The following is a 57,284-nucleotide window of genomic DNA, read 5'->3' on the forward strand; positions in this document are numbered from 1 at the left end:
CCTCGTTGAGCAGGTCAACCAGCTTGACGGTGCCACCGGAACGGGTCTTGTAGGGACGACCATCCTTGCCCAGCATCATGCCGAAGGCGTGGTGCTCGAGGGGGACGGATTCCGGCACATAGCCCGCCTTGCGGGTGATGGTCCAGGCCTGCATCAGGTGCTGGTGCTGACGGGAGTCGATGAAGTACATGACACGGTCGGCGCCCAGGGTCTCATAACGGTATTTGGCACAGGCGATGTCGGTGGTGGTGTAGAGGAAACCGCCATCGCTCTTCTGGATGATGACGCCCATGGCCTCGCCATCTTTGTTCTTGAACTCGTCCAGGAAGACAACGGTAGCGCCTTCGCTCTCGACCGCCAGCCCCTTGGCTTTCAGGTCGGCCACGATCTCCGGCAGCATGTCGTTGTACATGGACTCGCCCATGATGTCCTTGTTGGTCAGGGAGACATTCAGGCGGTCGTAGTTGATCTGGTTCTGTTCCATGGTCATGTCAACCAGCTTCTTCCACATGGTACGGCAGTACTCGTCGCCGCCCTGCAGCTTGACCACGTAGTTACGGGCGCGCTCGGCGAAGGCTTCGTCTTCGTCGTAGCAACGCTTGGCCTGGGTGTAGAAGGCTTCCAGATCCTTGAGCGCCATGTCGCTGGCGTGCTCGTTGGACATCTTCTCCAGATAAGCGATCAGCATGCCGAACTGGGTGCCCCAGTCACCGATGTGGTTGGCGCGGATCACTTTGTGGCCGAGGAATTCCAGCGCGCGCGCAGCTACGTCACCGAGTACGGTGGAGCGGATGTGGTGCACCGCCATCTCTTTGGCCACGTTGGGGGCGGAGTAGTCCACCACCACGGTTTGTGGCGCGGGCAACCGTACGTTGGCGCTGGCAGAGGTCACCATGGCCTCAACCTGACCGGCCAGCCAGCGCTGGTCGAAGAAGAAGTTGATGAAGCCGGGACCGGCGATCTCGACCTTGGCGATCAGGTCGGAGGCAGGCAGATGCTCGATGATGGCAGCCGCCAGCTCACGGGGATTCTTGCGGGCCGGTTTGGCCAGCAGCATGGCCAAGTTGGTAGCCAGGTCGCCGTGAGCTTTTTCCTTGCATCGGTCTACTTGCACGCGGGCTTCCAGGTCCGCCGGCAGGACGCCTGCTGACTTGAGATTGGCTACCGTTTGTTCAAGTAGATGATGAATATGCTCTTTCATAACTGACCACCAAGGTTGCGCGTCGAAAAATGACTGATATATAAGGGCGTGAATTTTACCCGCATCGGCCCGAGAAAACTATAGGGATGACCCGCCGCTCGCTGTCGGGCGGATATTTCACTGCGTTTAGCGCCATATTCCAGAATATTGGGCGGAAATTACGGTGCTCATCCATTTCTACTGCATATCGAAGCGGCTTGTCCAGGCTATTTTCCCCTGATTGTTAAGGGTTTTTCCTTTCCACTGACGGGAATGATCTCCTCCCTCTGGCCCGGCGTATCAACAGAGGTTCCCAACCGAGGAGTTTGCGATGCGACTGGCGCTGTTTCCCCTATCTGCCCACCTGCTGCCCGGCGGCATCATGCCGCTGCGGATCTTCGAACCGAGATACCAGCGGATGATTGCCGAGGCGGGGGAGTCCGGCTTTGCCCTCTGCATGGTGGACCCTCGCCAGCCCGACGCCCTGCGCAACATGCTGCCCATCGCCACCCGGGTCACCATCATCGATTTCGACCGGCTGCCGGACGGCATGTTGGGGATTACGGTGCAGGGGATGGAGCGGGTGCAGATAGAGGATCTGTGGCAGGAGCAGGATGGCCTGCGTATCGGCGAGGTGACGCCGCTGACGGCCTGGCCGCCCCGCCGGCTCCATCCTGATCAGCAACCGCTGGTCGAGGCACTGCGGGAGGTGTTTGCCGACTATCCCGACTACGCCGCCCTCTATCCCACCCCCCGCTGGGACGATGGCAACTGGGTGGCCCAGCGCTGGCTGGAGGTGTTGCCGATCCCCCCTGAACAGAAACAACTGCTGCTGGCCGCCGCCGACAATCAGCCCGCCATCGCCCTGCTCAAGGGGGTTCTGGTGGCCAGCCACTGATTTTTTCTGACCTGCTGATCCGCCAGCGCCGCAGCGCCGTACAAGTCATCACCACAGCATTTTCGACAGCACACCAAAGGGATGGCGCAATGGCATATACTGGCCAACCACACTCGACCATACGCAGGACCTCGCCCGTGATGGATAACCCGGATGGCGACCTCAAATCTCTGCTGATCAGGGTGGCAGAGCAGGCCGACAAGGCTGCTTTTGCTCGCCTGTTCCAACACTTTGCGCCGCGCATTCGCAGCTATGGCCTGCGCCATCTCGGCAGCGAGGCCAACGCCATGGAGCTGGTGCAGGAGACCATGCTGCTGGTATGGCAGAAGGCACGCCTCTACCACCCCGAGAAGGGGGCGCCGACCACCTGGATCTACACCGTGATGCGCAACCAGTGCTTCGACATGCTGCGCCGTCGTCGCGCCAGCAAGGAGGAGCTCTGTGCCGAGGAGCTGTGGCCCGTGCTGGAGTTTCAGGCCGAAGAGGAGCATCTGAGCGGAGGGGAGGATGCGGTGCTGACCCGTCAGATGGCCCACTATCTGGGCACCCTGCCGGAGCCGCAACAGCAGGTGGTGCGCGGCATCTATCTGCAGGAGTTCTCCCAGCAGGAGCTGGCGGAGCGACTCGGCGTGCCGCTCGGTACCATCAAGTCCCGCCTCCGGCTGGCGTTACAGAAACTGAAAGAGCAAGTGGAGCAAGGCCATGATTAAAGCCCATCCGACCGACCCTATGCTGCGCGCCTTCGCCGCCGACGAGCTGCCTCTGCCGCTGGCGGTGGGGCTCTCCGCTCACTGTGAACTCTGCCCCGATTGTGCTGCCCGACTGAAGACATTCGAAGAGGAGCTGGCGCAGCAATATCTTGCTTCGCCAGCAGAGCCTGAGCTGGACTCCCGCGATGAAGTGGGACTGGACGCCGGATTCGACGCCATGCTGGCGGATATTCTGGCCCAGCCGCTGGCAGAGCCCCTCTCCGAGCCAACACATGACCAGCCCCGAGCCCAGCCCAGCGAGTTGGAGGTAGCCGGTCACGCCTACCGTTTGCCACGGGTGCTGGCCCGCTATCGTTCGCCCAAGTGGCGCCATATCGGGGCTATTCGTCAGCAGAGTCTTCCGCTGGACGAGATGGGGGCGCGCGCCAGTTTGCTCCATATCGAAGCGGGCGGTCGCATCCCCGAGCACACCCATCAGGGCTATGAGCTGACCTTGCTGTTGGCTGGCAACATTCAGGATGGCGATACCCTTTACAAGGCGGGGGATTTCATTTGGCGCGATGCCAGCCACTCCCACAGCCCGCATACGCCAGATGGTTGCCTCTGCTACACGGTGCAGGATGCGCCGGTGCAGTTCACCAAGGGGTTGTCGCGGCTGCTGAATGGCATCAGCCAGCATCTCTATTGAGCACCATGACGCTATAGAAAAAGGGACCAGATTGGTCCCTTTTTTCATTTGATTGCTGGTTGCCGGTCAGGCGACAAACACCAGATAGACGGCGAATGCCACGATAAAGCGGTAGATGGCGAACGGGATAAAGTCGATGCGGCGGATCAATGTCAGGAAGGTCTTGATCGCAAACATCGCTACCACGAAAGCGGTGATAAAGCCCACGGCAAACATCGGGAAGTCGGCCATCGAGAGAAAATCGCGGCTCTTGTAGAGATCAAGCCCGCTGGCCGCCACCATCATGGGCACCGCCATGATGAAGGAGAACTCGGCGGCGGCGTGACGGCTGATCCCCATCAGCATGCCACCACTGATGGTTGCGCCCGAGCGGGAGAAGCCGGGCCACAGGGCCAGACACTGGAACAGGCCGATGCCGAACGCCTGCTTGTAGCTGATGTCATCCAGGGTTTCGGCTGTGACTGCAGGGCGGAACTTCTCGGCGATGATCAGCAGGATGCCCCCCGCGACCAGCGCGTACATGACGGTCTGTGGACCAAACAGGTTGGCCTTAATCCAGCTGTGGATGGCCAGACCGACCACGATGGCGGGCATCATGCCGAGGATGACATGCACCAGCGACAGGGTCGCGTGATCCCGGGACGGCTTCTGGCCGAAGTGGATGCCAATCAGGCCAAACAGGCGGCGCCAGAAGACGGCGACCACGGCGAGGATGGAGCCAAGCTGGATCACCACTTCGAAAGTGGCAGCCTTGGGCCCTTCAAAGCCCAGCAGATGGCCGACGATAATCATGTGGCCAGTGGAGGAGACGGGGAGGAACTCGGTCAGCCCCTCGACGACGCCCAGAATAAAGGCGACCAGCAGGCTATAAGTGTCAGTCATCGAACAAACAATCCTTAACTTCGTTGATGTAAAAACGCCCCGAAAGGGTCTCGGGGCGGCATATCTTGCTCGATTGTGACTGCTGAGGCTATGTAAAAATCATGAATTCTTTAAGTTAGTCGCGGATAAAGCGGTAGCGGGTCTGGTGGTGATAACGCCCGCCCGGCAGCAGCCAGGGGTTGCCCAGCTCGGGGCGATTGGGGCTGTCCGGTAGCTGTTGCGCCTCCAGACAGAAGCCGTCGTGATCCCGGTGCGACTGGCCGCTACGGTTCGGGGTATTGGCCAGCCAGTTGCCGCTGTAAAACTGCAGTGAAGGCTGGTTGGTGTAGACCTCCATCGCCAGCTGCCTGTCACCTGATACCACTCGAGCTGCCCACTTCTGCTCCGGTCCATTGAGCACAAAGGCGTGATCGTACCCCTTGGCCTGTTGCTGCTGGGGATGGTTCAGCCAATCCTGGCCAATCAGGCGCTCGCGGCGCAGATCGAATGGCCCCTCCACCGGAGTGATGGCGATCGGCAAACCGATCGGGTCGGTCGGCAGGAAGTGGTCGGCATTGATGCTGATGAGGTGGTCACGGACATCTCCGCCATCAGTTTGCCCATCGAGATTGAAGTAGGCGTGGCTGGTAAGGCTGACCGGGGTCGCTGCATCTGTGCTGGCCACAAAATCCACCACCAGATCGCTCTGCTCCAGCCGGTACTCCAGGGTGACCCGCAGATTGCCGGGAAAGCCCTGATCCCCCGCCCGAGAGAGCAGCGCCAGCTTGACCCGATCCGCTTCCAGCTCCTTGATCTGCCACTGCTGGCGATGAAAGCCCGCCTGCCCGCCATGCAGGCAGTTGGGGGCCTGATTGGCATCCAGCGACCAGCGCTTGCCATCGCGTAGCAGTTCGGCGCCGCCGATGCGGTTGGCAAAACGCCCGGCCACCGCGCCCAGCCACACCTGTTGGGCGGGATAGGCGTCGTCGGCACAACCCAGCAGGACTTCGCGCCGTTTGCCCGCCACCGGCAGGGTGAGGGAGGTGAGGGTGGCGCCGAAATCGAGGCCGCGCAGGCGCAGCCCCTCCTCGTTTTCCAGCTCGAATGGCGTCATGGCGCTGCTCATAGCTTGCCTGCACCGGCGCTGGCAGAGCAGACGTAGCAGTCGGCCTTGAGGCCCGAGATGGCCGGATACTCCGCCTCGACGGCGGCGATCACCTCGGCCACTTTCTCCGGGCGCAACAGGGCGACCACGCAGCCGCCGAAGCCGCCGCCAGTCATCCGCACGCCGCCATCTGTGCCTATCCTAGCCTTGATGATCTCCACCAGACCGTCGATGGCGGGCACTGTGATCTCGAAGTCATCGCGCATGGCGGCGTGCGACTCGGCCATCAGCTCGCCGAGTCGGGTCAGATTGTGGCTGGCCAGCGCATCGGCGGCCGCCAGGGTGCGGGCGTTTTCCCCTACGATGTGGCGGGCACGGCGGTAGCAGGCCTCATCCAGCCCGGCTTTGCCCGCTTCCAGTCCGGCCAGATCGAGATCGCGCAGCGCCTTGACCCCGTAGTGACGGGCGGCCTCTTCGCACTGCTGGCGACGGGTGTTGTATTCGCTGTCCACCAGACCGCGGCGCACATTGGAGTTGACGATCAGCACCGCCAGATCCGCCGGCATGGGGATGAGGCGGGTCTCCAGCGAGCGGCAGTCGAGCAGCAGGGCGTGGCCGGTTTTGCCGCTGGCGGAGATCATCTGATCCATGATGCCGCAGTTGCAGCCGACGAACTTGTTCTCCGCCTGCTGACCGTTGAGAGCGATCTCCGCCTGGCTGATATCGAGCCCCAGCGCCTCCTTGAAGGCCTGACCGATGGCCACTTCCAGCGAGGCGGAGGAGGAGAGTCCCGCCCCCTGCGGCACGTTGCCGGAGACCACCAGATCGAGGCCGCGCAGGGCATAACCACGCTCCTGCAGATACTTCACCACGCCGCGGATGTAGTCGCTCCAGCGCTGGTTGGGGTGGTGCTCGATGGGCTGGTCGAGGTCGAACTGGTCGCGCTGGTTGTCGTAGTCGGCGGCGATCACCTGTACTTGCCGGTCATCGCGCAGACCTATGGCAACGCAGGTCTCGTAGTCGATGGCGCAGGGCAGCACGAAGCCGTCGTTGTAGTCGGTATGTTCACCGATGAGGTTGACGCGGCCGGGGGCGCGCACCAGCAGATCGGGCGCTTTGGCAAATTGCTCGGCAAAAACGGTGCTGACGCGTTGGCTGGGGGTCATAGGGCCTCCTCATTGGTGTGGTTGGTCTGGGTGTAGTGAACGGGGCTCAGAGCGCGTAGCCGTTCGGCGGCCTGCTCCGGAGTCAGGTCGCGCTGGGTTTCGGCCAGCATCTCGAAGCCCACCATAAATTTGCGCACGGTAGCGGAGCGCAGTAGTGGCGGATAGAAGTGGGCGTGCAGCTGCCACGCCTCGGGGCACTCCGATTTGGGCGGTGCAAAGTGCCAGCCCATGGAGTAGGGGAAGCTGCACTCGAACAGGTTGTCGTAGCGGCTGGTGAGCTCCTTGAGCGCCACTGCCAGATCCTGTTGCTGGGCCTTGGTCAGGTTGAGCATGGAGGGGAGGTGCGCCTTGGGCAGCAGCAGGGTTTCGAACGGCCAGGCGGCCCAGAAGGGGACCACGGCAAGCCAGTGCTCGGTCTCCACCACGATGCGCGAGCGATCCGCCAGCTCCCGCTCCACATACTCCAGCAGCATGGGGCGGCCATGCTCGGCCAGCCAGTCACGCTGGTGCTGCTCTTCGCGGGCGATCTCGTTGGGCAGGAAGTCGCTGCCCCAGATCTGGCCGTGGGGGTGCGGGTTGGAGCAGCCCATGACGGCACCTTTGTTTTCAAAGACCTGCACCCACTCCCACTGGGCCGACAGTTCGGCGACCTGATCCATCCAGGTGGTGATCACCCCCTCGATGGCGGGCAGCGGCAGCTCGGGCAGGGTCTTGCCGTGATCCGGCGAGAAGCAGATGACCCGGCTGGTGCCGCGGGCGGCTTCCAGCTTCAGCAGGGGATCGCTGGCGCTATCGGCGGCCGGAGTATCCTGCATCAGAGCGGCGAAGTCGTTGGTAAAGACGAAGGTGCCCTGATAGTCGGGGTTGATGTCGCCAGTGACCCGGGGGTTGCCCGCGCAGAGGAAGCAGTCGGGATCGTGGGCCTGTTTGGGGGCCTGACTCACCTTCTCCACCTGTCCCTGCCAGGGGCGTTTGGCCCGATGGGGGGAGACCAGCACATACTGGCCGGTCAGCGGGTTGAAGCGGCGATGGGGATGATCGACGGGGTTGAACATCATCTCTCCTGAATAAGGTATTGAAAAATAGGGTCGTCTATTAACAGGGAGCAGGCAGGCCTACTCCTCGTAACCGTTCGGATTGGCGGATTGCCAGCGCCAGCTGTCGGCGCACATGGCGTCGATGTTGCGGGTCGCCCGCCAGCCCAGCTCGCGCTCGGCCTTGGCCGGATCGGCCCAGCAGGCGGCGATGTCGCCCGGGCGGCGCGGTTCGATGCGAAATGGCAACTGCTTGCCACAGGCGGCGGAGAAAGCGGCGACCAGCTGCAACACGCTCTGGCCCTCGCCGGTGCCCAGGTTGTAGGTGTGCATGCCACCCTTGCCGGCGCAGTGTTGCAGTGCCTTGACGTGCCCTTCGGCGAGATCCATCACGTGGATGTAGTCGCGCACACCGGTGCCGTCCGGGGTGGGGTAATCGTTTCCAAAGACAGACAGGCAGTCGCGACGGCCAATGGCGACCTGGGTGATATAGGGCATCAGATTGTTGGGAATGCCTTGGGGATCTTCCCCCATAGTGCCCGAGTCGTGGGCGCCGACCGGGTTGAAGTAGCGCAGCAGGGTCATGCTCCAGTGGGGTTCGGCCAGTTGCAGATCTTCGAGGATCTCCTCGATGATCAGCTTGGAGCGACCGTAGGGGTTGGTGGCGCTGCGCGGGAAATCCTCGCGGATCGGCAGGCTGGCGGGATCGCCGTAGACGGTGGCCGAGGAGCTGAACACCAGATTGTGCACCCCGGCCCGTTTCATCGCCTGCAGCAGAGTGAGGGTGCCGCCGAGGTTGTTCTCGTAGTAATCCAGTGGAATGCGAGTCGACTCACCGACCGCCTTGAGGGCGGCAAAGTGGATCACTGCATCGATCTGCTGTTCGGCGAAGATCCGGTCCAGCAGGGCGGCATCGCGAATATCTCCTTGATATAACACGGGTTGCTGGCCGCTGATAGCCGCGACTCGAGTCAATACGCTGCGCTTGCTGTTGCAGAGGTTGTCGACCACCACGGGATTCATGCCTGCCGCTTGCAGGGCCAGACAGGTGTGGCTGCCGATATATCCGCAACCGCCGGTGACCAGAACGTTCATCTTGCTCTCCACTGAAAAGTGTCTGGAAGCAGTCTAGCCGAGGGTGTGGCGACCAAACTGTGAGCTTGCTTGCAAAACAGTGTAAACGATTACACTGTTTTTATGGTTATCCTGACGGCAGATATACGTTTCACCCCTGTTTTCAATGGGTTTGCTGGGTATAATGGCGCTCTATTGCACAGTGAAAGAAGTGAAAACAGCATGAGCACCATCAAGGATGTCGCCCGTTTGGCCAATGTGTCGGTGGCAACGGTTTCACGGGTGATGAACAACTCCCCCAAGGCCAGCGCTGCGTCTCGCGAAGTGGTGCAGAAGGCAATGGCCGAACTGGGCTACACCCCCAACGCCAACGCGCGGGCACTGGTCAGCCAGACTTGCGACACCATGGGGGTGGTGGTCGGTGATGTAGCCGATCCCTTCTTCGGTGCACTGGTGAAGGGGGTCTCCGGCGTGGCCGTCGAGCAGAACCTTCACCTGTTGATGGGTAACGGTTTTCACAAGGAGCGTCAGGAGCGTGAAGCGATCGAGCTGCTGATCGGCAAGCGCTGCGAGGCGCTGGTGGTGCACAGCAAGGCGCTCAGCGACGAAGAGCTCTGCGACTACGCCATGCGGGTGCCCGGTATGGTGCTGATCAACCGTGATATTCCTGCCCTTAAGGGGCGCTGCATCGCTCTCAACAACCGGCTGGGGGCGGCTACGGCGACTCGCCACCTGATCGAACTGGGCCACCGCCATATCGCCTTTATCAGCTCTGATCACGCCATCGAGGATGCCACCTTGCGTCTGCAGGGGTATCAGGATGGGCTGATGGAGGCGGGTCTGGCAGCCGATCCCGAGCTTATCGAGAGTGGCACCCCGAACGAGGAGGGGGGCGAGCGCGCCATGCTCAACCTGTTGGCCAAGGGGCTCAAGGTGACCGCCGTGGTTGCCTATAACGATGCCATGGCGGCGGGCGCCATCTCAGTGCTGGCCGACAACGGCCTGCGAGTGCCGGAGGAGGTTTCGGTGGTGGGCTTCGATGACATCATCTATGCCAGATACCTGAGGCCCAAGCTCTCCACCATGCGCTATCCCATCGAGCTGATGGCGGCCCAGGCGGCCAAGCTGGCCATTCAGCTGGCGGCGGGGGAGAGTGACGCGACCCAGAGCCGGATCTATACCCCCACCCTGATCAATCGCCACTCGGTGGCACCGGTTCGGGCCGGATAGCCCCCTTTTGCGGCCCTGTTCGGGGCCGTTTCTTGCACAGTTATTGTTTTACCTATTTTTAATCATTTTTACTCCGCTTTACTTAACAAAATTAGTGTAATCGTTTACATCTGTGTGAGCGAGATCGCCGTTCCCTGCGTCATACTTCTCTAGACTGAATACGTTTTCCAATCAGCAGGGAGAGAGTGAATGCTCAGGGAGATAGTGGCGCGTCAGGATTGGCAGACTCAGGCCATTACGTCGGTAAACCGGCTGGCAGCCCATACCCCCATGTTCAGCTGGCGCAGCGAAGCGGATGCCAGGGGTGATCTGGCCTCTTCCTCCCGTCTCTTGCTCGATGGCGAGTGGCGCTTCTCCTTCTTTGCCGCCCCCGAGCGGGTGCCCGAGAGCTGGCTGGCGCAGGATCTGGCGGATGCCTGCCCCATTACAGTGCCGGGTAACTGGCAGCTGGATGCCGCCTATCCGGCTACGCGGCCGCTCACCGATGGCCCCATCTACACCAATATCAAGTACCCCTTTCCCTGCGATCCGCCCCGGGTGCCAGCAGAGAACCCCACCGGTTGCTACTCCCGCGAGTTCGAATTGCCCGCCGACTGGCTGGCAAGCGGCCAGAGCCGGATCATCTTCGACGGGGTTAGCAGTGCCTTCCACCTCTTCTGCAACGGCCGCTGGGTAGGTTACTCCCAGGACAGCCGCCTGCCCGCCGAATTCGATCTGACCCCATATCTGCAGAGCGGTCGCAACCGGTTGGCGGTGCTGGTGCTGCGCTGGTCCGACGGCTCCTATCTGGAAGATCAGGATATGTGGTGGCTGTCGGGGATCTTCCGCTCCGTCAGCCTGCTGCACAAACCGTCCCGCCATCTGATGGATATGCGGGTGACCCCCGAGCTAGATGCCTGCTATCGGGATGGTCGTCTCAAGATTGCCCTGCAAGTCGCCAATGGGGCTGGGCTGTCGGTAGAGGCCAATCTCTATGACGGTGGCGAGCGGGTCGCAACCCTGCGCCAGCCGATCGGTACCCAAGCCATTGATGAAAAAGGGGCGTATGACGATCGCGCCGAGTTCTGGCTCGACGTGGCTGCGCCGCGCAAGTGGAGCGCCGAGACGCCCCATCTCTATCGCCTGACCCTGACCCTGCTGGACGAGCTGGGCCAGGCTATCGAGAGCGAGGCGTGCGATGTAGGCTTTCGGGTGGTGGAGATCCGTGGCGGCCTGCTGCGGGTCAACGGTCAGCCGCTGCTTGTTCGCGGTGCCAACCGTCACGAGCATCACCCCGCCAAAGGCTATGCCATCGATCGCGCCACCATGGAGCGGGATCTGCTGCTGATGAAGCGCCACAACTTCAATGCGGTGCGCTGCTCCCACTATCCCAACCACCCCGACTTCTATCGCCTGTGCGATCGGCTCGGTCTCTATGTGGTGGACGAGGCGAATCTGGAGACCCACGGCATGACTCCGATGGGGCGGCTGGCGCGGGATCCCGCCTGGAGCAATGCCTTTCTGGAGCGGGCGACCCGCATGGTGGCGCGGGATTTCAACCACCCCTCCATCATCATCTGGTCGCTGGGCAACGAGTCGGGTTACGGCCCGGCCCACGATGCCATGTATGGCTGGATCAAGCGCAGCGATCCGAGCCGTCCGGTGCAGTACGAGGGGGGCGGGGCCGATACCCCGGCCACCGACATCATCTGCCCCATGTATGCCAGAACCCATCAGGATCAGCCCTTCCCGGCGGTGCCCAAGTGGGCGCTGGCCAAGTGGATCGGCCTGCCCGGCGAGCACCGGCCGCTGATCCTCTGCGAATATGCCCACGCCATGGGCAACAGTCTCGGGGGCTACACCCACTACTGGCAGGCGTTTCGCGATCATCCACGTCTGCAAGGCGGGTTTGTCTGGGATTTGGTCGATCAGGGGCTCGACAAATACACCGCCGATGGTCGCCACTACTGGGGCTACGGCGGCGACTTTGGTGATGTGCAAAATGATCGCCAGTTCTGCTGCAACGGCCTGCTGTTCCCGGATCGCACCCCCCATCCCGCCCTGTGCGAGGCTAAGCGCGCCCAACAGCCGTTCCGTTTTGCCCTGCTCGAGCACACCCCGCTGCGGGTGCGGATCGAGAGCGAATACCTGTTTCGGGAAACCGACAACGAGCGGCTTTGCTGGCAGTTGTGTGAGAACGGCCATGTGCAGCAGCAGGGGGAGTTCTCCCTTGAGCTGGCGCCACAGGGGGTGGTCGAGTTGACCCTGAGCGAGACACTGCCCGCCTTTGCGGCAGGCTCACTGGCTTGGCTCGATCTGGCCATCGTTCAGCCGCAGGCTACCCCCTGGTCGCAGGCGGATCACAAGGTCGCCCGTCAGCAGTTCACCCTGCCGACCCCCCTTGCTCTGCCTGCTCCCGCCGCTGCCGCCACCCTGAGCGAGCAGCCGGATGGCTGGCGGGTCACCACCGCAAACAGTCAGTGGCGGCTCGACAAGCAGAGCGGCCGCATCACCAGTTGGCAAAAATCGGGGCAGGAGCAGTTGCTGGCGCCGATCATGGATCACTTCTACCGGGCGCCGCTCGACAACGACATCGGCACCAGCGAAGCGGATCACGCCGACCCCAACTCCTGGATTGCCCGCTGGCAGGTGTGTGGTCTCGGCCAGTGGCAGCACCGCTGTCTGGGGATTGCGGTCGCCGGAGGGGATATCCGGGTCAGTCATGGCTACTTCCACCACGATGAGCTGCTGCTGGTGAGTCACTGGCATCACCGCTTTACCGACGATGGCGCCATGAGCCTAGAGATAGAAACCGAGCTGGCACAGGTGCTGCCGTCGCTGCCGCGGATCGGTCTGCTGCTTCATCTGGCCGAGGTACCGGCGCGAGTCGAATGGCTTGGGCGTGGGCCGCACGAGAACTATCCGGATCGTCTGCTGGGCGCCGATCTTGGTCGCTGGAGTTTGCCGCTGGAGGCGATGCACACCCCTTACATTTTCCCGAGTGACAACTGATACCCGCCAGTTGCAGCTGGGCAGCACGACGGTGAGCGGCAGCTTCCATTTCAGTGCCAGCCGCTTCAGTCAGCAGCAGCTGGCCGCCGCCCGTCACCAGAGCGATCTGGTGGCCGAAGAGGGGCTGTGGGTCTGTCTCGATGGCGCCCACATGGGGGTGGGTGGCGATGACTCCTGGAGTCAGAGCGTGCGTCCCGAGTATCAACTGCTCGAGCGTCGTTACCGTTGGGGCTGCACTCTCCGTTAAGCCAGCTATTGAGACGACTGTCGAGCCTGTGCGCCATTTTGACAACAGACCAGTAACGACTAGCCTCAATGCTGTGGGAAAGATTGAGTCTCAAATCTGATTTTTATTTATATGTATTTGAAAAATAAATATAAAGTTTCAATGTAACAGAGTGTAAACGTTTTCATTTTGTCGTCATGATCACAGAAGAAATGACAACAAACTGATTACATTGATTGGCGCTTGCTCAATTGCTCGCCACCCTACAACACAGATAGACACATCGGAGCACACATAATGAAAAAACTGACCACAGTTGCCGCCCTGCTGATGGGCATGATGGCTGGAGCCAATGCCCAGGCTGACACCCGTATCGGGGTAACCGTCTACAAATATGACGACAACTTCATGGCGGTCGTGCGCAAGGCCATCGAGAAGGAGGCGGCAGCCACTCCGGGGGTGGAGCTGCTGATGAACGACTCCCAGAATGACCAGTCCAAACAGAACGACCAGATCGACGTGCTGCTGGCCAAAGGGGTGAAGGCGCTGGCCATCAACCTGGTAGACCCGGCTGCGGCACCGGTGGTGATTGAGAAAGCCCGTGGCGAAGATATCCCGGTGGTCTTCTACAACAAGGAGCCGAGCGCTACCGATCTGGCCAGCTACGACAAGGCCTACTACGTGGGCACCGACTCCAAGGAGTCAGGGATCATCCAGGGTCAGCTGATTGCCAAACACTGGAAAGCCCATCCGGAGTGGGATCTGAACAAGGATGGCGTGATCCAGTTCGTGCTGCTGAAAGGGGAGCCGGGCCACCCGGATGCCGAAGCGCGCACCTCCTACGTGGTCAAGACCCTGAACGATGGCGGCGTCAAGACTGAACAACTGCATATGGATACCGGTATGTGGGATACCGCCATGGCGAAAGACAAGATGGACGCCTGGATCTCCGGCCCCAACGCCAACAAGATCGAAGTGGTCATCGCCAACAACGACGGCATGGCAATGGGTGCAGTCGAGTCACTGAAAGCCCAGGGTAAGACTGCCATTCCGGTATTCGGCGTCGATGCGCTGCCGGAAGCGTTGGCCATGGTCAAGAGCGGTGCCATGGCGGGTACCGTGCTGAACGATGCGGCCAACCAGGCCAAAGCCACCTTCGAGCTGACCAAGAATCTGGCTGAAGGCAAACCGGCCGGTGAAGGCACCAAGTGGAATATCGTCGACAAGGTAGTACGTGTTGCCTACGTCGGTGTGGATAAAGACAACCTGTCCCAATTCGAGTAATTCCCTCCTCCAGGGCAAGGGAGATCCCCTTGCCCTTTTTTCAACCAGATGTGATGGCTGATATGACAACACAGCAACAATCAGAATGGCTGTTGGAGATGATTGACGTCAGTAAGAGCTTTCCCGGCGTCAAGGCACTCGATAATGTCAATTTACGGGTCCGTCCTCATTCTGTGCATGCGTTGATGGGCGAGAACGGAGCGGAAAATCCACACTGCTCAAGTGCCTGTTCGGCATTTACGAGAAGGATCAGGGCAAGATCTTCTTCAAGGGGCAGGAGATCAACTTCACCTCCTCCAAAGAGGCGCTGGAAAATGGCGTCTCCATGGTGCATCAGGAGCTCAACCTGGTGCTGCAGCGTACCGTGATGGACAACATGTGGCTCGGCCGCTACCCCACCAAGGGGTGGTTTATCGACCACGGCAAGATGTATGACGACACCAAGCGCATCTTCGATGAGCTGGATATCGACATCGACCCCAAGGTGAAGGTCGCGACCCTGTCGGTCTCCCAGATGCAGATGATCGAGATCGCCAAGGCGTTCTCCTACGATGCCAAGATCGTCATCATGGACGAACCTACTTCCTCCCTGACCGAGAAAGAGGTGAACCACCTCTTCAAGATCATCAACAAGTTGAAGGAGAAGGGGTGCGGCATCGTCTACATCTCTCACAAGATGGAGGAGATCTTCCAGCTCTGTGACGAGATCACCATATTGCGGGATGGTCAGTGGGTGGCAACCCAGCCGCTCAAGGGCATGACCATGGATCAGATCATCGGCATGATGGTCGGCCGTGAACTGACCCAGCGCTTCCCGGAAAAGACCAACCAGCCGAAAGAGGTGATCCTCGAGATCGAACACCTGACGGCGAAGAACCAGCCCTCCATTCAGGATGTGACATTCAACCTGCACAAGGGGGAGATCCTCGGCATCGCCGGACTGGTGGGGGCCAAGCGCACCGACATCGTCGAGACCCTGTTCGGTATTCGTGATCGCAGTCAGGGCAGCATCAAGCTGCACGGCAAAGAGGTAGCCAACCACAACGCCCACGAAGCGATCCGCAACGGCTTTGCGCTGGTGACGGAAGAGCGCCGCTCCACCGGTATCTACTCCCGGCTCGATATCGCCTTCAACTCCCTGATCGCCAACATGGACAGCTACAAGGGCTCCATGGGGCTGCTCAGCGACAACAAGATGAAGAGCGATACCCAGTGGGTGATCGACTCCATGCGGGTCAAGACGCCGACCCAGCAGACCCAGATAGGTTCCCTCTCCGGGGGCAACCAGCAGAAGGTGATCATCGGCCGCTGGCTGCTGACCCAGCCGGAGATCCTGATGCTCGACGAGCCCACCCGCGGCATCGACGTCGGGGCCAAGTTCGAGATCTACCAGCTCATCCTGGAGCTGGCGAAGAAGGACAAAGGGATCATCATCATCTCGTCAGAGATGCCGGAATTGCTGGGGATCACCGACCGCATCATGGTGATGAGCAACGGCCGGGTCGCCGGGATCGTCAATACCAAAGAAACTGACCAGAGCGAGATACTGCGCCTGGCATCTCTGTACCTCTAGAGACAGGAAGACATTTATGGAGTCGGCTAAAAATTTCAATCTGATGCAGGCGCTCAAGGAAAACGCCATCTATCTGGTGCTGCTGGTGCTGCTCATGGTCATCGTGATCCAGGAGCCCTCCTTCCTGAGCCTCACCAACTTCAGCAACATCCTGACCCAGTCCTCGGTGCGGGTCATCATAGCGCTGGGGGTGGCGGGCATCATCATCACCCAGGGGACGGATCTCTCGGCCGGTCGTCAGGTTGGTCTGGCGGCACTCATAGCGGCAACCATGTTGCAGGCGCTGACCAACGTCAACAAGGTGTTCCCGACGTTGGGGGAGGTGCCCATTCCTGCGGTGATCCTGCTGGTGTGTGTGGTGGGGGCGCTGATTGGTCTGGTCAACGGTCTGATCGTGGCCTACCTGAACGTCACCCCGTTCATTACCACCCTGGGCACCATGATCATCGTCTACGGTATCAACTCCCTCTACTTTGACTCGGTAGGGGCCTCGCCGGTGGCCGGGTTTGATCCCCGCTTCTCCAGCTTCGCCCAGGGCTTTATCCGGATAGGAGGATTCAAGCTCTCCTATCTCACCTTCTATGCAGCCATCGCCAGCGTCTTTGTCTGGGTGCTGTGGAACAAGACCCGCTTTGGCAAAAACATCTTCGCCATCGGCGGTAACCCCGAGGCTGCCAAGGTCTCCGGCGTCAATGTGGCGGTCAATCTGGTGATGATCTATGCGCTGGCGGGGGTCTTCTACGCTTTCGGCGGCATGCTGGAAGCGGGCCGGATCGGTAGCGCCACCAACAACCTCGGCTTCATGTACGAGCTGGATGCCATCGCGGCGTGCGTGGTGGGCGGGGTGTCGTTTGCTGGCGGGGTGGGAACGGTCGCGGGTGTGATTACCGGCGTACTTATCTTCACCCTGATCAACTATGGTTTGACCTATATCGGGGTCAGCCCTTACTGGCAGTTCATCATCAAGGGCGGCATCATCATTCTGGCGGTGGCATTGGATTCCATGAAGTACGCCAAGAAGAAATAACGATTGGCAGGGAGGGTTGGCGTTGCCAGCCCTCTCTTCTGGAGGGAACCCATGCCATTCAAGGTCAAGATTTACCTCTTGCTGCTACTGGCCATTCTGGTCACCATCGGCACTGCCGGGCTTAGCGTCAACCACTTCATCAGTGGCTATATTCGCACTCAGGCCACCCACAACATCAACGAGCAGATCACTCTGGTCAAAGAGAAGCTGGCCAGCGACATCAATCAGAAGATTCTGTTGGCCGCCAACCTCAACTTCGGGGTGACCAACGTCAAGAAGACCCTGCAAGAGACCGGCTTTCACAACATCGTCAAGGTGATCGGCGACATGGCCTTCGATGTGAATGGGGTCATCAACGACAACGCCAAGGTCGATGCCCTGCGCAAGCTGATCCCCGCCGCCAACAACCAGATCACCGTCAGCCCGCTGCAACAGGTGGATGGCAAGCCGGTCATCACCATTCTGGTGCCACGCGGTGCCGATTCCGCCTATCTCTACTACCTCGACATGAGCGAGTTCAAAAGCCTGCTGGAGAAGATGAGTGGCGATGGCCGCTACTTCTCGCTGGCCGACAGTCAGGGCAACAGCCTCTATGACAGCAAGCCGCAGGGGGAGAGCGAAGCGCGCCCCAACCAGCTGGATATTCGCGGCAGCAGCTGGACGCTGACCGGCTACATCGATCTTGACTACATCAGGGCCATGACCCGGGCTCTCAACGGCCAGATCATCATGGCGCTGTGCGGCGTGGCGATCGTGGTGATGGTGCTGGCGATGTTGGCGCTCAATGTGGCATATCGCCCCATCCTCTCGCTGCGGGATCTTGTGCTGGAGCTCTCTCGCGGCAGCGGCGATCTCACCCGCCGACTGGCGGTGACCAGCAAGGATGACCTTGGCCAGATCTCGGCCGGGATCAACCGCTTTATCGAGCGGTTGCAGGAGATGATGGGGGAGGTGCGGCAGGCGAGCGGCCAGCTCAACAGCGGCATCGAGGGGTTGGCCAACCAGACCGGCGCCGCCCAGTCCCTGCTGGCGGACCACGTGCGCGAGACCGAGCAGGTGGTGACCGCCATCAACGAGATGAGCCGCACCGCGGTCTCCGTCTCCGAGAGTGCGGCCAGCACCGCCCAGCTCACCGGCCAGAGTCAGCAGCTGGCGAGCCAGTCCCGTCAGGTGGTGGATCAGGCGATGGCCAGCGTGATGGCGCTGGTAGACGAAGTGGAAGCCACTGCCCGCTCCATCGAGGTGATGCAGCAGGATGTGCAGCAGATTGGCTCAGTGCTCGGGGTGATCGGCAGCATTGCCGAACAGACCAACCTGCTGGCGCTCAATGCCGCCATCGAGGCGGCCCGCGCCGGTGAACAGGGGCGCGGTTTTGCGGTGGTGGCAGACGAGGTGCGCTCCCTCGCTGCCCGCACCCAGCAGAGCACAGCCGAGATCCAGACCATGCTGGCCAGTCTGCAGCGGGGCACCCGAACTGTGGTGGAGGCCATGGGCAACACCAAGCAGAGCTGTCAGGGGGCGGCCGAGAACACCACCAGGGTCAACGAGTCGCTGGATCTAATGGCGGGGGAAGTAGTGGAGATCAACGATCTCATCAGCCATATCGCCACGGCGGCGGAACAGCAGAGCGCGGTGGCCGAAGAGATCAATCGCAACATGAGCGCCATTGCCGAAGTGATCCGCCAGCTGACCCACAATGGCGAAGCGACGGTCGCCAGCTCTGCGGCGATGCAGCAGACCTACGACCGGCTGCGGGAGATCGTGGGCCACTTCCGGTTGGAGTGAGGCCGGTGTTCAGTCAATAACAAAACAGGGCCATCCGGCCCTGTTGTTGTTTTCCTGTCTGCCTGAATCAACCGGCCTTGCGGCGCAGATAGACCCCGGCTTCCATATGATGGGTCCAGGGGAACTGGTCGAACAGGGCGAAACGGGCGATTTCGTGGGTTTCCCCCAGCACGGCCATGTTGGCCTGCAGTGTCTCGGGGTTGCAGGAGATGTAGAGGATGTTGTCGTACTCCTGCACCAGCTTGACGGTGGCATCGTCGAGACCGGCGCGGGGCGGGTCGACGAAGATGGTGTTGCACTGGTAGCTCTTGAGGTCGACCCCCTTGAGGCGGTTGAACTCCCGTTCACCACGCATCGCCATGGTGAACTCCTCGGCCGACATACGCAGGATGATCAGGTTGTCGACGCCGTTGGCGGCGATGTTGAACTGGGCGGAGTCGACGCTCGGCTTGGCGATTTCGGTGGCCAGCACCTTGCGGAAGTTCTGCGCCAGCGCGATGGAGAAGTTGCCATTGCCGCAATAGAGCTCCAGCAGGTCCCCTTCGCTCTCTTTGGTCACATCCAGCGCCCAGGCCAGCATCTGCTCGTTGATGGCGGCGTTGGGCTGGGTGAAGCTGTTCTCCACCTGTTTGTAGGTGAGCTGGCGACTCGCCACGTTGAGCTGTTCGATGACGAAGTCATCCCCCAGACAGATCTTCTGCTTGTGGGCGCGGCCAATCAGCTGCAGCTCGAACCCTTTGGCGCGCAGGTCGGCCTGCAGCGCTTCGGCGGCTTGTTGCCATTCGGCCTCCAGCTTGCGGTGATAGAGCAGGCTGACAATGATCTGGCCGGACTGGGTGGAGAGGTAGTCGATCTGGAACAGCTTGCGGCGCAGCACCGGGTGTGGGCGCAGCCCCTCCAGCAGCAGCGGCATCAACTGGTTGATGAGGCGGCTGGCGGTAGGGAAGTGGTCTATCTTGATGATCTCTTTGGTCGCCGGGGCATACATGCAGTGGAAGAGGTCATCCCCTTCGTGCCAGATGCGAAATTCGGCGCGCATCCGGTAGTACTCCGCCGGTGAGCTGTGCACTTCCAGCGCCGGGAGGGTGAAGCCGGCAAACAGCTCGGTGAGGCGAGCGCGCTTTTCGTCGAGTTGGGCCTGATAGTCGGCCGCGGTTCTAGGCGCCGGAGCGTTCGCGGAAGGCTGTTGGGATTGGGTCATAAATACCTCACATGCACACCGGCCGGGCCGGGTCGAAATCGGGGGAAGGCAACAGGCCACCCAAAGGGGCCCGATTTTAAAAGCCAGCCGCAGATTGTCCAGCATTTTGTGGTCAAGAAGTGTTCAGTCAGGCCGATAGCTGATCTACAGGCATGGTGGGAGGACACATTATGCAGATCGAAGGCGTGGGCGCAGCCCAACCCAAGGGAGTGGGTGTTTCTCCCAAATCGCCCCAACAGGCGGAGCAGAAACAGGTCAAGAGCGAGGAGGAGGAGGTCTCCTTGCACAAGCCGCCCAAGTGGGCGCAGGTGCTGATCCAGCAGGCGTTGCAGTTCTCGCTGGAGATCAACGGCCAGGGTTATCAGGCGCCGAAGGTGAAAGAGCCCGAAGAGATCACCCCTGAGACCTTGTTTGACTTCCAGTCGGTGGCGGACAACGTGCTGCAGTTCGTGACCGGGCGGCTTGGTGCCGCGCGGGCCGATGGCAAATCCGACGACGACCTGACCGGGATGATGGAGCAGGCCCGCAAGGGGGTCGACAAGGGCTTTGACGAGGCGAAGAAGCAGCTCGGTAAGTGGGCGACTGACAACGACGATATCAAAACCGGTATCGATCAGAGCTACAAGCTGATCCAGAAAGGGCTCGAGGAGTTCGAGAAGGAGTTCTTCGGCAAGGTTTCTCCGACCGACATGGGACAGGCCGAGATGGCCAGTCGCCAGCAGGGGTATCTGGAGATTCAGACCAAGGATGGCGACAAGGTGGTGCTGCGCTTCAACGACAGCTGGCAGACCAAGTCCCAGAAGGATGAGAGCGGCAGTCAGTTCAGCCTCAAATCGAGTCAGAGCTTCAGCTTCTCACTGGAGGGGGATCTCAACAGCGACGAGATGAAGTCCATCGGCAAGCTGGTCAAGGGGATCGACGAGCTGGCGGGGAACTTCTTCTCCGGCAACTTCGAGGATCTGCTGGATAAGGCGAATGAACTGAAGCTGGACGACAGTCAGCTGGCCTCCTATTCCCTCAAACTCAAGCAGAGCGTCAAGTTGAGCCAGACCTATCAGGGGGCCAGCTCCCTGCAGGATCTGCTCAAGCCGTTTGCCGACTACCTGCCCAAGCTGGAGCAGGTGCAGAAACAGGCAGATACCCTGCTGCCACCATCCCAGCAACAGGCGCTGACCCCGGCCGTGCTGGCGGCGAGAGGGGAAGGGGAACCGGCACAGGTCGATCGCTTTACCAGCTTCAACCAGCGGATGCTGGAGGCGCTGCGGATGATCGGCCAGTTCCAGCCCTCCACCGAGCCCGCCGGCAGGAGCGTCTGAGCCGCCAGCGCGCAGCCCAAGCCATAACCTGCCGTTTGCCAGCTCCTGTGGGGGCTGGCAAACTGGCCTTTTTTCCAATCCGGTTGCCCCATGAACCCCAAGAAGCCAAGAGACAAGCGCGAGCTCTGCTACCCCTTTATCTTCGAAACCTCGCTCAAATGTGATTTTGAAATCGCCACCGATGAGCTCTGCTGTCAGGTCGGGGCCGTGCTGTCATACCTTGCGCCGGATGCGGATACCCGGCCCGTGATGGCGGATCTCGCGGCGCTGCAGCGGCTTATCTACAACCTCAACGGCTCGGTGCGCGGCAAGCTGGGGATCTTCGATGCAGACCTTGAGTGGCTCAAGGCCCGTTACGACCACTACAACGAGGCGAGTCGCGGCAGCGTCACAGGTTTTGTGCTGCCACAGGGGCCGCAGCCCATTCCCACCCTCCATCTGTGCCGCTGCGGCAGCAAGAAGGTGGTACGGCTGCTGGTGCGGCTGGAAGAGAGCGAGGTGGTCTTCGATCCCATTCTCTATCGCTTCGCCAACCTGCTGGCCAACTTCTTCTTCGTGCTCACCGTCTACCTCAAGCAGTGCTGGCAGGTGCCGGAAGTACCCTACGTCAGCATCAACTACTGATGGTGGCTGGCTAAGGGCCAGACGTCATGGTGGATTGAACGGAATAAACAACCGGAGCCTTGGGCTCCGGTTTTGTTTTCAGCGCGTAAGTTGCTCGCTCAGCTGGAGATCAGCACCCGGGCCGAGTTGGCGGGGATGGTGAGCTGCACCTCGCCCTGCACCACTTCAAACTTCTCGCCGTTGAAGGCATCGGTGAAACGGCTGGCGGGGCTGGCGGTCTGCCACAGGGGCAGGCTGATGGTGCGCGGCTCGCTCGGGTGACGGTTGCAGGCCACCACCACCTGATCGCTTTGCAGGGTACGGGCGAACACATAGCTGTGGGGCCCGGCGTAGAGGGTCTGGATATCGCCACGGCGCAGGGAGGGGCGCTGGCGGCGGATCTGGATCAGCCGACGATAGTGGTCGTGCAGCACGTGATCCCAGTCTGTGGTATCCCACGGGAAGCAACGGCGGCAGTCCGGATCGTTGCCGCCGGAGAGCCCTACTTCATCGCCGTAGTAGATGGAGGGCACACCGATATAGGTGAGCAGCAGGGTGGCGGCCAGCTGCATCCGCTGCTTGTCTTCACCCAGCAGGTGGAGGAAGCGGGCGGTATCGTGGCTGTCCAGCAGGTTGAACTGGGCCAGCTGGTTCTTGAACGGGATATGGGCCCGCGCCAGCTTGAGCCAGCGATCCAGCTCTTCGGCGCTGATCTTGATGGGATGGTAGGCGATATCCTGCCCCGCAAGGAAGGCGCGGATCGGGTGAGCGAAGCCGTAGTAGTTCATGGCGCCGTCCTCCTGATCCCCTTGCAGCCACTGGCTCGCCTCGAAGAAGTGTTCGCCGAGCACATAGGCATCCGGGTTCTCCTGCTTCACTGCCCCGCGAATGGCGCGCACGTGACTGCGGTTACCCTCGGCGGTGCCGCGCTCGCCCAGCATGTGGATGACGTCAAAGCGCCAGCCGTCGATCTGGTAGGGGGCGCGCATCCAGTAACGGAGGATGGCGTCGTCGGCCCGATAGACGGCGTCCTGTACCTTCTCGCAGGAGAAGTCGAGCTTGGGCAGGCTGCGAATGCCCTTCCAGCTGACGTAATCCCCTTCTTTGTCAAAGGTGTAGAAGCTGCGCCACGGGGAGTCCGGGTTGCTCTGGGCTCCCAGTGGCGGGCAGAACCAGGGGTGTTCGGTAGAGGTGTGGTTGACCACCGCATCGAGGATGATCTTCATGCCGCGCTGGTGCAGGTTGCGGGTCAGCTCGGCGAACTGCTCGTTGCTGCCGAGATGGGCATCCACCTTGAAGTAGTTCTGGGTGTCGTACTTGTGGTTGCTCGGTGAATCGAAGATTGGGTTGAGGTAGAGCGCCGTCACCCCGAGGGATTGCAGGTAGTGCAGCTTGGCATCGATCCCCGCCAGATCCCCACCATAGAATTCGCAGGCGCCGTGGCCCTCTTCGTGACGGCTGACCGGCTCGCCCCACGCCTTGCTGATCACAGCCTTGCCACGGTACTCGTACTCGTGATGCTTGACGCTCAGCGACGGATCGCCGTTGCAGAAGCGGTCGGGGAAGATCTGGTAGAACACCTGATCCTGCACCCAGGCCGGTGGCTGGTGCAGGCTGTTGAAGCGAAAATGTTGCTCCCGTGGCGGCATGGACGCGCTGACGCCCGCCCCGTGCAGCCACCACTGCTCCTCGTCGGTGAGGCACTTGAAGCTGTAGAGGTGGATATCTTGTCCCTTGATGAGCGGCAGAGTCGCCTGCCATACCTGCAGCCGATCGCGGGTGGAGACCGCCGTCATCGGGATCAGGTACTCCTCGTTATCCGGCTCGTGGCGCAGCCATACCTCGCGGATCGGCGCATCCAGCTCGCTAAAGAGGGTCAATTGCAGTGCGTCGGCGCTCTCTTTGAACCAGGGCGCCACCTGGGGATGAAACAGAAACGGATGGGTCATGATGCTTATTGAGTCAGAAGATCGGCGAGGGCATTACCCTGTTCATGCAGTGTTTCGAGCTGGCCTGCCAGCGACTTGGGATCCAGTCCCAACTGGTCGGCGAGCGGTTTGGGGAAGCGGGCGATGATGGCCTGGGCAGGCACGCCCGCGTTCCAGGCGAAGGAGATAAACACGGCGAGGCGGATCAGCACCGCCTCCTTGCTGACCGGATCGTGGGAGAGCGGGTCAAGCTGTTGGGAGATGGCATCGACGAAGGCCTCGGAGAGGTTCCAGCGCCGCGCCAGCTCGGCGCCGAGCTGGGCATAGTCGTAGCCGAGCATTTCCCGCTGGGCCTCCACCCGGCTACTGCCGTTCTGGATCGACATATTGATCAGTTCTGCCTCTTCCGGCAGGGTGCTCTGGATCAGCAGTTCACCGATGTTGTGGATCAGGGCGCAGGTAAAGGCCGTTTCGGGATCCAGTGCCTTGGTCTCTTGCGCCAGGGTTTTGGCGATGGTGGCAACCTGGAAGGTCTCGGTCCAGAACTTGTTCTTGTCGAAGCTGGGCGGGGCCTTGAAGGTACCGATGATGCCGGAGGCGACCACCACGGAGCGCAGCCGGTTGAAGCCGAGCCGGATCACCGCCTGTTCGATGGAGGTCACTTCGTTGCCCCGGCGCAGGGCGGCCGAGTTGGCCATCCGCAGCACCTTGACGCTGATCACCTGATCCATGGCGATCTTGGCCGCAATCTCGTCGATGCGGGCATTCTCGTCGTTGAAGCTCTGCATCAACTCGTGCAGCAGCTTGGGAATAGTGGGGAGTTGTTTGATCTTGTCAAACAGGCGATCCATCGACATGGCTGAGGCAGCCTCCGTTGCGAACTCTGCCTCATATTGTGCCACAGCCGGACAACATGTTCCTGTTTGTGATGCGGCTTTGTGAGCGCTAGAACACCCAGTCGCGCAAGGTGTATTCCAAACGGTGCTGTTTGCCCTGCAGGATCAGGTTCTGACTGGTGCCGCTCAGGGTTGCACCCTCGGTAAGGGTGGTCAGCACGGCCTGTTCGATAGTGTCGAGCGGCGGCATGCAGGCCATTTCGGTGCTGCCCAGACTGGTGACCCACAGTTTGTCATCTTCCAGATGGCCCTGACCGAAGTAGCGGTTGCAACCGGCGATGCCGTTGACGGTGAAGTGCTCGCCGATCTCGAAATCGGGGGGATTGTCGCGGGGGGCCTTGATCGGTTCGCCATCCAGTTTGCTCAGTACCCAGTGGTGGTGTTGCAGATCTTGCTGAACAAAGGCGGTCGAGCTGCAGCCAGCGAGCAGTAACAGGGGGATCAGCAAAAAGGGCAATCTGGGCATGAGGGGGCTCCGGTTGGGGGAGCGTCAAGAATACCCTTTTTGGGCAGTCGGGAGCAGGGCGGGAGAGGGGACGACCGACCGCTTCTGTCGCCCCTTGTCCCGCACGACTGTCGCTTAATGGCAACACATTGGTGATGTTGCCATCGATTTACGCTATCTCAGGGCTCAGTTGGCGAACAGCCGCTCGGCATAACGGGCAAGACCCGCAGCCACCGAGCCAAAGTCATCCCCCCCCTCAAGCGGGATGGAGGGGAGCTTCTGGCGGATAAAGCTGGCGATCAGCGGCGAGCGGGCGCTACCGCCGGTGACGAAGATGCGATCCGGCTGCACACCGGCGGCGGCAATCGCTTCGTCCATCAGCTCGCCAATCTTCTCCAGCAGCAGGGCCGAGGCGTTGGCCAGCTGTTCGCGGGTCAGCTCCGCTTCCAGCCCTTTTTCCAGCTCGGCCAGCGACTGGCGATTGAGCTCCTGCTCCGAGAGGGCGATCTTGCCCTGCTCGGCACGCCATACCAGCTGGTGGCTCAGCTTGTGGGCCCGCAGGCTGGCCAGACGTCCCAGCTTGCTGCCGGGTTGGCTGTCGAGCTGCAGATCCTGCAGCTGGCGGGCGGTGTCGAGGCTGTAGAAGCGGCTCTGGGCACTTACGTCGTTGATGGCGGCCGCATCCCAGAACAGCGGATGGGGCAGCGGCTTGCCGGTCTTGAGGGTCTCGTGCATGCCGAGCAGCGGCATCATCCCCTCCACCGTCAGGCGGATGTCGAAGTCGTTGCCGCCGATCCGCTGGCCGCTGTGGCCGAGCAGATCGCCGCTGCGATCCAGCTGATCTCGGTAGCTCGGACCCATCCGCAGCATGGAGCAGTCGGTGGTACCGCCGCCGATATCTACTACCAGTACCACGGCGTCTTCGGTGAGGCGCGCCTCGAATTCAAACCCGGCGGCCACCGGCTCATAGAGGAACTCCACCTGCTCGAAACCGGCCAGACGGGCCGCCTCGGTCAGGATAGCGATAGCTTGCTGGTTGCTCTCTTCCCCCGCCAGGCCCTGGAAGTTGACCGGGCGACCGATCACCGCCTGGCGGATCGGGGCGCCGAGCTGCTGTTCCGCCTGCTGACGGACGTGGAGCATCATGGCGCAGACGATGTCTTCAAACAGGGCGATCTGGGGGGCCTTGAGGCCATAGGCGCCGAGAAAGGATTTCGGCGATTTGATGTAGTAGCCGTCGTCCGGCTCTTCCAGATAGCGCTCCAGCGCGGCACCGCCAAAGCTCAGCTCGTCGATCAGCCCCTCTTCCCGCATCTGGCGGCGAACCGTCTGGGCGCGGGTGACCACGGGGCCACGTAGCTTGAGGTACTCCGCCTGCTGGGCGGGTGCCAGCCCTTCGGCCAGCAGACCGGCGATAGCATCCCGGTGGGGCGCATGCAGGGTGGAAGGGAGATAGCGGGATGCGCCAAGATTCAGCAGCCTGGGGCTACCTTGTTCCATCACGGCCACGGCACAGTTGGAGGTGCCGTAATCAAATCCGATAAACATGGGCGCCAGACTCCTGAATAAAAAAGGGGGGCTAGCCTACCCGAAGGCGCCGGGTCTCACAACCCGGCGCGTGACGAAGAGAGGGCGAGCCCTTATTCCACTTCGTTGTCGCAGCGGCCCTGGATCTCGATGGCGCGGATATTGCCGAGGGTGGTATCGGCGATGGCGTGCAGCGCCTCGCGGGTCAGGAACGCCTGATGGCCGGTGAACAGCACGTTGTGGCAGGCGGACAGACGGCGGAACACGTCATCGGTGATCACCTCGTTGGACTTGTCGGAGAAGAAGAGATCCTCTTCCTCCTCGTAGACGTCCAGCCCCAGTGCGCCGATACGGGAGGTCTTGAGCGCCTCGATGGCGGCGTTGGAGTCGAGCAGACCGCCACGGCTGGTGTTGATGATCATCACCCCGTCCTTCATCTTGGCGAACGCATCCTTGTTCAACAGGTGGTAGTTCTCTTTGAACAGCGGGCAGTGCAGGCTGATGATGTCGGATTGGCGGAACAGGGTATCGAGATCCACGTACTCGGCACCCAGCTCGATGGCTGCCGGATTCTGGTAAGGATCGTTGACCAGCAGGCGAACCCCGAAGCCCTTGAGGATGCGCAGGGCGGCCAGACCGATCTTGCCGGTGCCGATGACGCCAACGGTCTTGCCATGCATGTTGAAGCCGACCAGCCCCTCCAGCGAGAAGTTGGCGTCGCGGGTGCGCTGATAGGCTTTGTGGATGCGGCGGTTGAGGCACATCATCATGCCGACCGCGTGTTCTGCGGTCGCCTCGGGGGAGTAGGCGGGCACCCGCACCACTTTCAGCCCCAGCTCTTTGGCCGCGGCCAGGTCCACGTTGTTGTAACCGGCGCAGCGCAGGGCGATCACCTGGGTGCCGTTGGCAGCCAGTTCGGTCAATACCTCGCGGTCGGCATCGTCATTGACGAACAGACACACCACTGGGAAGCCGTGAGCCAGTCGGGCCGTTTTGGCCTCCAGCCGCACATCGAAAAACTCTAGGTCGAAGCCGTACTGGCTGTTGGCCTGGTTGAAATGCTCTTTGTCATAGCTCTTGGTACTGAATACGGCGACTTTCATGGTATGTGCTCCGCAGCGTGTGTGTCGTCAAATTACAACAAAATGGGTCAGCTATCACCGGACAAACCGGCTGGTTATTGTCCCCACGGCATGATGGGAACGGCGCTGACTGCACTCTTGTACGAACCATCCACCAGTTTGGTGCTGTAGGTCAGGTAAACCAGTGCATTGCGTTTCTTGTCGTAAAAACGCACCACTTTCTGCTCCTTGAACACCAGCGAGGTGCTGACATCGAACACCTCTTCCCCCGCCTTCAGCTTTTCGGGCAGGGTGATGGGGCCGATCTGGTGGCACGAGAGGGAGGCGTGGGAGGGATCTTCCGCCAGTCCCAGCCCGCCTTTGACGCCACCAGTCTTGGGGCGCGCCAGATAGCAGGCGACGCCGTCGATGCGCGGGTCGTCGAACGCCTCCACTAGGATCTTGTGGTTGGGGCCAAACAGCTTGAAGGCGGTGCTCACTTCACCGACCGGGTCGGCTTTGTCGGCCAGTGCCGGGCCGGCAAACAGGGCCCCCAGCAGCAGGGGCAGGGCGCGGCGCAGGGCATTATGTCGCGTGTGGTTATGTGTCATGGTCTCTCCTGCTGGCCCGGCACTCCTCAATAGGGAATGCCCAGGCGACGATAGAGGCTGGCAAGCACCCAGGCGGGGCCTATCAGCAGAAATTGCAGGTCGGCGAGGAAGGAGGGGCGTTTGCCCTCGATCTTGTGGCCGACAAACTGGGCTATCCAGAGCAGCACGAACGCTGCCACGGCGGGCCACAACAGCGGCCCCTGCCATTGGTGGCAGACCCACAGTCCCAGTGCGGTCAGCCCGGCCATCCCCGCGAACAGCGAAAACGACAGCTGCAAATAGAACAGCAGCACCGGAATGGCTGCCACTGCCGCCCAGTTGAGGGGCTCTGGCAAGGGCCCGTGTGGCAGACACCAGAGCAGCGCCAGCGAGCAGAGATAGATGCCCGGCACCGCCAGTTTGTGGATGGCAACGTTTATCGGATGGCGATGGCTCTGGCCGTACTGCGCAAACCACTCCTGGATTCCCTTCATGGCACCTCCCTGGCGCACTGTGTTCTCGCTGCCTGACCTTCGTGGCCAGGCGCTCGGGATGCTTATCTTTGCGGTGGATACTCCCAATATTGGGCCGGAATGGATTTTAGCAACGGGGTCATATCCGGATTGGGCAGGGCGATGGTGACCCGCTGATCGAGGTTGGCGCTGGCGAGCGCTTCGCGGATCTTGGGGTTGTCATTGAAGAACTTCATAAAGCTGCCATCGGCATAGGCCCGCTCCAGCCCGGTCTGAATCGCCTTGGCCAGCTTGGGGTATTCGGGGCTGATGAAGAAGAACTGGGCAAAGGGGTAGCGGATCAGCAGATGCTGCTCGATGGCGAGATTGGGATACTGCGCCACCAGTTCGCTGCGCTCGGCGAAGATCTCCACCAGGGCGCGCGGGAAGAAGTCGATCTTGTCGCCGTCGTTGATAAGGCGAAACAGACTGCTGTATCGGCCGGATAAGGTCGGGATACCCGCATTTTCCAGAATTTTGTTATCGGCCCAACCGACCCCTTGCGCCGCCTTCAGCTGTTTGAGGTCGGCTAGGTTATTGATCTGGTTGAACTTCTCCTGATCATCCGCGTGGATGAAGGACAGCCGCAATCCTTCCAGCCCGCGAAACAGCGGAATGGGGACGGCAATCAGGGAGGATTCGAGCTCGCTGGAGGTGCCCATCCAGAAGACGTTGATGGTCTTGCCCTTGCTCAGCTGCTGCTGGAGGGTGAACTGGTTGAGGTCGAGTTCGACAGGCTGGATGCGAAAGGGTTGCCCGGAGCGGGTCAGGGCCAGTTCCAGCAGCTTGTACTGGTACTCCTGGTCAAGATTGTTGACGGGACGGCTGGGGACCTTGACCGTCAGAACCTGTGCTTGTGCCAGCAGTGGCAGGCACAAACACAGCTTGATGAGCCATTTCACTCTCTGTTCTCCTGTAGATTCCGGAAGGTGTCCGGAGTCTAACAGAACTTGTCACCATCTTGCTGCGAGGCGTTGTGCAAGGTTTGAGCGTAGGGCCCTGTCTTGCTGGCGTCTGTTGCACCAGAATGGTGACGGTTCTTCGAAGAATCAGGCGACGCGACGGAACACGTGGGTATCGTTAAATTCCTTGGTGCTCTGGCATTCGACGCAGAAACGGGATTCCGGACGGGCATGCAGCCGCTTGAGGGAGATCTCGTCACCGCAAGATTCGCAGTAACCAAAATCCCCTTCGCTGATGCGCTTCAATGCGCCCCGCAGCTTGCGCAGGTGCAGCTTGTCGTGCTCGATGCGGTTCAGCTCCAGACGGCGGGCTTCCTCGATACTGGCACGGTCAATTTCATCAGCCATCTCGTTGGTGTCGGTGGCGATGGCCTGGCTGGCCTGGGAGTTCAGGCGCTCTTCGAGCTCGACGATCTGTCGCTCGATCTGCCCCTTGTAAAAGGCCAGTTGGTCTTCAGTCATGAAATCACACATACGATTAACTACCAGTCAGTTTACTAACCCAATTATCCCTGTTTATGGGGGCTGTCTGCCTACAGACCAAGCCCTTGTATCCCGATTTGCACCTGTTTCATGCAAGAGAGTGCAAATCAGGGCGGGCCTTGTACCAAAAAAATGCAGCCAAGCAAAGCAAATAGGATAAGGATTGTGCGCCCTTGCAAAAAAATAGTCCGTTCCTGCGGGGGATTGGTCGGGATCTGGCGCCTGCTTCACCCTCTGTTGGCATCGCCTTTGCAACGATGAGAGGGGGGGCTTCGTACGGATTTGAGTGTTTAGTATTTGGTGCCGCCTTGGTCATTATATGCGCCGTTATTTATAGTTTTTTAAACACGCCCGCTTGACATTGCCCTTGATGGCGGGCTTTTATGGTGATGTTGATTACAATTTTATAACAAGGGTGTTCCATATATTAGACACCCTTGCCAATGGCAACCGTAAAGTCGGGGTTTAACATGGACAGTATCAAAGGCTGGATGGAGAGCAATCGCATCACGGAAGTGGAGTGCCTGTTCCCGGATTTCACCGGCAACGCCCGGGGCAAGATCATCCCAGCCAACAAGTTTTTGCGTGAAGGGGGCATGCGTCTGCCCGAGGTGATTTTCACCCAGACGGTGACCGGCGAATATCCGGATGACGACAGCATGATCGACCCGCTGGAGCGGGACATGCAGCTCTATCCCGACCCCAACACCATCCGTTTTGTCCCCTGGGCGCTGGAGCCCACTGCCCAGGTGATCCACGACTGTTTCGACGTCAACGGCAAGCTGATCGACATCGCGCCGCGCTCCGTGCTGCGTCGGGTTCTGTCATTTTACGAGAAGCAGGGTTGGAAGCCGGTGGTGGCGCCCGAGCTGGAATTCTATCTGGTCACCCGCAACGAGGACCCCGACTATCCGCTGGTGCCGCCGGTCGGTCGCAACGGCCGCCCTGAGACCGCCCGCCAGTCGTTCAGTATCGATGCGGTCAACGAGTTCGACCCCATTTTTGAAGACATGTATGACTACTGCGAGGCGCAGGAGCTGGAGGTGGACACCCTGATCCACGAGTCGGGCGCCGCCCAGATGGAGATCAACTTCCTGCATGGTGATGCCATCGATCTGGCGGATCAGGTGTTCCTGTTCAAGCGCACCATGCGTGAAGCCGCTCACCGCCACGGCATCTATGCCACCTTTATGGCCAAGCCGATGAGCGACGAACCGGGGTCGGCCATGCACATCCACCAGAGTCTGGAAGATGTGAACGGCCACAACCTGTTCGGTACCCCGAGCGGCGGCAACAGCGAACAGTTCATGCACTTCATCGCCGGTCTGCAGAAATATACCCCTGCGGTGACCGCCCTGCTGGCCCCCAACGTCAACTCTTACCGCCGCCTCACCTTTGGCGAGAGCGCGCCGCGCAACGTCCAGTGGGGGGTCGAGAACCGCACTTGTGGCCTGCGGGTGCCCTTCTCCGACCCGAGCGCGCGGCGGGTGGAAAACCGCTTCGCCGGTGCCGATGCCAACCCCTATCTGGCGCTGGCCGCCACTCTGGCTTGTGGCTATCTCGGCATGATGGAGAAGCTGGAGCCGCTGCCGGAGATGAAGTCGAGCGCCTATGACCTGCCCTACAGCCTGCCCCGCTCGCTGGAGGAGGCACTCAGCCATCTCGAACAGTGCGAGCCCATCAAGGAGATGTTGGGTGAGCGCTTCACCCGCGCCTTCGTCGCGGTCAAACGCAAAGAGTACGAGACCTACTTCGGGGTGATCAGTCGCTGGGAGCGGGAGTTCCTGCTGCTGAACGTCTGATCCCCTGTAACGGGGGGGCCGGAGTCGGCCTCCCCGATCCCTGTATCGAAGAGACCGGAACGTGAGTCAGGTGGCGGCAGCCACCTGTGAGTGGTTGTGGCTGCAAGCAAGCATGCAAGCCCGCCTGACTGTTTGACGACTGAATCTTGCTAAATCGAAGGAACCGAGGAGCAACAAATGCAGCAGACAACCCGTGAGTGGCAACAACTGGATGCCAGCCACCACCTGCACCCCTTTACCGATTTTCAGGCCCTGAACAAGAAGGGTTCGCGCATCATTACCAAAGCCAACGGTGTCTATCTGGAAGATTCCGAGGGCAAACGCATTCTCGACGGCATGGCGGGCCTGTGGTGCGTCAATATGGGCTATGGCCGCCAGGAGCTGGTGGATGCCGCTACCCGCCAGATGCAGCAGTTGCCCTACTACAACCTCTTCTTCCAGACCGCTCACCCGCCGGTGATCGAGCTGGCGACCCTGCTGGCCGAGGTGACGCCAGCCCATCTCAACCATGTCTTCTTTACCGGCTCCGGCTCCGAGTGCAACGACACCGTGCTGCGGATGGTGCGCCACTACTGGGCCAGCAAGGGGCAACCGGAAAAACAGGTGATCATCAGCCGCCACAACGCCTATCACGGCTCCACCGTGGCGGGGGCGAGTCTGGGTGGCATGAAAGGGATGCATGCCCAGGGTGGTCTGCCCATTCCCGGCATAGTGCACATCGACCAGCCTTATCACTTCGGTGAGGGGCAGGGGATGAGTGCCCACGAGTTCGGGCTGGAGCGGGCCCGTCAGCTGGAGCAGAAGATTCTGGAGCTGGGGGTGGAGAAGGTGGCCGCCTTTATCGGCGAGCCGATCCAGGGGGCGGGCGGTGTCATCATTCCGCCTGACAGCTACTGGCCGGAGATCCAGCGCATCTGCGATCACTACGGCATTTTGCTGATAGCCGACGAGGTGATCTGCGGCTTTGGCCGTACCGGCCACTGGTTTGCCAGCGAAGGGTTTGGCATCAAGCCGGATCTGATGTGTCTGGCCAAGGGGATTACCTCCGGTTATCTGCCGCTCGGCGCTGTGATGGTGAGTGACCGGGTTGCCAAGGGGCTGGTGGAAGAGGGGGGCGAGTTCAACCACGGCTTCACCTACTCGGGCCATCCGGTCTCTTGCGCGGTGGCGGTGGCCAATATCCAGCTTATGCAAAAGGAGAGCATAGTTAAGCGAGTGCATGATACCATCGGCCCCTATTTGCAGCGCCGCTGGGCAGAGCTGGCTGACCACCCGCTGGTGGGTGAAACCCGTGGCCGCGGGCTGGTCGCCGCCCTGGAAATCGTCCAGGACAAGCAGACCAACCGGCGTTTCCCGGCCCATGCCAATGCCGGGATGACTTGCCGGGAATTCTGTTTTAACAATGGCTTGGTGATGAGGGCGGTAGGCGATACCATGATCATATCGCCCCCCTTGGTGATCACCGAGGAACAGGTTGATGAATTGGTCAAGCTAGCCAGGCTCAGTCTGGATCTGACGGCTGCAAAGCTGAAGGAATAGCTGCCGCCAGGCAGGTTGGCATGCGCATACAATTTGCTTAGGAGACAAGGATGATGTCTTTCAAAACGGGAGTGATCGCTGCCTCTGTGGCTCTGGTCATGGCAAGTGCCGGAGCAATGGCTGAAGAGAAGGTGTTGCACGTCTACAACTGGAGCGACTATATCGCCCCGGATACCCTGGAAAACTTCCAGAAGGAGACGGGCATTAAGGTGGTTTATGACGTGTTTGACAGCAACGAGGTACTGGAAGCCAAGTTGCTGGCTGGTAAATCCGGCTACGACATCGTGGTGCCGTCCAACCCCTTCCTGGCCAAACAGATCAGGGCTGGCGTGTTCCAGAAGCTGGACAAGTCCAAGCTCTCCAACTGGCAAAATATGGATACCGACCTGCTCAAGGCGCTCGACCCGAGCGATCCGGGCAACCAGTACTCCATCCCCTATCTGTGGGGCACCATCGGTTATGCCTACAATGCCGAGAAGGTGAAGGCCGTACTGGGGGCCGATGCGCCGCTCAACTCCTGGGATCTGGTGTTCAAGCCGGAGAACATGGCCAAGCTGAAGGAGTGCGGCGTCTCCTTCCTCGACTCGCCGACCGAAATGTTACCGGCCGCCCTGCAATATCTGGGCTTCAAACCGGATAGCCAGAAGCCGGACGAGCTGAAGAAGGCCGAGGAGCTGTTCCTCTCCATCCGTCCCTATACCGCCTATTTCCACTCCTCCAAGTACATCTCGGATCTGGCCAACGGCAACTTGTGTGTTGCTGTCGGTTACTCCATGGATTTGCAGCAGTCCAAGGCGCGGGCGGCGGAAGCCAAAAATGGCGTGGCACTGACCTACACCATTCCGAAAGAGGGGGCTGGCAGCTTCTTTGACATGATCGCCATCCCGGCGGATGCCAAGAACGTCGAGGCGGCCCACACCTTCATCAACTATCTGATGAAGCCCGACGTGATCGCCAACATCACCAATCAGGTGCAGGCGCCTAACGGCAACAAGGCGGCGACCCCGCTGGTTGACGAGGCGATCCGTACCGATCCGGGGGTTTATCCGGACTCTGCAACCTTGCAGAAGATCTACACCTTCCCGGATCTGCCGGCCAAGGTGCAGCGTCTGATGACCCGCAGCTGGACCAAGATCAAGTCCGGTAAGTAACGAATACCCCTCCCGGTCCGCAGTTCGGCCGGGAGGGTAGTGATGCCATCCATCCGGATGGGCCGCGCGAATGGATGCGCAGACGGTCAACCACTGAACAGGAGAACTGACACCGTGAATACAACCAGATTGCTAACCATAGCGCTGACCATGGGATTGGCGAATGCAGTCCAGGCAGCCCCTGTGCTCCATTTCTACAACTGGTCTGACTATATCGGCGAGACCACCCTCAGCGATTTCCAGCAGGAGACCGGGATCAAGACCGTCTATGACGTATTTGACTCCAACGAAACCCTGGAAGGCAAGTTGCTGACCGGACGGACCGGTTACGATCTGGTGGTGCCCTCAAATAATTTCCTCTCCAAGCAGATCAAGGCGGGGGCTTTCCAGAAGCTGGACAAGAGCTTGCTGCCCAATCTGGCCAACCTGGATCCCGTGCTGCTCAAGCAGCTCGAGAAGGTGGATCCGGGCCATCAGTACGCGGTGCCCTATCTGTGGGGAACCAACGGCATCGGCTACAACGTCGACAAAATCAAGGCGGTGCTGGGGGTCGACAAGATCGACTCCTGGGCGGCCATCTTCGAGCCGGAAAACATGGAGAAGCTCTCCCGTTGCGGCGTCGCCTTCCTCGACTCGGCAGACGAGATGATCCCGGCTGCCCTCAACTACCTTGGACTGAACCCCAACAGCCAGGACGCGGCCGATATCAAGCGCGCCGAGGCGCAGTTGCTCAAGGTGCGCCCCTATGTGGCCTACTTCCACTCCTCCAAATACATAGGTGATCTCGCCAACGGCGATATCTGTGTGGCAGCGGGCTTTTCCGGCGACATCTTGCAGGCGGCAGCCCGTGCCGACGAGGCCGGCAAGGGGGTGAAGATTGCCTACAGCATTCCTAAAGAGGGGGGCAATCTCTGGTTCGACATGATGGCGATCCCGTCTGATGCCACCAATGTCAAAGAGGCACATGCTCTCATCAACTATGTTCTGCAGCCCGAGGTGATCGCCAAGGTCAGTAATTATGTGGGCTATGCGAACCCCAATGCCAAGGCTGGCGAGTTCATGGATGAGACGGTGCGCAATGATGAGGGGGTTTATCCGCCTCAGGCTGTGCTGGAGCGGCTCTATGTGCAGGAGGCACATTCCCGCGCGGTACAGCGTCAAATCACCCGGAGTTGGAGCAAGATCAAGTCCGGTACCTGACCTTGGTGCCCGCTCTGGGGCGCCAAATCGCTTTTATGGATTGGCCGTGAGGCCAGTATCACGTTAGGGAGTTTGGTAATGGCGATAGCCTCCAGTGCCTACAAGAAAGCCCTTGAGGGCAGTCAGCAGCGCAAAGAAGTGCTGGTGAAAATTGATCGGGTAAGCAAGCAGTTCGACGAAACGCTGGCGGTCGATAACGTATCTCTCAATATTCACAAGGGGGAGATTTTCGCCCTGCTCGGCGGGTCCGGTTCCGGCAAATCGACCCTGCTGCGGATGCTGGCCGGTTTCGAGCGCCCGACCGAGGGGCGGCTGTTCCTCGACGGGGTCGACATCACCGATATGCCCCCCTATGAACGCCCCATCAACATGATGTTCCAGTCCTACGCCCTGTTCCCCCATATGACGGTGGCCCAGAACATCGCCTTTGGCCTCAAGCAGGATGGCCTGCCCAAAGCCGAGATCGATGCCCGGGTGGAGGAGATGCTCAAGCTGGTACAGATGACCCAGTATGCCCGCCGCAAACCGCATCAGCTCTCCGGTGGCCAGCGCCAGCGGGTGGCGTTGGCTCGCTCGCTAGCCAAGCGTCCCAAGTTGCTGCTGCTGGATGAACCCATGGGGGCGCTCGACAAGAAGCTGCGTTCCAAGATGCAGCTGGAGCTGGTTGAGATCATCGAGCGGGTCGGGGTTACCTGCGTCATGGTGACCCACGATCAGGAAGAGGCCATGACTATGGCGGAGCGGATCGCCATCATGCACCTCGGCTGCATCGAGCAGATCGGCAGCCCGATGGATATCTACGAGACTCCGGCCAGTCGGCTGGTGTGCGAATTTATCGGCAACGTCAACCTGTTTGACGGCCTGCTGGTGGAGGATGAACAGGACCACGCCACCATCGCCTGCGCCGATCTGGAACAGCCCATCTATGTGGGCCACGGCATCAGCTCTCGCGCCGAAAACAAGAAGGTGACCTACGCCCTGCGGCCGGAAAAACTGCTGATGAGTCTGCAAAAGCCGGAGGAGATCGAGCACCCGGACTTCAACTGGACCAAGGGTGAGGTCTATGACATCGCTTATCTGGGCGGTCACTCGGTTTATCACATCCAGCTGCCCTCGGGCAAAATCGTTCAGGCTTTCATCGCCAATGCCGAACGCCACGGCAAGCGGCCAACCTGGGATGACCAGGTGTTCCTCTACTGGGAAGATGACAGCGGCGTGGTGCTGCAATCATGAAGTTCTTGCAACGACTGAAGCGGGTCGGGGGGCGCCGACTGGTGATTGGCATCCCCTTCTTCTGGCTGTTCCTCTTCTTCCTGCTGCCCTTTGTCATAGTGGTAAAGATCAGTTTTGCGGAAGCGGATGTGGCGATCCCGCCCTACACCGACGTGGTGAGCTGGGCCGACAATCAGCTCACCATCCTGCTCAATATGGGGAACTACCTGCTGCTGCAGGAGGATGAGCTCTATATCGCAGCCTATCTGGGCTCCCTCAAGATGGCCTTCGTCAGCACCCTGCTCTGCCTGTTGATTGGCTATCCGATGGCCTACTCCATCGCTCGGGCCAACAAGGAGACCCAGACCGTTCTGCTGTTGCTGATCATGATGCCGACCTGGACCGCCATTCTGATTCGGGTCTATGCGTGGATGGGGATCCTCAGTAACAACGGCCTGCTCAACAGCGTCTTGCTGGGGATCGGGCTGATTGACGAACCGCTGCAGATCCTCAATACCAACCTGGCGGTCTATATCGGCATCGTTTACTCCTATCTGCCCTTCATGGTGTTGCCGCTTTACGCCAATCTGGTCAAACACGATCAGAGCCTGCTGGAGGCGGCCTCCGACCTGGGGGCCCGCAACCTGACCCGTTTCTGGCAGATCACTGTGCCGCTCTCCAAAAACGGCATTATCGCCGGCTGCATGCTGGTGTTTATTCCGGTGGTGGGGGAGTTCGTTATTCCGGAAATGCTGGGCGGCCCGGAGACCCTGATGATCGGTAAGGTGCTATGGCAGGAGTTCTTCAACAACCGCGACTGGCCGGTCGCCTCTGCACTGGCGGTGGTGATGCTGGCGGTGCTGATCATTCCGATCATCCTCTTCAACCGTAACCAGGCCAAAGAGCTGGAGGGCAAGGCATGATGAGACGTTTCGGTTTTGCCAAGCTGATGCTCTGGCTTGGGCTGCTGTTTATCTACCTGCCCATGATCATCATGGTGATCTACTCCTTCAACGCCTCCAAGCTGGTGACGGTGTGGGGCGGTTGGTCGCTCAAGTGGTACTTCGGCCTGCTCGACAACAAGCAGCTGATTGGATCCGTGTTCCGCTCGCTGGAGATCGCCTTCTACACCGCGATCGCCGCGGTGGCGCTGGGGACGGTGGCCGCCTTCGTGCTGACCCGAATTCCCCACTTCCGTGGTCGAACCCTGTTCGGTGGCATGGTGACGGCACCGCTGGTGATGCCCGAGGTGATCACCGGTCTGTCGCTGCTGCTGCTGTTCGTGGCGATGGCCCAGCTGGTGGGATGGCCCGCCGAGCGGGGCATGTTGACCATCTGGATCGCGCACACTACCTTCTGTACCGCCTACGTAGCCATCGTTGTGTCGGCGCGGTTGCGGGAGCTGGATCTCTCCATCGAGGAGGCGGCCATGGATCTTGGCGCCAAGCCGTGGAAGGTGTTCTTCCTGATCACTATCCCGATGATCGCCCCCTCGCTGGCGGCTGGCGGCATGATGTCGTTTGCCCTGTCGCTGGATGATCTGGTGCTGGCGAGCTTCGTCTCCGGCCCGGGCTCCACCACCCTGCCGATGGAGGTCTTCTCGGCGGTGCGGCTCGGGGTTAAACCCGAGATCAACGCGGTGGCCAGCCTGATCCTGCTGTCGGTATCGCTCTTTACCTTCGGCAGCTGGTATCTGATGGCCAAGGCGGAGAAGCGCCGTCGCGCCGAGATAGCCATGACCACCCAGATGCAGGCCGTCGTCTGACGCCATGATAAGATCCGCCTACTCTCGTCAACCTGGAGGATGAGTATGCGGATCTTCCTTTTTAGCGGTCGTGGCACCGAGCTGGTGCCCGGCCTCACCAGCGCCATTCACAAGCAACCGATCTCTGCACCAGTTCGCTGTACCTTTGCCGGTCTGGAAGGGGATGAGCAGTGTGACACGCGCCACCACGGTGGCCCGGATCGGGCGCTCCACTACTATCCGGCCGATCACTATCTCTGGTGGCAGACCTGGCAAACCGCGCTGGGCTTGCCTGCGCCACGTACAGCCTGGCAACCTGCCGCCTTTGGCGAGAACCTCTCCGGTCTCGGGCTGACCGAGGTGCAAGCCTGCATTGGCGATGTCTATCGACTCGGCGAGGCGCTGATCCAGATCAGCCAGCCGAGATCCCCCTGTTTCAAGCTCAACCAGCGCTTTGGCTATGGCCAGATGTCGCAGGTGATACAACTGAATGGCCGTTGTGGCTGGCTGCTGCGGGTGCTGGAGGAGGGGATGGTGTCGCCGGAGTCGGCCATGGAGCTGGTAGACAGACCCTATCCCGAACTGACGGTGAAGCGCACGGCGGATATCCTGTTCAATCAGGTGCGCAATGAAGCGGATCTGCTGATGTTGCTGGAGAATCCGGCCCTTTCCCCAAACTGGCGCCAGCATGCAGCCGACTGGCTGGAGCATGGCACTGTGGCTGACTGGCAGCGCCGTCTGCTGGGACCGGCATCCCTGCGCCTGGCCTGACAGCCGGTTACCGGAATGTCACCAGCTGGCTGCAGCCCGGTAAACGGATGAAAAGAGTGCTGAATAGTTGAGCGAACGGCACTTTTTTTCCTGCCAAACGCAAAAAAGGCTTGTGTCGGGTCTGGGCTTTCGGTAAATTCCCGTCCCGCAGACATCGGTGTGTAGCGCAGCTTGGTAGCGCACTTCGTTCGGGACGAAGGGGTCGGAGGTTCGAATCCTCTCACACCGACCAAATTTGAAAAGGCCGCTCAATAGAGCGGCCTTTTTGCATTTATCCTTCCTGTTTTCCTAATTTTCTTTAGCTGCTGACCTGTTACCTGGCCAAGTGACCTGACCTGCTGTATGCAGGGGCGAAGCAAGACCACAGACATTAAAAGGGCCACCGCTCGGTGGCCCATCGGTGGAGTCTGATCCTGACTCCGGCACTCTAGATTGTGGCAATCTCGCTATGGGTCTTGTCTATGGTGCCCTCCTTGCGCGCCAGGCGCTTACTCAGATATGCCAGTGCTGATGCCGCAAAGCCTTGAAACTGTGTTGAGGCAGCAAGGCCGCGTGCTTGGGGTACTCACTAATGAAATGTTCTATTCCCTCCATCAGTTGTGCACGTAATGAAATCACGGGCTCATGCCAGGCTTGCAGGCATAAATGGCCGGGGATCAACTGCTCCTGATAATCTTCCAGCAGCTGCTCTGGCCAGGGTTCAATACCGGAATTGCGTTGCAGCAAATAGTGGGCGGCGGGTTCACGGGCATAAATGAACTGAATTTGGGCCAGATCGCGTTGGCATAGCGTTTGACTGTTGATATGACAGGTCAAATATTTTCCCGTTTTCAGATCCAGAAAGTGACCGCGTTGCCGACAGGGAACGATGCGATACCAAGGCAGGGGTGAGGAGAGAGAATACCCCTCAAGCTCCTGTTCCAACCAGTGGCGACACTCGGGTGTCTGCACCTCGTCGAGCATGGACTCGAGCTGTGTCAACAAGGCTCTGGATGGTTTGATGGCCAGTTTCGCACTCATCGCCTGCAATCCTCCCTCTGCACACAATCCCGACTATCAGTATGGACCTTGTTCGGCCAGAGGGGGTAAGGAATCTAATGATTAAAAGTGGATTAGCCGCGTGGTTTTTATGCACTAACTTGGTTCAACCCACCAGATAGGTACCAGTGCCGAAGGCGATGTGGGTGCCCTCTTCGTTGTGCAGCTCCATCCGGGCGACGGCCACCTTGCTGCCGGCCCGGATGATGTGGGCGGTGGCAATAAACTCGTTGCCGCGCCCCGGTCGCAGGTAATCCACCCGCAGATCTATGGTGCCGAGGCGGGAGAAGCGCTCCTTGAGATAACTGGGGGAGAAATCTTCCAGATCGTCGATGCAGGAGGCCGCGACTATCATGCCGCCCGCCACGTCGAGCAGAGCTGCAGTGACGCCACCGTGCAGGATGTTGTGGAAAGGGTTGCCGATCAGCTTGTCGTCCATCTTGATGCGCAGTTCCACCTTGTCGAAGTCGTAGTGGGTCACCTGCATGCCGATCAGCTTGTTGAACGGCATCTTCTCGGCAAACAGGTTGGCAATGCCACTGAGCGCCATCTTCTTGAGCATCTGTTTCATTCTCTGATCCCAATCCTTGTCATCAAAGCCGAGTAAAAACTCCAGCCAGTCTGCAACAGTTCTTTAACAGTCGCAATGGCAGGTTTATTGTGGGCGGCGGCTGCTTTAGAATGGCGACCCCAAAGGAGAGCCCATGACCGCGATTGCCGAAACCCTGCCAGATCCTCAGCCAGAGAGTCCGCTTGCCCTGCTGCAGGCGGTCTTCGGCTATCAGCAGTTTCGGCCGGGTCAGCTCGAGATCATCGAGCAGATCGTCGCGGGGCGCGATGCGTTGGTGCTCAAGCCTACTGGCGGCGGCAAGTCGCTCTGCTACCAGATCCCGGCACTGCTGCGGCCCGGGCTCGGTGTGGTGGTCTCTCCCCTTATTTCGCTGATGAAGGATCAGGTCGACAGCCTGCGCGCCAACGGCGTAGCGGCGGTCTACATCAACTCGGCCCTTAGCCGGGAGGAGATGATCCAGAACTTCGCCGCCATGCGTCGCGGCGAGATCAAGCTGGTCTATGTCTCCCCCGAGCGACTGTTGCAGCACGAGTTTATGGATCGGCTGGCCGAGCTGCCGCTCGGGCTGTTCGCCATCGACGAGGCGCACTGCGTCTCCCAGTGGGGCCACGATTTCCGGCCTGAGTATGCGGCGCTGGGGCGCCTCAAGCAGTGGTTCCCGCAGGTGCCGGTGGTAGCGCTTACGGCCACCGCCGACGAGGCGACCCGCAGCGATATGCTGCACCGCCTAGAGCTGAACGATCCCTTCATCCACACTGCCAGCTTCGATCGCCCCAATATCCGCTACAGCCTGGTGGAGAAGTTCAAGGCCGCTGAGCAGTTGCTGCGTTACGTGCAGAGCCAGAAGGGCAACTGTGGCATCGTCTACTGCTCCAGCCGCAACCGGGTGGAGGAGGTGGCCGAGCGGCTATCCCGCCACGGCTGCAAGGCGGCGCCCTATCATGCGGGGCTGCCGCTCGAGCAGCGCCAGCAGACGCAGGATGCCTTCCTCAAGGATGACATCGAGATAGTGGTGGCGACGGTGGCGTTCGGTATGGGCATCGACAAGCCCAATGTGCGCTTCGTGGTGCACTACGACATCCCGAAGAACATCGAATCCTACTATCAGGAGACCGGTCGCGCCGGGCGCGATGGCACTCCCGCCGAGGCGCTGCTGCTCTACGATCCCGCCGACATCGGTCGGGTGCGCCGTCTGCTCGACAACATCGAGAACCCGCAGCAGCTGCAGGTGGAGCAGTACAAGCTCAACGTGATGGCCGCCTTTGCCGAAGCGCAGACCTGCCGCCGTCAGGTGCTGCTCAACTACTTCGGCGAGTACAACGACAAGCCGTGCGGCAACTGCGATATCTGTCTCGATCCGCCCAAGAGCTATGACGGCACTGAAGATGCCCAGAAGGCGCTCTCCTGCGTCTGGCGGGTGGGACAGAATTTCGGGGTGGGTTATGTAGTGGAGGTGCTGCGCGGTTCCCTCAACCAGCGCATCAAGGATCATGGCCACGATAAGCTGTCGACCTACGGCATCGGCAAGGATCAGAGCCACGAATACTGGATGAGCGTGATCCGCCAGCTGATCCACAAGGGGCTGCTGACCCAGAACATCACCCGTAATCTGGTGCTGCAGCTGACCGAAGCGGCCCGCCCCGTGCTGCGTGGCGAGGTGAAGCTTGAGCTGGCGGTGCCCCGACTACAGCCCATCTCCAGCCGCAAGGAGAAGCGCAACGGTCTGCTCGACAATGCCAACTATGACAAGCGGTTGTTCAAGGAGCTGCGCGGTCTGCGCAAGCAGATTGCCGAGGATGAAGAGGTGCCGCCCTACGTGGTGTTCAACGATGCGACCCTGGTGGAGATGGCACAGCTGATGCCGATGACCGAGGACGAGATGCTGGCCATCAACGGTGTCGGTCACCGCAAGCTGGAACGTTTTGGCGAAGCCTTTATGGACCTGATCATCGACTACTGCCGTCGTTAGGGTCGATTAGGCAGCCTAATCGACCACGGTAAGCGCGGCTCGGAAGAACCTGGGGTCAGACGCGAGGTTATTTCAGGCTGGCGTAGAAGGCCGCCAGATTGTCGATATCCGCATCGGTCAGCGGCGCCATGAAGGGGTCCATCAAGGGCTCTTTGCGGGTGCCATCCTTGAACGCTTTCAACTGTTTCACCAGATAGGCGGCATTCTGACCCGCCAGATGGGGATAGTTGGGGATCATTGCCTTGCCTTCCACGCCGTGACAGGCGGCACAGGCCGCTGCCTTGGCTTTGCCGGCTTCTATATCGGCAGCCTTGGCCTGATGACCCCACGCCAGTGCCAGCAAGGGCAGGGCATATACCCATTTTTGCATCTTCTTCTCCTTGAATTGAAAAATGATGGTTGCCAGTTAGCGCAAGCATGGCTGACGGCAGTATAAAGAGTGACACGAGCATACGCAGGGACGAATGGCACAACCATGAAGCTGATCAACACTTTTGCGACCGAGTTGCCCTGGGCCTGTGAACCCGTGGTCCCCCAGCCGCTGCAGCAGCCCCGGTTGCTTCATCTCAACCGGGCTTTGCTGGATGAGTTGGGGCTGGGAGGCGTCAGCAAGGCTGACTGGATCGCCTGTTGTGGCGAGGGAAAAGTGCTGCCCGGTATGCAGCCGGTAGCGCAGGTCTATGCGGGCCATCAGTTTGGGGGTTATAGCCCGCGGCTTGGGGATGGTCGCGCGCTGCTGCTGGGTGAGCAGCTGGCGCCGGATGGCCAGCGCTGGGATCTCCACCTGAAGGGGGCAGGGAAGACGCCGTTCTCCCGTTTTGGTGACGGTCGCGCCGTGCTGCGCTCCAGTATTCGCGAGTATCTCGCCTCCGAGGCGCTCCATGCTCTCGGCATCCCGACCACGCGAGCGCTGGTGCTGGTGGGCAGTCAGGAGCCTGTTTATCGCGAGCAGGTGGAGACCGGGGCGACCGTGCTGCGTACCGCCCCCAGCCATCTGCGCTTCGGCCATATCGAGTATTTCGCCTGGAGCGGGCAGGGAGAGAAGATCCCGCCACTCATCGACTATCTGCTGCGCCACCACTTCCCCGAGCTGGAGAGTGGCGCCGAACTGTTTGCCGAAGTGGTGCGCCGCACCGCGCGGTTGATTGCCAAATGGCAGGCTGCGGGGTTCTGTCACGGGGTAATGAATACCGACAACATGTCGCTGCTCGGCCTGACGCTGGATTACGGGCCATACGGCTTTATCGATGCCTACGTGCCCGATTTTGTCTGCAACCACTCGGACCCTGCGGGCCGCTACGCGCTGGATCAGCAGCCCGCGGTCGGTTACTGGAATCTGCAAAAACTGGCGCAGGCGCTGGCTGGCCATGTAGACGGTGATGCGCTGGCTGCAGCGTTGGCCCAGTACGAGCAACAGCTGATGCTGCACTACTCCGAACTGATGCGGGCCAAACTCGGGCTGGCGGTGTGGGAGGAGGATGACCCGGCGCTGTTCCGCGAGCTGTTCCGGTTGCTGGCGGCTAACAAAGTGGATTACCACCTGTTCCTTCGCCGTCTCGGTGAGGTGACGCAAGAGGGGGGGGGGCCTGCATCTCTGCTGGCCCTGTTGCCTGAACCAGTGGGTTGGCAGGCGTGGCTGGAACGCTATCGGGCGCGGCTGATGCGCGAAGGCAGCGAGGATGCCGTGCGTAAGGCGCAGATGGATGCCATCAATCCCAAGTATGTACTGCGTAATGCGCTGGCCCAGCAGGTGATAGACGCCGCCGACGCAGGGGATATGCAGCCGTTCGAGCGGCTGTTCGCCGCCTTGCAGCGCCCCTTTGATGAACAACCCGAATATGAGGATCTCGCCACCCCGACTCCGGCATGGTATTGCGGTGGTGAGCTCTCCTGCAGTAGCTGAGAGATTGGGCATGAGTTGGCAAATCAAACAGGTAGATAGCGAAGCTGGCGTGGTGACGCTGGATTGTCCGGCGCTCGACTGGGACACGTTTCCGCTGTTGGCGCAGGCCTTGCTACGAGATTGGGAGCTGCAGCCGCTCGAGCAGGATGCGGGGGCCGACCGCCATAGCTGGTTGCTGGAGTTTGAAGGGAGCCAGTTTCGGCTGGAGTACGAACACTACAGCGGCTGCTGGCTGGAGGCGGTGCGCCCGGCGGATCGGGAGGCGCTGCTCTGGCTCGCCAGACAGCACAAGCTGTGACTATCGCCCACAAGGCTTGCTCTGCCGCTGGCCAACCTGGACAAGCGTAATCGCATAAAGATTGAACTATCGGTTTGGGGGCGTATAATCTCGCCCCTCGATTATCGCCAATGGTGGCGATATGGGTTCCCTAACCCCATTAACCAAAAAGGTCACAAGATGAATCTGACCCCTGCGCAGTACCAAACGGCGCTCGTTCGCCTGTCGTTGTTCCACATTCTGATCATTGCCAGCAGCAACTATCTGGTGCAGCTGCCGATCACCGTGTTTGGCTTCCACACCACCTGGGGGGCGTTCAGCTTCCCGTTTATCTTCCTGGCGACCGACCTGACAGTGCGGATCTTCGGTGCCGGTCTGGCGCGCAAGATTATCCAGACCGTGATGTTGCCAGCACTGGCGGTCTCCTATGCGCTCTCCGTACTCTTCTTTGAAGGGAGCTTCCAGGGCGTTGGTCATCTGGCCGAGTTCAACCTGTTCGTGGCGCGTATCGCGCTGGCCAGCTTTATGGCCTATCTGGTGGGGCAGTTCATGGATGTGGTGGTGTTCAACCGCCTGCGTCTGCTCAAGCAGTGGTGGATTGCACCTGCGGCCTCCACCCTGTTCGGTAATCTGGTTGATACCATCGCTTTCTTCAGTGTGGCCTTCTGGCGCACCACAGATCCTTTCATGGCAGAGCACTGGGTCGAGATCGCAACCGTCGATTACGTATTCAAGTTGCTGATAAGCCTTGGTTTGTTCGTGCCGCTCTACGGTGTCTTGCTGCGCTACCTCAGCCGCAAGCTGGTGGGCGAGGCCGGATTATCCAGCCTGCAAACGGCCACCCGGCAAGCCTGACGAGATTGACCACCCTTCGCGGTGGTCAATTTTTTTGCACTTTCTGCAAATAGCGCTTGCCTAGTTAAATGAGAATGATTATTGTTAACTTGTTTTCCGGGAAAGACTTCATTCGTTCCAACGTGATGGACTTCTTGTGAAGGCACGACATTGCTCACATTGCTTCCAGTTAAGGGCCAGTTTATCTGGCCCTCTTTTTTTGTCATTTTTCAGCAAGTTGCAGGCATAAAAAACGGGAGCCAAGGCTCCCGTCGTCACGCTGTCTGTGGCTTACTCGATATCGAGAGCCTCGGGGGAGAGGATCACCCCTGTGGTATCGGCGTAGAGGTGGTCGTCAGGCAGGAAGGTCACGCCACCGAAGTTGACCGGCAGATCGGTCTCCCCTACATCCTTGCTGTCGGCACCGACCGGAATGGCTGCCAGTGCCTGAATGCCGATGTCCAGATCTTCCAGAATATCGACTTCGCGGACGCAGCCGTAGCAGACAATCCCTTCCCAATCGTTCTCGGCCGCCGTGGTGGCGATGTCGCTGTCGATCAGAGCTCGGCGCATGGAGCCACCGCCATCGATCAGCAAGACGCGTCCCAGTCCGTTCTCTTTGACGAGTTCACGTATAAGACCATTCGATTCGAAGCATTTGACGGTGGTGATGACGCCGCCGAAAGAGGCGCGGCCGCCGAAGGAGCAGAGCATGGGTTCAAGCACATCCACCATGTCCTGATAGATGTCGCACAGTTCAGAAGTATTGTATTCCATAGTGTCAAATCCACGGCTGGAAACAGGTGCAACCAGTATAAGGAGTGGGTGTGGCATTTCAATGAATATTCCTTGCACAGATCACCTGTCGCCGCTTTTCTGCATAAGCTCAATGCAGTTCACTGCCTGTTTGCGAGAGGTCCATCGTGCTTATCCGTCATAAGTTGATCCTGAATACCGTGCTGGTTGCCGTTGCCATGCTGGTACTGAGCGGCCTGTTTATCTACTCCAGCCAGGTGCACCGTCACCTGACCGAAGCCCAGCGCAATATCGACCAGCTGGAGATCGCCATGCTCAACCTGCGGCGGGCCGAGAAGGATTTTCTGATCCGCAAGGATATGACCTTCGTCGAGCGCTTCAATCAGGGGCTGTCTGACTTTCACCTGCACAATCGGGAGCTGCTGACCGATGACAATCTGGCGGCCGTCGAGGGGGAGCTGACCAGACTGGATCAGCAGATCAGCGGCTATGGCAAGGCCTTCAACGATCTGGTGGCCCAGCAGCAGAAGATTGGTCTGGGGCCGGAGGAGGGGCTCTATGGCAAGTTGAGGGCGGCGGTGCATGAGGTGGAGAATGGGCTCAAGCAGCTGGATCAGCAGGGGTTGCTCATCACCATGTTGCAGCTGAGACGGGCGGAGAAGGACTTCATGCTGCGCTCCGATATCCAGTATCTGGAGCGTTTCGAGACCTTGCACAAGAGTTTTCAGGATAGCCTTGCCACCTTGCCGGAGGGGGATCGCGGCAGGTTGGAGCAGGCCAGCAAGCAGTACCGGCAGGACTTTGTGGCGTTGGTGCAGGGGATGCAGATACTGGGGCTGAAAGAGGATGAGGGGCTGCGCAACCAGATGCGGGATCTGGTGCATCAGACCGAACAGGGGTTTGCCGCCGTCGATCAGCACATTGTCGCTGAGCTTGAGCGGCAGAGCGCTCGCCTCAACAGCCTGATGCTGGTCTGTGGCGGGGTGATTGTGGTGCTGATCGGCATCATGAGCGTGCTGCTGGGGCGCAGCATCGACCGTCCCATTACTCAGGTGAATGATACCGTCAACCGCATTCGTCAGGATAATGACCTGCGCCTGAAGATAGAGTTGCGCGGGGCAGATGAAATGGCCCAGCTGGCAGGCAATCTCGACGTGATGCTGGGTGGGTTTCGCGATCTGATCGGCGATGTGAAGCAGAGCGTGCACACCCTGACTGAAGCGGCGGATCACCTCTCGGCCAACGTCAAGCGCACCAGTGAAGGGGCGGCGCGCCAGCTGCAGGAGACTGATATGGTGGCGACCGCGTCCACCGAGATGGGATCCACCATCGAAGAGATCGCCCGCAACACCGAGCAGGCGGCCAACAATGCGCAGGCGACCAACAACAAGGCGATGGAGGGGCGGACTGCGGTCGAGAATACTGTCGAGCAGATCCGCTCGCTGGCGGGCAATCTGGAGAGTTCATCCCGCGAGGTGAGCCAGCTGCAAAAAGAGAGCGAGACCATCGGCTCCGTGCTCGATGTGATCCGCGGCATTGCCGAGCAGACCAACCTGCTGGCCCTCAACGCAGCCATCGAAGCAGCTAGGGCAGGGGATCAGGGGCGCGGCTTTGCGGTAGTGGCCGATGAGGTGCGCAATCTGGCCATCCGTACCCAAAAATCGACCCAAGAGATCGCCGGCATCATCAGCTCGCTGCAGAAACAGACCGGCAGCATCGTCGATGTGATGGCGACCTGCCGCGAGCAGGGCAACCGCAGCTCGGATCAGGCCAGTACTGCAGGGGAGTTGTTGGGGCAGATCACTCAGGATGTTACCCATATCATGGACATGAGCACCCAGATTGCCGCCGCCATCGAACAGCAGAGTCTGGTGGCCAACGAGGTGAACCGCAACGTCAACAACATCCGCGACATCGCCCAGGAGTCGAGCATCATGGCAGAGGAAAATGCGAGATCCAGCGAGGGCCTCAACGAGCAGGCCCAGCTGCTCAACAAGGCGGTGGCAAAATATCGGGTTTAGTGAGCGGACTGGCATCCTTGTGAGGTTTTTGCACCAGAGTGGCAATGATTTGATCGTAATGGCTGTTATTGGGGTAATTCGCTCATATAATCGCCGCCACTATGATGATTCGGAAGGATTCGATGGCAAAGTTGCTGGTGGCCGTATTCGGGCTGCTCTGTTCCTGTCTGGTGTTGGCAGGTTCGGCGCCTCAGGCTACCCCACTCAAGCCCGGCATGGAGCCGCTACTCAGCTGGTTCAACGGGGCCTTTACGAGCCGGGAGCAGGCTAGTTACGACAGCCGCTTTACCAGTGCCGAGCTGCGCCTGATGGAGATCTGGCCCGGCTATCAGGGCTATCGCTGGGTCTATGCCGAGCAGTATCTGAGCATGCGCTCCATTCGCCCCTTTCGTCAGCGCATCTATCGCTTCTCACCCGCCCCTGACGGGCGGATCCTGATGGCCGAACTGACCATGCCCCGTGCCACCGATTTTGCCGGTGCCTGGCATGATCCCGCCCTGCTCGACAGCCTGACCCCACAGCAGCTCTCCTTGCGCCACGGTTGCGAGATCTGGCTGACCCGTACTCCCTTCGGCGAATATGCCGGTCACACCCGGGTGGGCCACTGCTCCACCGATTTTGGTGGTGCAACGACGCTGGTGCAGCATATCTGGATTGGTCCCGACAGCGTCAGATTGCTGGATCGCGCCTATGACAACGCAGGGAGCCCGCGCTGGGGTAGCCCGGGTGAGGGATATGTCTATTTGCGTCGTTCCAAAGGGTTTGGCCAGTAGGGGAGAGTGCGTCTGGCTGCGGGAACATGAAGGATGAAAAACAGGGATCGTAAAAAAGGCGCCCATTGGGCGCCTTTTTCAGAATTCTTCAGAAGTAAAATTACTTCTTGGTGGTCATCGCACCGAAACGCTTGTTGAACTTGTCTACGCGGCCGCCGCTAGAAACTTCTTTCTGCTTGCCGGTGTAGAACGGGTGGCACTCGGAGCACACGTCCAGGTTCAGATCTTTACCGATGGTAGAGAAAGTGTTGATGACGTTACCGCAAGAGCACTTGGCGGTGATGGCTACGTAGTCAGGATGGATACCAGCTTTCATGGACAACCTCAATTAATAGGCCGTGTCGCCATCCGATCTCTTGTCGGACACCACACGATTGTTGAACACAGTTTCAAAGGCTGCGAATAATATAGGAAATGCCTGAGATCAGGCAAGTGGCTTCGCAGAAAAAATAGGCAACCCCTGGTGAATTCTTCCCAAACGCTGGATCTGGTTCGTGTCGCTGTCCCGGTACCGTTACGCCGTCACTTCGACTATCTCTCTCCCCTGCCGTTACCTGCCCCCGGTTGCCGGGTCGAGATCCCTTTCGGTCCCCAGACCCTGGTCGGGCTGGTGGTGGATCATCCGGCCGACAGCCAGGTGCCCCGCAACAAGCTCAAGCCCATCAAACGGGTATTGGACACGGCTCCGGTGCTGGGGCCGGATATTTTGGCGCTGATGAACTGGAGCGCCAGCTACTACCAGCATCCGCTGGGGGAGGTGCTGCCCCACGCCCTGCCGGTGCTGGTGCGCAAGGGGGAGCCTGCCGCTTATCGTGAACTGGAGTTCTGGTTTGCCACCGAGGCTGGCATGGCCATCGACCTTAACGAGCTCAAGCGGGCGGCCAAGCAGCAGCAAGCGCTCGCCCTGCTGCGCAAGGGGCCGCAGACACCTTCCGCCCTCAAGCAGGAGGAGATCCAGAGCGCCGCTCTCACCGCGCTGGAGAAGAAGGGGCTGCTGGAGAAGCGTTCGCTGGAGCCGAGCCACGATGGCGATTGGGCTGCCCGCTTTGAGCCGGGGGAGGGGCTACGCCTCAACGGCGAACAGGCGCTGGCTGTCTCTGCCGTTACCAGCCAGAGCGACAAGTTCGGCGCCTTCCTGCTGGATGGCATCACCGGCTCCGGCAAGACCGAGGTCTATCTGAGCATCCTCGAACCCCTGCTCAAGGCGGGCAAGCAGGCGCTGGTGATGGTGCCGGAGATCGGCCTCACCCCGCAGACCATCAACCGCTTCCGGCGCCGCTTCAACGTGCCGGTGGTAGCGATGAACTCCGCCATGAACGACAGGGAGCGGCTCGACGCCTGGCTCGCCTGCCGAGACGGCGGCGCCGCCATCCTGATCGGCACTCGCTCTGCGGTGTTCACCCCGTTTCACAACCTCGGCATCATCATCATCGATGAGGAGCACGACGGCTCCTTCAAGCAGCAGGACGGTTTTCGCTACCACGCGCGGGATCTGGCGGTGATGCGGGCCCATCGTGCCGGTATTCCCATTTTGCTTGGCTCGGCTACACCGTCACTGGAGACGCTGCACAACGCCCGCACCGGCAAGTATCACCACCTCACCCTGACCCGTCGCGCCGGTAACGCCCAGACCGCCCGTCAGGTGATCCTGGATATCAAGAGCGTGCGGCTGCAGGCCGGGCTCTCTCCCCAGCTGGAGCAACTGATGGCAGAGCATCTGGCGGCGGGCAATCAGGTGATGCTGTTCCTCAACCGCCGTGGCTATGCCCCGGCTCTGATTTGCCACCAGTGCGGCTGGAGCGCCGCCTGTGAGCGCTGCGATGCCTGGTACACCTGGCATCAGGCCGGGCGACGGCTGCACTGCCATCATTGCGACAGCGTGCGCCCCTTGCCCCACCACTGCCCCGAGTGTGGCAGCAACGAACTGATCGGATCCGGGGTCGGCACCGAACAGCTGGAGCAGCTGCTCACCACGGTGTTCCCGCAATATCCGGTGGTGCGCATCGATCGGGACAACACCCGTCGCAAGGGGGAGCTGGAGACCCATCTCGGCGACATCAAGGCGGGCAAGTACAAGATCCTGATCGGCACCCAGATGCTGGCCAAGGGCCACCACTTTCCGGATGTGACGCTAGTGGGTCTGCTGGATGTGGATGGTGCCCTGTTCAGCGCCGATTTTCGCGCCGCCGAGAAACTGGCCCAGCTTTACACCCAGGTGGCGGGCCGCGCCGGTCGCGCCAGCAAACCCGGGTTGGTAGTGCTGCAGAGCCATCATCCGGAGCACGCCCTGCTGCAGGATCTGACCCAGAACGGTTACGGCCACTTCGCCGATACAGCGTTGAAAGAGCGCCGCCTGTTGGGGCTGCCGCCCTTCAGCTATCAGGGGCTGTTCCGCGCCGAGGCCAACGGCCGCGACGAGGTGCAGCTGTTCCTCGCCCGCCTCGCCGATACCCTGCGCAGCGCCCGCTATCCCCACGTTCAGGTGCTGGGGCCCATCAGCGGCTTTATGGAGCGCAAGGCGGGCAAGTTTCGTATGCAGTTGCTGGTGCAGGGGCCGAATCGGGCACCGCTGGCCCAACTGCTGGATTGGGCGGTGAAGGAGCTGGAAGGCTGGCCCGAGACCAAAAAGGTGCGCTGGAGTCTGGATATCGACCCCACCGAGCTGAGTTGATGGTGGCACCGGCGCCGGTCGCTGGCAGTTATCGTCAGCGACCGATGGGTGATTTCATTTCAAGGCTCAGACCCGCAGATCGATCTGCTGCACCCAGCCTCCTTTACCCTGTTCGGTGAGATAGAGGCCGGATTGGCGCAGCACCCCCTGATTGCCGCTCTCCCCCAGATGGTTGAAGGGGGTGTCGAGGGGGCGCAGCAGGATGGCGCCGATCCCCAGTTCGACCAGCGCGATAGGTGCGTGCTCCGGATGCCAGAACTGCAGGGCTGAAAACTGGCTATCCCCCTCATCCAGCACCCCGTTGCCATCCTCATCCAGGGTGGCCAACTCGCCGAAGCCATTGCCGGAGCGAGCACCAAACAGCTCACCCCCATCGTCTATGGTGCCGTTGCCATTGCGATCCAGCGCCACAAAGCCGCTCCCTTCACTCAAGCCCGGCAGGCTATCCTCTTTGCCATCCTGATCAATATCGAAAGTGACCCGTGCCTCGGTCAGATCGGCAATCTTGCCATCCAGACTGAGCACCAGCGGGTCTTTCAGGGCATTGAGGGTGGTGCGCCGCTGGCTCACCTCCAGCTGACGCCAGTCGAGTACAAAGCCGAGATCGAGCTGAATAGTCTGACCATCCCGAGTCGCTACGCTGGCCGATGCCACCACGTTGAGCTGCTCCTGTTGCAGCAGGGTGTCGGTTACTTCCACCAGTTGATCCGGCTCGGCGGCTTGAGCCGCGGCATCTCCTTGGGTTACTCCATCGCCTCCCTCTTCGGAGGGGTTGATCGGCTTGGGCAGCTCGATTTCGTGGCCCAGCATCGCCTCAATCATCAGCTTGATCAGTCGCTGGCGGTTATCCAGCCCATCATCGGGAATACCATCCTGCTCTTTGCCGACGTCCGCTGCGGGCGGGGCGGGAGGTGTTGTCGCTTGCTTGCTGGCGGCGGATTGCCTCGAGGTTTGCAGCATCAGGGCGCTGGTGAGGGTCAGGGTGCTACTGCGTTCGCCGGCCACTGCCGCGTTGTTGCCTTCCGGTGGATTGACGGCGGGTGGCACTGGCCCGAGGTTGCGCACCTTGCGGCTCTGGGCCTGCTGTTGCCGGTATTGCACCTCCCCCTGGAGGTCGTAGTGATCGATGCGCATACGTTCGCCCTCGGCGTTATACATCTGGTCAGTTATCGACCGGTTAGTGAGCAGGGCTTAACACCAAATCAGACTAATCAGGGAGGTGGTTAGTACTAGGTTGCAAGGTGGTGGCGTGGCAGGATGACAAGAGACTGGATGGTGGCGCTGTAGTTGAACATTTTCAGGTAACGCGGCGCACTCTGGCTGACAAGCGGCATCGGTGAGGATAGGGAGAATTACATGAGAAATTGTCTGGTGATGGACGTGGCGGGCTATGATGGATTCCTGTCTGGCGCCCCTTGCATCAATGATGCTGAGGGCTGCACTCATGCGTAATTGTCTGGTGATGGGAGCGGCAGGCTATATCGGTTCCTATCTGGTGCCTCACCTGCAAGCCCTGGGTTACAGGGTGATTGCCGGGGCGCGCCGTCCCTGTCGCTTGCCTGAGGGGGTGGAGTTTCGACTCGCCGACAGCCTCAAGCCGATCACCTTGCTGCCTGCGCTGGCGGGCATAGATACCGTCTTCTATCTGGTGCATGCCATGGGGGCGGGGGCAGATTTTCACCGATTGGAGCAGCAGGGGGTAAAGAACTTCGCTGCCGCCGCCCGTGCTGCCGGGGTGCGCCGTATCATCTATCTCGGGGCGATCCAGCCCGAGCAGTGCAACAGTCGCCATCTCAACTCCCGCCGCCACTGCGGTGAGCTGTTTCGTGACTCGGGTGTGCCGACGGTGGAGCTGCGCGCCGGCATCATCATCGGGCCCGGTTCGGCGGCGTTCGAGGTGATGCGGGATCTGGTATTCAACCTGCCGATGATGGTGACGCCCAAATGGGTGCGCTCGCGCACGCCGCCGATTGCGCTCTCCAACCTGTTGCACTATCTGGGCGGGCTGGTAGAGGCAGACGAGGTGGATGGGCTCATCTTCAACGCGGTCGGCCCCGAGCTGCTCAGCTATCAACAGCAGTTGCAGAAGTTCGCCGCCCATATCGGCAAGCGCTGCCCCATCATTCCCATCCCGTTTCTGAGTCCGCGCCTCTCCGCCTGGTGGCTGCAGTTTGTTACCTCGGTGCCGCAACCGGTGGCCAAGGCGCTGGTGGGGGGCCTCAAGCACGATATTCCGGCCGACGATGGCCCGCTGCGTGCCCTGCTGCCGCAGACCCTGCTCAGCTTCGACGAGGCGCTGGCGGAGAGTTTGGCGCTGGAGCAGAAGCTGGGTGCCGAACAGCAGGGGCAGGAGACGCCCCTTGGCCTGCGCTGGCGCCATCCCGAATATGGTTTCTATGACCGTACCGCCAGCGGCGAGGCCATCTGCCTCGCCTCCCCCGAGGTGGTGTGGCAGGTGTTGCAGCAGTTGGGGGGTGAGCAGCGCTACTTCTACATGAACGAGCTGTGGGTGGTGCGCGAATGGATGGATCATCTGATCGGCGGCCCGGCCCGCACCCGTGGCCGCACCAATCCGGATCGCTTCGTGAAGGGTGACATGCTCGACTCCTGGCAGATCCTCGGGGTGGATGAGGGGTGCAGGCTCGATCTCTTGTTCAACATGAAGGCCCCGGGCGTCGGGCGGTTGGAGTTCAACATCCTGCCGGAGGAGTCTGGCCTGACCCGCATCCGGGTCACCGCTCACTGGCATCCGCAGGGCGCCTGGGGGCTGGCCTACTGGCTCGCCATGCTGCCGTTCCACCTCTTTATCTTTCAGGGGATGACCGAAGCCATCGCCCGTCAGGCTGAGGCGAGGGCAGGTATCCCGGTGATGGATTAACCCCTCTTCACACCATCCCCGCTGATAGAGTGCCCCGTTCGGGGCACTTTTTATGCGGCGGCCATGCCCGGTTATGGCAGATAGTGGTAGGCGTCTCATGGCAAAGGCTGGCATCATGCCGCGGTCTTGTTTACCGCGGATAGATAATCAGTCAGAAAAAGAAGGGATTATGAAGAAAAAACCGTCAATTTTGGGGGGCGCCTGCATCATTGCCAGCGTCTGCGTGGGGGCCGGCATGCTCGGTCTGCCGAGTTCGGGGGCGGGGGCCTGGACCCTCTGGTCGGTGCTGGCGCTGACCGTCACCATGGTGATGATGACCCTCTCCGGCTGGATGCTGCTGGAATCCTTCCAGCACCACGATATGCGGGTCTCCTTCAATACCGTGACTCGCGAGCTGCTGGGGGAGAAGCTCAATCTCCTCAACAACCTCTCGGTCTACTTTGTTGGCGGCATTCTGCTCTACGCCTATATCACCTCCTCCGGTGCCATCCTGCAGGGGATTCTGGGGATCGACAGCAAGCTTGCATCCGTGCTGTTTGTGGCGCTCTTTTCTGCGGTGGTGTGGCACTCGACCCGCGCCGTTGACCGTATTTCGGTGGTGCTGATCGCCTTCATGATCCTCAGCTTCGCCCTCGGTGTGGCCGGTCTGCTCGGCAGTATCAAGCTGCCGACCCTGCTTGATCTGGCGGGCAGCGAGAGCCGCTACGCTCCCTATGCCATGGCGATGCTGCCGGTAGCGCTCACCTCGTTCGGCTATCACCACTCGGTGGCCTCCCTGCGTGCCTATTACCAGAATGAGCAGCAGGCCAGATGGGCCATTCTGGGGGGAACCCTGATCGCGCTGGCGCTCTACGTGCTCTGGCTGCTGGGGATCTTCGGCAACCTGCCCCGTCAGGATTTTGCTCCCGTGATTGCCAAGGGGGGTGATGTGAGCGTGCTGCTCTCCGCCCTCTCCGGGGTCATTGAATCGGAGAAGGTGGCCAGCGCCATCAACGGCTTCTCCATGGCGGCCATCCTCTCCTCCTTTATCGGGGTGGGGCTCGGGGTGTTCGACTATCTGGCTGATCTGTTCAAGTTCGACAACAGCCGCGCCGGTCGCTGCAAGACCTGGGCGGTCACCTTCCTGCCGCCGCTGCTGCTCTCCCTGCTCTTCCCGTTTGGCTTCCTGCTGGCCATCGGCTATGCCGGTGCCGCTGCCACCATCTGGACCTGCATCATCCCGGCACTGCTGGTGCTGCGCACCCGGGCGCGGGCCGAGCGGGGCGAAGTGACACCCCACTTCGTTACCCCCGGCGGCAAGCTGATGGCCTGGCTGCTGATCCTGTTCGGATTGGCGACCGCGCTGTTCCACTTCCTGTCGATGGCAAATCTGTTGCCGGTCTATCTGGGCAACTGAGTCAGGTCTACAGCACTGACAGAAAGGGCGGCAAGGCCAACTTGCCGCCCTTTTTTCTCCATTTTTACCCCACACAGCAGGATCTATAACTAAAGTGGTAGGTGTGAGTGGGGTAAGGTGCTGAAATAACTGGTCTGATCTGGCTAACGGCAGCATGATCTGCTGGGAATGCCCCCTGCTTTCTTTTATGATCCCCGCCCTTCTGCGTGCCCCCTGTCGGCACCTCATTTGCACCAACCACATCGGGGTCCCCCATGTCCGATCTGCGTCAAGAAGCACTCGATTACCACGCCCTGCCCGTACCGGGCAAAATTGCCATCGCCCTGACCAAGCCTGCCGAAACCGCCCGCGATCTGGCGCTGGCCTACAGCCCGGGGGTTGCCGAGCCGGTGCGCGAGATCGCCGCCAACCCGGCCGATGCC

General features: G+C 60.5%; 49 protein-coding genes, 1 tRNA gene and 2 pseudogenes (2 of these 52 cut by a window edge). 30 read left to right on the forward strand and 22 right to left on the reverse strand.

The annotated features are described in order from the left end of the window. On the reverse strand, positions 1–1,201 hold the 5' portion of the coding sequence (gene argS / locus ACTG2G_RS11705; RefSeq protein WP_267529178.1) for an arginine--tRNA ligase. The gene continues 545 nt to the left of window position 1, outside the view; only the first 1,201 of its 1,746 coding nucleotides appear in the window; it begins with the start codon at positions 1,199–1,201; the stop codon falls past the left edge of the window. Positions 1,202–1,511: 310 nt separating this feature from the next. Here argS and ACTG2G_RS11710 point away from each other — a divergent pair, with 310 nt between their 5' ends. From ACTG2G_RS11710 to ACTG2G_RS11720, 3 genes are all read left to right on the forward strand, one after another. Next, positions 1,512–2,078 (forward strand): LON peptidase substrate-binding domain-containing protein, encoded by a 567-nt coding sequence (locus tag ACTG2G_RS11710; RefSeq protein WP_439985456.1) that lies wholly within the window; start codon positions 1,512–1,514, stop codon positions 2,076–2,078. A gap of 140 nt (positions 2,079–2,218) precedes the next feature. After that, positions 2,219–2,788: a sigma-70 family RNA polymerase sigma factor gene (locus tag ACTG2G_RS11715; RefSeq protein ID WP_236293574.1), complete on the forward strand. Its 570-nt coding sequence runs from the start codon at positions 2,219–2,221 to the stop codon at positions 2,786–2,788. After that, entirely contained in the window at positions 2,781–3,476 is a 696-nt protein-coding gene (locus tag ACTG2G_RS11720) for a ChrR family anti-sigma-E factor (protein ID WP_224969248.1), read from the forward strand. Before ACTG2G_RS11715 ends, ACTG2G_RS11720 begins: the two co-directional genes overlap by 8 nt. Positions 3,477–3,542: 66 nt before the next feature. On the opposite strand, the gene bacA is transcribed toward ACTG2G_RS11720, so the two are convergent. The 5 genes from bacA to galE form a co-directional block, all read right to left on the reverse strand. Next, entirely contained in the window at positions 3,543–4,358 is an 816-nt protein-coding gene (gene bacA / locus ACTG2G_RS11725; protein ID WP_005355537.1) for an undecaprenyl-diphosphate phosphatase, read from the reverse strand. A gap of 115 nt (positions 4,359–4,473) precedes the next feature. Continuing rightward, on the reverse strand, positions 4,474–5,463 hold the full coding sequence (gene galM / locus ACTG2G_RS11730) for a galactose-1-epimerase (RefSeq protein ID WP_421387073.1): 990 nt from the start codon (positions 5,461–5,463) through the stop codon (positions 4,474–4,476). Beyond that, positions 5,460–6,608 carry a galactokinase gene (gene galK, locus ACTG2G_RS11735; protein ID WP_421387074.1) on the reverse strand — a complete coding sequence of 383 codons (1,149 nt, stop codon included), beginning with the start codon at positions 6,606–6,608 and terminating at the stop codon, positions 5,460–5,462. The genes galM and galK overlap by 4 nt, the downstream gene beginning before the upstream one ends. Continuing rightward, a complete protein-coding gene (locus tag ACTG2G_RS11740) occupies positions 6,605–7,663 on the reverse strand; it encodes a UDP-glucose--hexose-1-phosphate uridylyltransferase (protein ID WP_429204543.1) in 1,059 nt (352 codons plus the stop codon). The genes galK and ACTG2G_RS11740 overlap by 4 nt, the downstream gene beginning before the upstream one ends. Before the next feature lie 60 nt (positions 7,664–7,723). Beyond that, on the reverse strand, positions 7,724–8,737 hold the full coding sequence (galE, locus tag ACTG2G_RS11745) for a UDP-glucose 4-epimerase GalE (RefSeq protein ID WP_439985457.1): 1,014 nt from the start codon (positions 8,735–8,737) through the stop codon (positions 7,724–7,726). 201 nt (positions 8,738–8,938) lie between these two features. Here galE and ACTG2G_RS11750 point away from each other — a divergent pair, with 201 nt between their 5' ends. The 6 genes and pseudogenes from ACTG2G_RS11750 to ACTG2G_RS11775 all read left to right on the forward strand — a co-directional run bounded on the left by ACTG2G_RS11750 (position 8,939) and on the right by ACTG2G_RS11775 (position 18,832). Beyond that, complete coding sequence (locus tag ACTG2G_RS11750; RefSeq protein WP_421301328.1) at positions 8,939–9,946, forward strand: substrate-binding domain-containing protein; 1,008 nt, start codon at positions 8,939–8,941, stop codon at positions 9,944–9,946. Between the two features lie 189 nt (positions 9,947–10,135). Beyond that, positions 10,136–13,184 (forward strand): annotated as a pseudogene (locus ACTG2G_RS11755) (beta-galactosidase). A gap of 276 nt (positions 13,185–13,460) precedes the next feature. Beyond that, the gene (mglB, locus tag ACTG2G_RS11760) at positions 13,461–14,447 is read left to right on the forward strand and encodes a galactose/glucose ABC transporter substrate-binding protein MglB (protein WP_005340747.1); all 987 of its coding nucleotides are present in this window, start codon (positions 13,461–13,463) and stop codon (positions 14,445–14,447) included. A gap of 53 nt (positions 14,448–14,500) precedes the next feature. Next, positions 14,501–16,020: pseudogene (gene mglA, locus ACTG2G_RS11765) on the forward strand (galactose/methyl galactoside ABC transporter ATP-binding protein MglA). A 16-nt stretch (positions 16,021–16,036) separates the two neighbouring features. Then, a complete protein-coding gene (gene mglC, locus ACTG2G_RS11770; RefSeq protein ID WP_005342585.1) occupies positions 16,037–17,047 on the forward strand; it encodes a galactose/methyl galactoside ABC transporter permease MglC in 1,011 nt (336 codons plus the stop codon). 51 nt (positions 17,048–17,098) lie between these two features. Then, the gene (locus ACTG2G_RS11775; RefSeq protein WP_439985458.1) at positions 17,099–18,832 is read left to right on the forward strand and encodes a methyl-accepting chemotaxis protein; all 1,734 of its coding nucleotides are present in this window, start codon (positions 17,099–17,101) and stop codon (positions 18,830–18,832) included. Positions 18,833–18,899: 67 nt separating this feature from the next. Here the strand turns inward: ACTG2G_RS11775 and trmA are convergent, their stop codons facing one another. After that, positions 18,900–20,033, reverse strand: coding sequence for a tRNA (uridine(54)-C5)-methyltransferase TrmA (trmA, locus tag ACTG2G_RS11780; RefSeq protein WP_439985459.1), 1,134 nt, complete (start codon positions 20,031–20,033; stop codon positions 18,900–18,902). A 170-nt stretch (positions 20,034–20,203) separates the two neighbouring features. Between trmA and ACTG2G_RS11785 the strand changes: the two genes are divergently transcribed. Next, positions 20,204–21,349 carry a DUF5610 domain-containing protein gene (locus ACTG2G_RS11785; RefSeq protein WP_439985460.1) on the forward strand — a complete coding sequence of 382 codons (1,146 nt, stop codon included), beginning with the start codon at positions 20,204–20,206 and terminating at the stop codon, positions 21,347–21,349. A gap of 90 nt (positions 21,350–21,439) precedes the next feature. Continuing rightward, complete coding sequence (locus ACTG2G_RS11790) at positions 21,440–21,973, forward strand: ATP--cob(I)alamin adenosyltransferase (RefSeq protein ID WP_421387082.1); 534 nt, start codon at positions 21,440–21,442, stop codon at positions 21,971–21,973. Between the two features lie 98 nt (positions 21,974–22,071). Here ACTG2G_RS11790 and malZ read toward each other — a convergent pair whose 3' ends face one another. From malZ to ACTG2G_RS11835, 9 genes are all read right to left on the reverse strand, one after another. Further along, positions 22,072–23,901, reverse strand: a complete 1,830-nt coding sequence (gene malZ, locus ACTG2G_RS11795) for a maltodextrin glucosidase (RefSeq protein WP_439985461.1) — start codon at positions 23,899–23,901, stop codon at positions 22,072–22,074. Between the two features lie 5 nt (positions 23,902–23,906). After that, positions 23,907–24,737, reverse strand: coding sequence for an HDOD domain-containing protein (locus tag ACTG2G_RS11800; RefSeq protein WP_042054255.1), 831 nt, complete (start codon positions 24,735–24,737; stop codon positions 23,907–23,909). An 88-nt stretch (positions 24,738–24,825) separates the two neighbouring features. Further along, on the reverse strand, positions 24,826–25,242 hold the full coding sequence (locus tag ACTG2G_RS11805) for an META domain-containing protein (RefSeq protein ID WP_005340725.1): 417 nt from the start codon (positions 25,240–25,242) through the stop codon (positions 24,826–24,828). A 165-nt stretch (positions 25,243–25,407) separates the two neighbouring features. Then, positions 25,408–26,769 (reverse strand): molecular chaperone, encoded by a 1,362-nt coding sequence (gene yegD, locus ACTG2G_RS11810; RefSeq protein WP_100652295.1) that lies wholly within the window; start codon positions 26,767–26,769, stop codon positions 25,408–25,410. Positions 26,770–26,861: 92 nt separating this feature from the next. Beyond that, a complete protein-coding gene (locus ACTG2G_RS11815) occupies positions 26,862–27,851 on the reverse strand; it encodes a 2-hydroxyacid dehydrogenase (RefSeq protein WP_421387084.1) in 990 nt (329 codons plus the stop codon). Between the two features lie 74 nt (positions 27,852–27,925). Then, positions 27,926–28,420: a CreA family protein gene (locus ACTG2G_RS11820; RefSeq protein ID WP_005355485.1), complete on the reverse strand. Its 495-nt coding sequence runs from the start codon at positions 28,418–28,420 to the stop codon at positions 27,926–27,928. 26 nt (positions 28,421–28,446) lie between these two features. Continuing rightward, positions 28,447–28,893 carry an Mpo1 family 2-hydroxy fatty acid dioxygenase gene (locus tag ACTG2G_RS11825; RefSeq protein WP_201954191.1) on the reverse strand — a complete coding sequence of 149 codons (447 nt, stop codon included), beginning with the start codon at positions 28,891–28,893 and terminating at the stop codon, positions 28,447–28,449. A 62-nt stretch (positions 28,894–28,955) separates the two neighbouring features. Beyond that, entirely contained in the window at positions 28,956–29,813 is an 858-nt protein-coding gene (locus ACTG2G_RS11830) for a hypothetical protein (RefSeq protein ID WP_439985462.1), read from the reverse strand. A 147-nt stretch (positions 29,814–29,960) separates the two neighbouring features. Beyond that, positions 29,961–30,347: a TraR/DksA family transcriptional regulator gene (locus tag ACTG2G_RS11835; RefSeq protein ID WP_005356952.1), complete on the reverse strand. Its 387-nt coding sequence runs from the start codon at positions 30,345–30,347 to the stop codon at positions 29,961–29,963. 479 nt (positions 30,348–30,826) lie between these two features. On the opposite strand from ACTG2G_RS11835, the gene ACTG2G_RS11840 reads away from it, so the two are divergent. The 9 genes from ACTG2G_RS11840 (at position 30,827) to ACTG2G_RS11880 (ending at position 40,007) form a co-directional block, all read left to right on the forward strand. Then, positions 30,827–32,158 (forward strand): glutamine synthetase family protein, encoded by a 1,332-nt coding sequence (locus ACTG2G_RS11840; protein WP_088868211.1) that lies wholly within the window; start codon positions 30,827–30,829, stop codon positions 32,156–32,158. A gap of 177 nt (positions 32,159–32,335) precedes the next feature. Then, positions 32,336–33,697, forward strand: coding sequence for an aspartate aminotransferase family protein (locus ACTG2G_RS11845; protein ID WP_439985463.1), 1,362 nt, complete (start codon positions 32,336–32,338; stop codon positions 33,695–33,697). Between the two features lie 53 nt (positions 33,698–33,750). Continuing rightward, complete coding sequence (locus tag ACTG2G_RS11850; protein WP_201937706.1) at positions 33,751–34,848, forward strand: extracellular solute-binding protein; 1,098 nt, start codon at positions 33,751–33,753, stop codon at positions 34,846–34,848. 114 nt (positions 34,849–34,962) lie between these two features. Further along, positions 34,963–36,048 carry a polyamine ABC transporter substrate-binding protein gene (locus tag ACTG2G_RS11855; RefSeq protein ID WP_201937656.1) on the forward strand — a complete coding sequence of 362 codons (1,086 nt, stop codon included), beginning with the start codon at positions 34,963–34,965 and terminating at the stop codon, positions 36,046–36,048. Positions 36,049–36,126: 78 nt separating this feature from the next. Continuing rightward, positions 36,127–37,281: a polyamine ABC transporter ATP-binding protein gene (potA, locus tag ACTG2G_RS11860; RefSeq protein ID WP_005340704.1), complete on the forward strand. Its 1,155-nt coding sequence runs from the start codon at positions 36,127–36,129 to the stop codon at positions 37,279–37,281. Continuing rightward, a complete protein-coding gene (locus ACTG2G_RS11865) occupies positions 37,278–38,183 on the forward strand; it encodes an ABC transporter permease subunit (protein ID WP_181496993.1) in 906 nt (301 codons plus the stop codon). The genes potA and ACTG2G_RS11865 overlap by 4 nt, the downstream gene beginning before the upstream one ends. After that, positions 38,180–39,025: an ABC transporter permease subunit gene (locus tag ACTG2G_RS11870; protein ID WP_407705117.1), complete on the forward strand. Its 846-nt coding sequence runs from the start codon at positions 38,180–38,182 to the stop codon at positions 39,023–39,025. Before ACTG2G_RS11865 ends, ACTG2G_RS11870 begins: the two co-directional genes overlap by 4 nt. Positions 39,026–39,070: 45 nt before the next feature. Continuing rightward, positions 39,071–39,775: an MOSC domain-containing protein gene (locus ACTG2G_RS11875; protein ID WP_421387087.1), complete on the forward strand. Its 705-nt coding sequence runs from the start codon at positions 39,071–39,073 to the stop codon at positions 39,773–39,775. 155 nt (positions 39,776–39,930) lie between these two features. After that, positions 39,931–40,007: transfer RNA gene (locus tag ACTG2G_RS11880), tRNA-Pro, on the forward strand. A 260-nt stretch (positions 40,008–40,267) separates the two neighbouring features. Here the strand turns inward: ACTG2G_RS11880 and ACTG2G_RS11885 are convergent. Both ACTG2G_RS11885 and ACTG2G_RS11890 read right to left on the reverse strand, forming a co-directional pair. Continuing rightward, entirely contained in the window at positions 40,268–40,795 is a 528-nt protein-coding gene (locus tag ACTG2G_RS11885) for an AbiTii domain-containing protein (protein WP_005356927.1), read from the reverse strand. Between the two features lie 124 nt (positions 40,796–40,919). Beyond that, positions 40,920–41,384, reverse strand: coding sequence for a thioesterase family protein (locus tag ACTG2G_RS11890; protein ID WP_421387089.1), 465 nt, complete (start codon positions 41,382–41,384; stop codon positions 40,920–40,922). 133 nt (positions 41,385–41,517) lie between these two features. Here ACTG2G_RS11890 and recQ point away from each other — a divergent pair, with 133 nt between their 5' ends. Further along, positions 41,518–43,353, forward strand: a complete 1,836-nt coding sequence (gene recQ / locus ACTG2G_RS11895) for an ATP-dependent DNA helicase RecQ (protein ID WP_042081697.1) — start codon at positions 41,518–41,520, stop codon at positions 43,351–43,353. 67 nt (positions 43,354–43,420) lie between these two features. Here recQ and ACTG2G_RS11900 read toward each other — a convergent pair whose 3' ends face one another. Further along, positions 43,421–43,723, reverse strand: a complete 303-nt coding sequence (locus tag ACTG2G_RS11900; RefSeq protein WP_421172444.1) for a c-type cytochrome — start codon at positions 43,721–43,723, stop codon at positions 43,421–43,423. A gap of 105 nt (positions 43,724–43,828) precedes the next feature. On the opposite strand from ACTG2G_RS11900, the gene ACTG2G_RS11905 reads away from it, so the two are divergent. The 3 genes from ACTG2G_RS11905 to ACTG2G_RS11915 all read left to right on the forward strand — a co-directional run bounded on the left by ACTG2G_RS11905 (position 43,829) and on the right by ACTG2G_RS11915 (position 46,388). Beyond that, positions 43,829–45,256, forward strand: coding sequence for a protein adenylyltransferase SelO (locus ACTG2G_RS11905; RefSeq protein ID WP_439985464.1), 1,428 nt, complete (start codon positions 43,829–43,831; stop codon positions 45,254–45,256). Positions 45,257–45,266: 10 nt separating this feature from the next. Further along, positions 45,267–45,554, forward strand: coding sequence for a DUF3630 family protein (locus ACTG2G_RS11910; RefSeq protein WP_439985465.1), 288 nt, complete (start codon positions 45,267–45,269; stop codon positions 45,552–45,554). Between the two features lie 159 nt (positions 45,555–45,713). Further along, complete coding sequence (locus ACTG2G_RS11915) at positions 45,714–46,388, forward strand: 7-cyano-7-deazaguanine/7-aminomethyl-7-deazaguanine transporter (RefSeq protein ID WP_005340680.1); 675 nt, start codon at positions 45,714–45,716, stop codon at positions 46,386–46,388. A 270-nt stretch (positions 46,389–46,658) separates the two neighbouring features. Here ACTG2G_RS11915 and rraA read toward each other — a convergent pair whose 3' ends face one another. Beyond that, complete coding sequence (gene rraA, locus ACTG2G_RS11920; RefSeq protein ID WP_005340678.1) at positions 46,659–47,144, reverse strand: ribonuclease E activity regulator RraA; 486 nt, start codon at positions 47,142–47,144, stop codon at positions 46,659–46,661. A 146-nt stretch (positions 47,145–47,290) separates the two neighbouring features. Between rraA and ACTG2G_RS11925 the strand changes: the two genes are divergently transcribed. Both ACTG2G_RS11925 and ACTG2G_RS11930 read left to right on the forward strand, forming a co-directional pair. Beyond that, positions 47,291–49,144, forward strand: a complete 1,854-nt coding sequence (locus ACTG2G_RS11925; protein WP_429204513.1) for a methyl-accepting chemotaxis protein — start codon at positions 47,291–47,293, stop codon at positions 49,142–49,144. 122 nt (positions 49,145–49,266) lie between these two features. Then, entirely contained in the window at positions 49,267–49,917 is a 651-nt protein-coding gene (locus tag ACTG2G_RS11930) for a chromophore lyase CpcT/CpeT (RefSeq protein ID WP_429204515.1), read from the forward strand. A 100-nt stretch (positions 49,918–50,017) separates the two neighbouring features. Here ACTG2G_RS11930 and rpmE read toward each other — a convergent pair whose 3' ends face one another. Then, positions 50,018–50,233 (reverse strand): 50S ribosomal protein L31, encoded by a 216-nt coding sequence (gene rpmE, locus ACTG2G_RS11935; RefSeq protein ID WP_005340673.1) that lies wholly within the window; start codon positions 50,231–50,233, stop codon positions 50,018–50,020. Positions 50,234–50,380: 147 nt separating this feature from the next. On the opposite strand from rpmE, the gene priA reads away from it, so the two are divergent. After that, positions 50,381–52,588, forward strand: coding sequence for a primosomal protein N' (priA, locus tag ACTG2G_RS11940; RefSeq protein WP_439985466.1), 2,208 nt, complete (start codon positions 50,381–50,383; stop codon positions 52,586–52,588). A gap of 66 nt (positions 52,589–52,654) precedes the next feature. Here priA and ACTG2G_RS11945 read toward each other — a convergent pair whose 3' ends face one another. Further along, complete coding sequence (locus ACTG2G_RS11945; protein ID WP_164461655.1) at positions 52,655–53,746, reverse strand: hypothetical protein; 1,092 nt, start codon at positions 53,744–53,746, stop codon at positions 52,655–52,657. 286 nt (positions 53,747–54,032) lie between these two features. On the opposite strand from ACTG2G_RS11945, the gene ACTG2G_RS11950 reads away from it, so the two are divergent. The 3 genes from ACTG2G_RS11950 to ACTG2G_RS11960 form a co-directional block, all read left to right on the forward strand. After that, on the forward strand, positions 54,033–55,466 hold the full coding sequence (locus tag ACTG2G_RS11950; protein ID WP_439985467.1) for a DUF2867 domain-containing protein: 1,434 nt from the start codon (positions 54,033–54,035) through the stop codon (positions 55,464–55,466). Positions 55,467–55,635: 169 nt separating this feature from the next. After that, positions 55,636–56,862, forward strand: a complete 1,227-nt coding sequence (locus tag ACTG2G_RS11955; RefSeq protein WP_100652317.1) for an aromatic amino acid transporter — start codon at positions 55,636–55,638, stop codon at positions 56,860–56,862. Between the two features lie 254 nt (positions 56,863–57,116). Continuing rightward, on the forward strand, positions 57,117–57,284 hold the beginning of the coding sequence (locus ACTG2G_RS11960; protein ID WP_439985468.1) for a malic enzyme-like NAD(P)-binding protein. 1,074 nt of this gene lie beyond the right edge of the window; 168 of the gene's 1,242 nt are visible here — the first part of the coding sequence; it begins with the start codon at positions 57,117–57,119; the stop codon falls past the right edge of the window.

The organism is Aeromonas sp. 55A, assembly GCF_051919665.1.
Classification (GTDB): Bacteria; Pseudomonadota; Gammaproteobacteria; order Enterobacterales; family Aeromonadaceae; genus Aeromonas; species Aeromonas veronii.

Coding starts and splice junctions, on each gene's coding strand:
- ACTG2G_RS11710 (WP_439985456.1), top strand. CDS start 1,512: ATGCGACTGGCGCTGTTTCCCCTATCTGCCCACCTGCTGCCCGGCGGC.
- ACTG2G_RS11715 (WP_236293574.1), top strand. CDS start 2,219: ATGGATAACCCGGATGGCGACCTCAAATCTCTGCTGATCAGGGTGGCA.
- ACTG2G_RS11720 (WP_224969248.1), top strand. CDS start 2,781: ATGATTAAAGCCCATCCGACCGACCCTATGCTGCGCGCCTTCGCCGCC.
- bacA (WP_005355537.1), bottom strand. CDS start 4,358: ATGACTGACACTTATAGCCTGCTGGTCGCCTTTATTCTGGGCGTCGTC.
- galM (WP_421387073.1), bottom strand. CDS start 5,463: ATGAGCAGCGCCATGACGCCATTCGAGCTGGAAAACGAGGAGGGGCTG.
- galK (WP_421387074.1), bottom strand. CDS start 6,608: ATGACCCCCAGCCAACGCGTCAGCACCGTTTTTGCCGAGCAATTTGCC.
- ACTG2G_RS11740 (WP_429204543.1), bottom strand. CDS start 7,663: ATGTTCAACCCCGTCGATCATCCCCATCGCCGCTTCAACCCGCTGACC.
- galE (WP_439985457.1), bottom strand. CDS start 8,737: ATGAACGTTCTGGTCACCGGCGGTTGCGGATATATCGGCAGCCACACC.
- ACTG2G_RS11750 (WP_421301328.1), top strand. CDS start 8,939: ATGAGCACCATCAAGGATGTCGCCCGTTTGGCCAATGTGTCGGTGGCA.
- mglB (WP_005340747.1), top strand. CDS start 13,461: ATGAAAAAACTGACCACAGTTGCCGCCCTGCTGATGGGCATGATGGCT.
- mglC (WP_005342585.1), top strand. CDS start 16,037: ATGGAGTCGGCTAAAAATTTCAATCTGATGCAGGCGCTCAAGGAAAAC.
- ACTG2G_RS11775 (WP_439985458.1), top strand. CDS start 17,099: ATGCCATTCAAGGTCAAGATTTACCTCTTGCTGCTACTGGCCATTCTG.
- trmA (WP_439985459.1), bottom strand. CDS start 20,033: ATGACCCAATCCCAACAGCCTTCCGCGAACGCTCCGGCGCCTAGAACC.
- ACTG2G_RS11785 (WP_439985460.1), top strand. CDS start 20,204: ATGCAGATCGAAGGCGTGGGCGCAGCCCAACCCAAGGGAGTGGGTGTT.
- ACTG2G_RS11790 (WP_421387082.1), top strand. CDS start 21,440: ATGAACCCCAAGAAGCCAAGAGACAAGCGCGAGCTCTGCTACCCCTTT.
- malZ (WP_439985461.1), bottom strand. CDS start 23,901: ATGACCCATCCGTTTCTGTTTCATCCCCAGGTGGCGCCCTGGTTCAAA.
- ACTG2G_RS11800 (WP_042054255.1), bottom strand. CDS start 24,737: ATGTCGATGGATCGCCTGTTTGACAAGATCAAACAACTCCCCACTATT.
- ACTG2G_RS11805 (WP_005340725.1), bottom strand. CDS start 25,242: ATGCCCAGATTGCCCTTTTTGCTGATCCCCCTGTTACTGCTCGCTGGC.
- yegD (WP_100652295.1), bottom strand. CDS start 26,769: ATGTTTATCGGATTTGATTACGGCACCTCCAACTGTGCCGTGGCCGTG.
- ACTG2G_RS11815 (WP_421387084.1), bottom strand. CDS start 27,851: ATGAAAGTCGCCGTATTCAGTACCAAGAGCTATGACAAAGAGCATTTC.
- ACTG2G_RS11820 (WP_005355485.1), bottom strand. CDS start 28,420: ATGACACATAACCACACGCGACATAATGCCCTGCGCCGCGCCCTGCCC.
- ACTG2G_RS11825 (WP_201954191.1), bottom strand. CDS start 28,893: ATGAAGGGAATCCAGGAGTGGTTTGCGCAGTACGGCCAGAGCCATCGC.
- ACTG2G_RS11835 (WP_005356952.1), bottom strand. CDS start 30,347: ATGTGTGATTTCATGACTGAAGACCAACTGGCCTTTTACAAGGGGCAG.
- ACTG2G_RS11840 (WP_088868211.1), top strand. CDS start 30,827: ATGGACAGTATCAAAGGCTGGATGGAGAGCAATCGCATCACGGAAGTG.
- ACTG2G_RS11845 (WP_439985463.1), top strand. CDS start 32,336: ATGCAGCAGACAACCCGTGAGTGGCAACAACTGGATGCCAGCCACCAC.
- ACTG2G_RS11850 (WP_201937706.1), top strand. CDS start 33,751: ATGTCTTTCAAAACGGGAGTGATCGCTGCCTCTGTGGCTCTGGTCATG.
- potA (WP_005340704.1), top strand. CDS start 36,127: ATGGCGATAGCCTCCAGTGCCTACAAGAAAGCCCTTGAGGGCAGTCAG.
- ACTG2G_RS11865 (WP_181496993.1), top strand. CDS start 37,278: ATGAAGTTCTTGCAACGACTGAAGCGGGTCGGGGGGCGCCGACTGGTG.
- ACTG2G_RS11870 (WP_407705117.1), top strand. CDS start 38,180: ATGATGAGACGTTTCGGTTTTGCCAAGCTGATGCTCTGGCTTGGGCTG.
- ACTG2G_RS11875 (WP_421387087.1), top strand. CDS start 39,071: ATGCGGATCTTCCTTTTTAGCGGTCGTGGCACCGAGCTGGTGCCCGGC.
- ACTG2G_RS11885 (WP_005356927.1), bottom strand. CDS start 40,795: ATGAGTGCGAAACTGGCCATCAAACCATCCAGAGCCTTGTTGACACAG.
- ACTG2G_RS11890 (WP_421387089.1), bottom strand. CDS start 41,384: ATGAAACAGATGCTCAAGAAGATGGCGCTCAGTGGCATTGCCAACCTG.
- recQ (WP_042081697.1), top strand. CDS start 41,518: ATGACCGCGATTGCCGAAACCCTGCCAGATCCTCAGCCAGAGAGTCCG.
- ACTG2G_RS11900 (WP_421172444.1), bottom strand. CDS start 43,723: ATGCAAAAATGGGTATATGCCCTGCCCTTGCTGGCACTGGCGTGGGGT.
- ACTG2G_RS11905 (WP_439985464.1), top strand. CDS start 43,829: ATGAAGCTGATCAACACTTTTGCGACCGAGTTGCCCTGGGCCTGTGAA.
- ACTG2G_RS11910 (WP_439985465.1), top strand. CDS start 45,267: ATGAGTTGGCAAATCAAACAGGTAGATAGCGAAGCTGGCGTGGTGACG.
- ACTG2G_RS11915 (WP_005340680.1), top strand. CDS start 45,714: ATGAATCTGACCCCTGCGCAGTACCAAACGGCGCTCGTTCGCCTGTCG.
- rraA (WP_005340678.1), bottom strand. CDS start 47,144: ATGGAATACAATACTTCTGAACTGTGCGACATCTATCAGGACATGGTG.
- ACTG2G_RS11930 (WP_429204515.1), top strand. CDS start 49,267: ATGGCAAAGTTGCTGGTGGCCGTATTCGGGCTGCTCTGTTCCTGTCTG.
- rpmE (WP_005340673.1), bottom strand. CDS start 50,233: ATGAAAGCTGGTATCCATCCTGACTACGTAGCCATCACCGCCAAGTGC.
- ACTG2G_RS11945 (WP_164461655.1), bottom strand. CDS start 53,746: ATGTATAACGCCGAGGGCGAACGTATGCGCATCGATCACTACGACCTC.
- ACTG2G_RS11950 (WP_439985467.1), top strand. CDS start 54,033: ATGCGTAATTGTCTGGTGATGGGAGCGGCAGGCTATATCGGTTCCTAT.
- ACTG2G_RS11955 (WP_100652317.1), top strand. CDS start 55,636: ATGAAGAAAAAACCGTCAATTTTGGGGGGCGCCTGCATCATTGCCAGC.